Here is a 57,671-nt window from a genome sequence, read left to right on the forward strand (position 1 = left end):
GTCAATGATTTTTTTCGATAATTTGGCCAAAATGATTTTGAAACTGATAAATAGAGAAAAGTAGAAATTTTTGCTGACTTGCGCCTAACGAAAGAGGCTTCTCGACGTTGCGTCCGCAAGCGCTTGTGCGCGATGCGGTTGGCACAAGGTTCGAGGCGCCTTAGCGCCGTCCCGCGAACCGAAGTGGCAAAGCAATGTGCCGAAGGCCAAGCGAGAGTCGCGGAGCGATCTCGAAGCGCCGCGAGAAGTCGAAGTTAGACGAAGTGGCGATTCGTTCACGATGCCGTCCAATCCTCTAATTTTAATTCTTTTATTCTCTTAAATTCTTTTGTATTATTAGTTACAAAAATAAAATTATTTGAAATAGCTTGAGCGGCAAGAAGCATATCAATTGATCCAATAACAATTCCTCTTTTCTCTAATTCTGCTCTAATTATTCCGTATGATTCTGCGTCTTTATCTGTGAAAGAAATAATGTTGAAAATTGATAAAAATTCAATTAACGAAATTTTATTTTTCTCTTTGAATTCACTTTTTTGAATTCCAAATTCAAGTTCAGCAACTGTTAAGGAAGAAACAAATAAACCTTTATTCAATTTTTTTTTAAGATTTTCTAAAAGAGCTGTATTCTTTTTTTTAATAAGAAAAATACAAATGTTGGTATCTAAAAGATACATTAAAGTTTTTCTCTTTTATCGGATTTTGGTTGTTCTCGACCTGCCTCCATGAAATCATCTGAGAATCCATTAAGTCCGTCTAAAAATACATTCCAAGCCTTGTTCTTCGGGACTAATATTACCGCCTCCCCTACTTTTTGAATAAGAACGTCATCTCCTGAAAATTGAAATTCTTTCGGTAATCTAACGGCTTGACTTCTTCCATTTGTAAATAATTTCGCGGTTTGCATTTATATACCTCGAAAATAGTATATACCAAGATATATACTTGTCAAGGAGTTCTTTTAAGAATTGTTAAAAAGTACAATCAATTTATCGCCATTTCGTCTAACTCAAACTCGCCGCGTGTAATGAAAAAATCGCATAGCCGACTGTCGCCTAAACGCCCAAAAAAGCAGAATATCCGAATGTCGCAAAGTCAGGAATCAAATTTTAGTGTCCAGAGATCGAGGGGACTGGCAACTTCAGTGAGGCGAACCTGACTCACTCGAGTATAGATCTCGGTCGTCTTTACGCTTTTGTGACCGAGAAGAAACTGAATGTGTTTGATGTTCGTTCCCGCTTCGAGCAGATGAGTTGCGAACGCGTGACGAAGGCTGTGGATACTAACCTGTTTTTTGATACCGGCTTTCCGTTTGGCGATTTCAAAAATTCTTTCTGCGGATCGAATGTGTAAATGTTTGGAAGGATCCTGCCCCGGAAAGACCCAATCCTCGTATGGATAACGATTTCGAAATTCTTTCCAAAGGATGCCGCAGGTGTGGGACAACATCGTGAAACGATCCTTCTTACCCTTACCTTCTCTGACTTTGAGAGTTTTTCTCTTCTCATCAATATCTTCGGGTCGAAGTTTGACAAGTTCGCTTACTCGAAGACCGCTCGCGTAACAAAACGAAAGTAAAAGTTTATGTTTAGGATTCGGCATCGCATCTAGAATTTTAGAAACTTCGGACGTGGAAAGAATATCGGGAAGTCTCTGTTCTCTTTTAGGCCTTGGCAAATCTTTGAACCAAGGCTTACCGAGATGAACTCCGAAATAAGAATTGAGCGCCTGAATCCTCAAGGTAACGGTCGCCGGACTCAACTTCCTTTCAAGAAAAGAATTTTCTATAAAAGATTGAATGTCTTTTTTCTGAACGTCTTTCGGATCCTTTTGGATCCACTTTAAGAATGCGAGCGTATTGGAATAATAGGATAGAATCGTTTTCTTAGATGCGTTCTGCATCTTCAAATTTTTGACCCAATCCCGAAGCGCCAGTTCTCCCCGAAGAGAAACTTTAGAATTTTCTAATTTTCGAAACCATTCAAGCAGCTCTTCGGAAAAATGAAGAACCCATCGTTTTTTCTTAGAATCCCATTTCACTCCCGGAAGTTTTCGAACGAACTCATAGGCCTTGGGATCATAAGAATGCCTAACGAACAGAAACCTTCCCCTCTTCTCTAGAAAGAAATGCATGGGAAAAGAATATAAAATACTAATTATTTGTATAGTAATTTACTAATTGAGAAGAAGGTGCAGCTTCGCCGGGTCACTCACAGGGTTTAGAAAAAATAGATACACAGTAGTATACGTCAAGAGAATTCCGACATATTTATCGCCTATATTGCTTTCATTTTTCATAACTTGCAGATTCCAATTAGTTTTGAAGCAAGATAGACGTCAAAAGGGTTTAAGTAGTGGATTTTTTTCCGAATTGGACTTCTTGATCGTTTCGGAGACTTGCAGACAGGAGAATGAAATTTACTACTCAGTCGTATAAATAGGATACCGATTTAGCAAAAAAGAATGATCGAACGAGTTTAGCATCAGCTTTAATAGTATCAAGACACGCTCGAACAACATTTAAGATAGAATCATTGGACCCCAAGAATTTTTTTGGTAGTAGATTTGACTTTAAATGATTCCAGACAAACTCATCCGGATTTAAGTCAGGAGAATAACCGGGAAGAAAATAAAACTCTAATTTACCATTGAGAAGTTTTAAGAATTCTTTTACTACTTTTGCCTTGTGAGTGGGATGACCGTCCAAAATAAGAAAGACCTTCTTTTTTCTATATTTCATGAAATCTTTTAGCAGTTCAACAAACTTAGCTCCCGTAAACTTTCCGGTGTAAGTTTGAAACCAAAATGCGCCGGAAATATTCGCAGCCGAAATAGCATTTACTTTACTGTGAACTCCAATATCTTTTAAAACTACTTTATCACCTTTTTGACCCCAAGTTTTTCCAACCGTAGAATCCGAGCGAATTCCCGTTTCATCAATAAAATAACGTGAGTTCGATATAACAAATGCGAAAGCGATTGTAGTGGAAATTCCGAAGGAATTGGAACGAAAAGCGCGGTCGCGAGCCCATTTTAGCTATGAAATTCGCGAGCGATTCGCCCAAGATTTCTTACGTCGAATTCACGTTAAAATAGATCTCTGCCCCGGTTTTTTTCGCATTTTTGCGGATTAAAGGATAAGTTACTTTCATCCATTTTTTGATCGATTGTGGGTCTCGTTGGTAAGCTAATTTTAACGGTTTTTGCGGAGTTATATTCAAACTATGTAATAGTTCACCTACCACCGTTAAGCCGATTTTAATTCTAAACTCTTTCAAAATCAGTTCTGAAATCAATTTTCGAGTCCACAAGCCCGAACCAAAGGACCATTGTCGAGGATCTTTACCTATAATCATTCTACATAGCTTTTGTCTCTCCTTGGCATTCAGTAAAGGAGCTTTACCTTTTGCTTTACCTGGAATCAGTCCTTTTTCTCCATCCTTCTTATATTTTCTCAGCCAAACAAAAATTGTTTTGCTTCCTAATTTTAAACTCTCCGATACTGCTTTTGGCGATTCTCCATCCAATACTCGTTGAACTCCAAGACGGCGCAGTTTCTCTTGTCCTTTTCTGCCTATTTTCCTTGCATCTAGATCCATTAGACTATTATTATTTTCACATCTATTCTGGGTACTGTTTTTATACGTCCGAGTAATAAATCAATTAAGAATGGGAATTTCTTTTGCGGGTTTATCTGAAAGCGGCAACACAAATGGAGATAACGAAAGAACGTTAGTCCCCTTTTACCTCTGAATCATGAAATTCTCCCGCATTTCCAATGGAGAAATCTCACGACCCGCAAAGCCGTCTCTGGCTGAAAATAAATAAATTTAGAATATTCTAAAAAACGAATATTATTTGGATTTCAACGAAGAAACCGCTTTCGCCCAGTCCCTTTTAAGATATTCGAAAATTTTATCCTTGTTCAATCGAGCGTCTTGTTTGCCGAGTTCATACGCCTTTCTCACTCCGATCGGGTCGGTATAATCAAAAGAAGTGATCGGCAAGGGTTCGGAAGGTTTTTGTAAAAAACATCTTTCCAAAAGTTTTGGATCTTTCCCAATGATCGTTGTGGGTTCGTAATAAATACCGATCGTCTTTTTATCGGGCGGAAACGCTTCCAAAAGAAGATTGTTGGTAAGGCCCCCGTCGAGATAATATTCTTTGCCGTGACTCTGAACGGACACAACCGGGGGAACGGAAGAAGAATTGAGAATGATCTGTTCCACCGTTTTTTCGTCTTCAAAATCCTTTTCCGTAAATAATATTTCTCTCATATTCCAATTCCTGAGTACTCTTTGCATTCTTTCCGTATGCAAACCCCGACCCCGATCCCTTTCATCTTCTAAAAACGCTTTTGCGGTTTCCGCGATGAGCCTTGCGAGTCGAAATTTATTCTTCAAGGAATCTTCCTTAGGAATCGCCCTCAACGTATGAATAAAAACTTTCGTTCCGGACTTCATGATTTTCTGAAAATCCATTCCGAATCGAATCGTTTTTCGATACATCTCTTCGTGAGGAAACGCCCTTTCTCCTTTGAAAAGACGGCTCAGATAGAAGTTCTGAGGATTTTTTCTTACGATGTTTTCGAAGAAGGTCACACATTCTTCTTCGTCGCCGCAGATCAAACAAAGAACCATCGCGGCTCCGGCGGACACTCCGGAAACTTCCCTAAATTTTAACCCCCAGGATTTCAATTCATGACCGAAACCCAAACCGTAAAACGTCTTACAACCACCGCCCGCGATCGCAAAACAGATTTCGTTTTCGAGCCAAAGTCCTTGAAAGGTTTCGCTTAATTTGGATTGAGTTTCTTGGGTTCTTTCAAACGCAGTGGAATCGTCTAAAACGGGAGCCATTCATTTCTCCAAATTCATATTTTGTCAATATCAGACGCCTAACACTTCTTTGGAAAGAAATTATCGAAAACCGATGAATCATCGTTTAAACGTCCTTAAACAAACGAAAAAAATGTTTAAAACGTATTTCGAAAATATCCTACTCATAATTACAAAAATCGTATTCTAACCTCAATAAAAAAACCGATCCTAACAAACTAACTCGGATCGGGCGTTCCTGCGCTTGTATAAGACGTACAACAAAATCAAAATGAAAAAGCGCAGGCCGGGCTCTCCGCTTCGGTCAAGTTATTGCATTTAACCGAAAACATTCAATTTCCGTAATTCCAATAACTTGACCACGCATCGATCCCTAACGCTGCGCCCTGAAACGCGATTCATAGAGAGCGTTTCACTGAGTTCGGAGAATGATTGATTGAAATAGGCGCCTCACTCTCTACGGATCATTCGGCGGGAAGCAGCGTTATGAGTTTAACCGCCCTGCGCCCTGAAACGCGATTCATAAAGAGCGTTTCACTGAGTTTCAATTTTGTATATGCAAAATACTTTATGTTTTTTCTTTAAATCCGAAGCCGTGTTTTTCCAAAAAATCGCCGAACAACAACCCGAGCCAGCTCGATATCAACCCGGGAATCGAAGCCGGAACTTCCAAAGAAAGTATATTACAAAAAAACCATACGCCAAAACCCGTAACCATGGAAAAAACGGCTCCGGTCGAAGTGGAATCTTTTCGAAAAAGACCCGCCACAAGCGGAACGAATAGGGAAACGAGGCTCAAAGCGGAAGCCTGAGAAACAAGTTCGTAAATATTACTTTTAGTGTTCGCCATAAAAAGAGAGACTAACGTGATCATTACGACGGAAATTCTTAAGATTACAAGCAGCGTTTTCTCATTCGGATTTTTAACAAAAGGACGAATCACGTTCTCCCCCAAAACCGACGCGGAAGCGAGTATCGCCCCGCTCGCCGTACTCATCACTGCGGACAATAAGGCTCCGAAAAATAAGATCTGCGTAAAAAGCCCCGTATGAGCCAATACCGTTTTCGGAAGAATCATCTGCGCGTCTTCACTCGCAATTTCCGGATATATTTTTCTCGCACAAAGAACCGCGAGTAACGGTAAAAACGCCACACTTAAGTAAAAAAAAGAACTCAATAAAGAGGAATAAACCGCAACTTTTTCCGATTTGGAAGCCATCACTCTTTGAAAAATATCCTGCTGCGGAATCGATCCCAGACCAATCGTCATCCAAGCCGCGACGTATGTAAGAATACTTTTGGAATTCATCTCCGGGAAAAATCGAAAAAAACCCGGTTTTGCGGATGAAAGTACGACGCCAAGACCGCCGGCCTTGCCGCTTAGATCCCAAACTAAATAAGCAAGTCCTAATACGATTAAAATGGTTTGTAAAAAATCGGTGAGGGATATCGCCCACATTCCTCCGATCACAGTGTAGATCAAAACAACTCCGGCTCCGGCAAAAATTCCCGTCGCAACGGGAAGATCCGCTAAAGAATGAAAAATAATACCCAAAGCGACAAACTGCGCGGCGATCCATCCGAAATAAGAGGGAATCATAAAAACACTGGATAGGATCTCCGCTCGTCTTCCGAATCGATTCTTATAAAAATCTCCGAAGGTAAGAATGTTCATACGATAGAGAGGTCTTGCAAAAAAAAGACCTACAAGAAACAGACAAAGAGCCGCTCCAAACGGATCTTCAATAACTCCGAGAATTCCGTCCTCTACAAAACGGGAAGACGCACCGAGCAAAGTCTCCGAACCGAACCAAGTCGCAAACAAGGCGGAAGAAGCAAGAAACAAAGGTAATCTTCTACCCGCAAGAATGTAATCTTTAGAATCTCCTACAAATCGAGAAGCCGCGGCCCCGATGAGAATCGTCGTAAGCAAATAGAGAATAACAGATATTCCTAACATTCGATGTATCTTTTCTATGATTCTTTTAGAAAGGCAATTTAAATCCGAAAAGGACTTCCCTTCGGATCCGTAAATCGAACATTCTCCGAAAGGTTCGTTTCCTATTCAGGAATCCAAAAAATCAAAACCTTTTTTAAAATCAATACAAAGTCTCTTTTGCAATCAACGGTTAATGTAAGATAAAATTTCATTTGGAAATATATTATTTCTTAGATAAGTTTCGGCGAATCCGGCCCTGGTTTTGTCAAGAGCCGGACCGCGCTTAAACTCAATGTCGCTGCCTGCGGTCGCAACATAACGCTCCGATCAACAAATTGATGGACCGATCGAAAAACGAAATTTTTTCGTTATTCCAATTTGTTGATCTCGCTACAATCGCCTTCGCATTTGAACTCACGTTAGAATAAGATGTTAACTTCGATTTAAAATTCAGATTTAGAGCTTGTTCCAAAACTCAAAACAATCGCAGAGATTTGCGGCCATTCCGATAAAATCGGACGGTTGGCGGACAAACTCTTAAAGAAAAAATATTACCGTGTAAATTTCCTCTTCGAATGGTTAAAAAGATTCGCGTAAAAGCGCCAATCTGTTTGATCGTGTTTTTGTTGTTTTGAATTTTTATAAAAGTAAGTCGCACTCATCTTGCGTTAGTTGTATTCGTCTTTTACTTCTTCTTCCATAGAAATCGGAACACGATGGACGCGCTTGGCTTTCATAGTGGAAACAAAAATGCGTAGAACTTTTAGTACAAAGAAATTTTAATCATTACAAAAACGTTACAATCGGAAAGTTCATAAAAAAAATTTGCTTTGGTCAATCTGTCGAAACATGTATTTCCACTAATGCGTTAGATATATTACGAACTTAAAAAAGAATTTGTCGGAAACATTCTTCAACAGAATATTGCGGTTCTATGTCTTATCCGTCTTGTCAAAAACTTTTTTCTAATTTTGCAACGGTCGTGACGCAGGTCTTCCATTAGGGCTTCCGGAAACAAAACGATTCACTTTATAGTATGCAATGATTTTGCTCCATTAAAGAACGATAATCTATCTTGATCATGAAAAAATCCCTTCGACTACAGATTATCGTCATCTATACGATTTTAACCGTCGTGAATCTTACTTTTGTAGCGGTCATGATCTTTGAAAATCAAACCGACCTTCTCATTTCCAATTTTACTTTAGAATCGGATCGTGTTGCCCGCGAAATTCTTAAAAAAATAGAATCTTTCGGAAATATTAATTTTGAAGATTCCTCGCAAACCGAAGAATTTCAGACCAAACTCCTCAGTATCGGACTCACAAATTTTTCCGTAATCGCGGCAGAGGACAATTCATTAGAAAAAACCCGTATTCTTCTTTCAAACGGCGTCACGGCTTCCGTATCGGATCTCAAAACGAAACTTACAAATATGAGCAATGCAAAGGCGGCCTTGAACACTTCGTACGATATAGAACTCGACACTGATCATTTTATCGTAAACTTGATCTTTTATCTAAACCCAAAAACATTTTTAATCTCTCAGATTAAAATGAAAGAAATGGTGGATCGGCTCCGGTCCCTGTACATTCAGCTCGGCTTATTATTGGTCTGGGGTTTTGCGTTTCATATTCTTTTCGGAATTTTTCTCTATCGAAAAATCTTCGTTCGCCTTTTTCTTTTGAAAGAAGTCAGCGAAACGATGGCTACGGGAAACTTGAACGCGAGGATTTCGTGGAACGTTTCCGCTCAAGACGAACTGGACGCGTTAGGCAACACATTCAACGGAATGGCGGAACAAATCTCTTCCCAATTCGATACTCTCAAACTCAAAAACGCTCAAATCCAGACGGAGCTGGAAATCGGTAAAAACGTTCAGGAATGTTTTCTTCCGGAAAGGAGGAAAAAATTCAATTTGATCGACGTGGAAATTGTTTATCAACCGATGCGGGAAGTCAGCGGAGACATTTACGACATCATCGAGATCAACGATACAAGGACCGCATTCTTTTTAGCGGATGCGACCGGACACGGAGTTTCGGCCGCTCTGATTACTTCCATCATTCACTACAACGTGGAAAACATCATGAAAGAGACCGTGAACCCGGCGCATATTTTCAACCGGCTCAGCGATAATCTTTTTGAAACACTACAAGGAACTTTTTTTGCGACCGGAATTTTCATTCTTTTCGAAAAGGAAGGAGGATACGCTTACTTCTGTAGCGCCGGACACAATCCGATCTATTACTACCGAAAGGAACAAAATAAAATCGTTGTACTCGAGTCCACAGGATTCGTACTCGGAATCGGCATTCCGGACGAATACAGCGTTTTAAAAATCAAAACTTCACCGGGTGATAAGATTCTAGTTTACACCGACGGAGTTTTGGATGCAACCAGTGAAACGACCGAACAATTCGGAGACGATCGTCTTTTGGATACGTTTCAAAAATACGCGACCCTACCGACGTTAGAACTCACGGAAAAGATCCGAAATGAAATTCATTCTTTTGCAAACATTTTCCCGGACGACGTCACTTTCGGAATTTTAGAAATTACTTAAAATGAAAAAGAGCTTTTTCATCGCAATTCTAGGATTCCTATTGATCGTTTTTTTCGGACTGATCGTACTGGATACAAAACTCTACGAACTGAAAGTAACTCTTGAAAAAAGAAAACTCTTCAATTTTTCGTTTTCGAGTGAAATTCTAAGATCTAAGTTCGAAAGTATTTTATCCAACAAGGACAACATTCGAGCGGAAATGAATCTGAACAATCTACAGAGTTCTTTGATCGAAAGCAATCAACTGGAAACGTTCAGCGTGGGAGTTTTACAAAGTTTCGGATCGGTTTTAATCAATTCGGTTCGTTTTGTCACGGGTAAACCTCCGATCGACTTCGAGATCAATTCGGCTAAAATTCGTATTTTGGAACGCGCCTTCGCTTTGGAAAGAAATCAAGCCTATAAAGAAGCTTATCAAGCGTATGGAGAATCTTCGGATACGTTTACCAAAGGAACGGAAGAAAGCGGATTCATTCTTTTACACCAGGGTTTTTGTCTTGCGGTCCAGGGAGAATTCGATCACGCACTCAAAGATTTGGAATCCGTTTTGGAAAACAATCCCGGAACGGTGTTTGCAAACGACGCGGAGATTTTAATCGCGATCATACAAAGATCCAAACAAAGCGCCAAAGAAATCGAGGAAAATTTCGACAGTCCCGAATCGAGAGCGAAAGCGTATTTTGCAAAAGGAAATTATGCCAAGGTTTTGGAAGAATTCACAAAATCGAATATGACATCCGCGGAAATGAAATACATACAAGCGTATTCTCTCGAAAAAACAGGAAATCAAAGTTCGGCGATCACCGAATATGCAAAACTCGCCTTTTCCAAAACGGACAAAGAGATCGCGATCAAAGCGAATCGTAGATTGATGATGTTGGGTCATTACTACAACGCGGGAACTGAAATCGCGAAAATCTCCGATAAAAACGCGGAAAGACTCGGAGACGCAAGCGAGGCCGCGGAAATCAAGGCGTCGTCCGAAAAATTAAAACCTACGAATGCGGAAGAGAATTTATTGAATCTCAATAAATCCGGTCGCATCGACGAAAAGAAAAATCTTCTGAGCGCCGAACTCCAAGAAGTAGTCTCCAAGTCGGAAGCGTTTTTAAGAAAAGCGGAAGAGGAAGCCAAAGTCGAAGCAAAGAACTATATCGCCATTCAAGTTTCCGATTCTGTTCCCGTTTACGGGGATAAGATCGTCATAGACGGGGATGAGACCAAACTTTTTTCGGCTCATTTTCCGATTACCCTCGCCACTTACACAATCGAGTCGATCGGCCTTATGAAGAATTCCATCAAGAGTACTCACAAACTTTTATTCGTTCAAAACAAGGAAAAAATTCCGTTCCTAAAAGCGATTTTTGAAGACGATCAATCCATTACTTTGATCGAAAAAAATTCCAAAAAGAAAATCAGCCTGAATGCTCCGATTCAAATCGAGTTGTCGAAATGAAAAAAATTCTTATCTTCATTTTACTTTTTGCCTTTCTAACGGCGCATCTTCAGGCACATCGAGTGATTCTAAAGTCGGGAGAACAACTTTCTGGCGATTTGAAAGAAACCGAAGGAACGTCCGATCATATCATCATCACGACCGAAGGTGAGGACATAAAAATCCTCAAAAAAGATATCGCCGAAGTATTTTTTGAAGAACCGGGAAACCGTCTTTGTATCCGTTTCAAAGAACAGCCGGAATCGAAATGTAATCTGAAACTTATCAAACTGAACGTTAATACGGTTTATTACGTGGACGAAAACAATCGTTATCTCAGAGCCTCTTTCAAAGATTTGGAATCGATCAACATAGAAGAGCCGTCTACGAAAATTTTAGAACAACTTTCAAAAACCGGTTTTCCAATGCGGATCACTTCCAAGGATCAAAAGGAAATTTTATCTCCAATTCAAAGTGTAAACGAAGAATCGATTTCCGTTCAAAACGAATCGGATGTAAATCCGGTCCTCGTTGCGAGAGAAGAAATCGCATCTTTATTTTATAAGGCAGCCGAAGAAAAGAAACCCGATCCTCCGAAAGAAAAAGAAATTCAACCGATTACAATTCTGGATTATTTAATTCCGGGTTATTACATTAAAAATCAAGGACATACAAAAAGCGGATTTACTTTGATGGGGCTGACCGCATTGTTTGCAGCTGGGAGTATTTACGAATTTGTTGCGGCTAAAAGCGCGGAGGGGAAAACGCCTTTATTCGTTCCGCAAAGCGACGGATCTATCCTTTGGGTCGAGGAACCAAACGGAGAGTTTAATAAACACAAAAGTTTAAATCAGCTTTTTCTAATATCTTTGGTATGTACGTATTTGTTTAATACGGCGCTACTTACTTTTCCGGCAACATTTTCTTTTTTCTTTCAGGAAGTTCCCGTAAGCCCGGCAAGTCCAAACCTACATTCGGTTGAAAAGGACCAAAAAATCGAAATGAAAATTAACATTAACTTTTAGGAAAACAAAAATGGAAGCAACCAACAAATCAAAAGATGAGTTATCCGTTGAGGTCGTATCGAATTCTCACGTAAATCATTTATTAAAACCGCATATTACGATCGTAAAAACGAGCGGGGAAATAAATATTTTTTCTTCAAAGAAACTCAAAGACCTATTCAATTTGAAAGTCGACGAAGGGGCGAGAGTACTTCTATTGGACCTATCGGCTACGACCCATATCGATTCTTCGGGACTTGCGGTTCTCATCAGCACACAAGCCAAATTGATGAAACAACTCAAAGGCGCCTTGATCGTCTATTCGATTCCGAGTTCGATTGGTAAAATTTTCGAATTAACTCGGTTGGATAAACTCATTACGATATCGATTGACTTAGACGCAGCTCTCGATAAGGCAATGACGTATTGATCGAATGCGTCAGTCTAATTCCTCTGGACTCGAAAAAATTTCGAGTTCGGAAGAAAAGGATCACTCGGCAAGTTTTGGGACACTGTAAGTTTTTAATATCCGTCTTTGATTAGATAATCTAGATGCAATCGGATATCGGATTCATCGCTTCCGTCTTCCAAAAAAACGTCGTTTGCGATTTTTTCGTTTAAAATCTGAGTCAGTTCCGTATCGTTTTTAGCCAGATAAACCCCGTTAAAAACGGAATAATTTTCAATCCACAACTCCAATTTTTTACATTCAGACAATATAATACAATTGTGGTTCACGCGAATAGAATCCGAAATCATTTTTCTAAAGTTGGTTAGATTGATAAATTCCTCGTTCTCAATCTTGTTCAAATCTAAAATATAAACTCCTTTAAACTCGTCTAAAATCGACAAAATAATATCACGAACGTTCATGATGGGGCGATTATCGATAATTCCCGACAACTTGATCAACATCACTTTGGTAACCGTTCCATGTACATTAAATGTAACGAACTCATTACTAACCTGCATTTGCACCCTCATATTTTTAAATTTTACAGTCTTATAAATAAAATAGGATCGTTGATTTTTATATGTTCAGTTTTCCAACAAGCGCCTACTCCATTTGAAACTCAGAACTCAATTTTCGCTTTCGCGGTTCGGATTAAAATCTATGATGAGTTCCAGATTGATTTTTAAACTACCAGAAGAGTTAACACATTCTATTTTTTGAATATTTTGATTGAAAATCGATATCAATCGGCTTCGTTTACTCGCGCTTCACAAAAATCATTCCGACAAACGAAATCGATATGCGAAAAAATTTTTTGAGTCGAATTCTTGAAAATATAATTTCGAAAAATCTTTTAAACTGCAAGAGAAGATCTAGAACATTTGGCATATTCATAGTCTATAAAATCTATCGAACCATTCGCCGCATTCTATAAAAGGACCACTTTTTTATTATTGGCCCTTTTAAATTTACAAAACTACCCATTTATTTATGATTTTATGTTTTTCTAACTTATCAATTCGAACCCATAATTGGAATTTGAATACTTTCCTTTGATAATTTTGCAAAGTTACTATATCACACTTCGTGAAACTAAAAATTTTTGCTATTCTAACTTTCGCTGATAATTTGAACGGCAATATATTTGAATTTCGATGTTCTAAAATGAAAATTTGCGACAGTGATTAGATGTTAGGCGAAGACCTTATGGAAAAACGTAAGTTCGGCGTAACCAATGCGAAAACGATTGAAGCGAGATCAACAAATTGAAATGACGAAAGAAAACCGTTTTTCGATCGGTCCATCAATTTGTTGATCAGAGCAGAAAGTAAAAAACTCAAACTCGCTTCGCGAGATAGGTCCGGCCTGCCAAGGCCGGATTCGCCCAAACTTTTTTAGGCAGAACTCACGTTAAGTAACGTGAATTCGGTATAACAAATGCGAAAGCGATTGTAGTGGAAATTCCGAAGGAATTGGAACATTATGTTGCGACCGCAGGAGCAACATTGAGTTCAAGCGCGGTCGCGAGCTATTTTAGCTATGAAATTCGCGAGCGATTCGCCCAAGATTTCAACCGTCGAACTCACGTTAAGTATGGTGTTTATTTTTAGAATATAATTTAATACTAAAATTGGAAACAATCTTCGATCTTGATTATTTTCCTCAAACGGTTAATACAATGCGGATGATGAAATGTTTTCTTTTTAGAGCTGAAACTGAAAGGAAGAAAGATCCATAATTTGTGTCGGTTTACCGTAATGAAATCCTTGTAAAAAGTTCGCTCCATAATCGATTGCGATACGTTCCAGCTCCGCATTCTCGATTCCTTCGAAGACCGTTTTTTTTCCAAGGGATAAAAGAACCTGAGAAATAGCCTTTAAAACGCTTCTTTTACTTTGATTTGTATCTACGCCGATGATGAGGCTTTTATCCAGTTTTACGTAATCACATTCGATTTTTTCAATTCTGGAAAAGTTAGAATTTCCGATTCCAAAATCATCAATCGCAATCTGAAAACCGAAACGTTTCAGAATCACCATTTGCTCGATGATCGGAGCCGTTTCTTCATAACGGCTCTCCGTCATTTCAAGAATAATGGAACTCGGAACCAGATCCAATTTCGAAAAATAAGAAATCAAGTTGTCTGCGAATTCGGGATTTTTCAACTGAAACGGCGATACGTTGATCGAAATCAAAGGATTGGAAGATAAAAATTCGTTTTTCCGGATTTGAGATAAATCCAAAAGTGCGTTTTGAATGACCCAAGCTCCGATGGAACTGATCAAACCCGACTCTTCCGCCAAAGGGATAAAAATATCCGGACTAATCATTCCTTTGGCGGAATGATTCCAACGAGAAAGCGCCTCTAAAGAATGCAGACTTTTGGTTTCGGAATTGACGATCGGTTGATAATAAAGAAGCAGTTCTTTTTTGTGTACCGAATTTCTAAGAGATAAATACGTTGCAATCAAGTTGGAAGAATCGTTTTGGTTTTGAGTCGCGTACCGACTGAAAGGAGAATCGATCACCTTCCTAAGATTCGCTCTTAAACCTTTGAGAATATTGAGAGGACTCGTATCCGTTTCGGAAGTGTGAAATCCTCCGATGGAAAGTTTCAAATGAAACTCGTGGTTTTCGATTTGAATGGTATTCTTCATATAAGAAATCAAACTCGAAGGAATCCAATTGATATCCACATCCGGTTTATTGATTTGATACGCAAGAAAGATCTGATTTGTGGAAATACGAAGGCCGACGTTTTGACTATTTGTAATGGTTAAAAATTCAGTATGCAAATCTAAGAAAACGGCTTCGTAAATCTGAGTTTCGTATTTATGAAGAAACGGATGATTATAAATTTCAATATTAACAAGGTAGAAATATGTTTTTTCCAGTTTTAAAGTACGAACCAAATCGTGTTTTAAAGACCTAAATCTCTGAATTCGGCTTTTTTCGGAATCGGATAAATTCCGTGCGGTAGATTCGATATGAACGAACACATAACTACCCTTCGGATTGATTTCAAAGTTGACTTTGTAGATCCGATCATTTTCCGACCGAACCATCAGTTGAATGTTTCTATCATTTTTGAATCTTCGAAACGCCGAAATATTTGAGTGAATATTGCCGTAATCGATAAATCTTTCAACCGCCTTCTTGAGTTTTGGGTCCAAATTCAATAAGGAATTGTAATTCGGTTCCGAATAGAGTTGCTTTCCTTCAAGATTATAGAGCGAATAACTATATACATCCGACGAATGAGTTTTATTTTCAACGTAAAGATCGCTGTATTCAGAAATCATATACTCATTATATAATAGAAGTTAATTCTTTCTTTTCATCTTATAATCTAAAGTTCAAAAGAAGCTCGATGAAATTTTTAACGTACACAATCCGGAAAGAGAAGTTTACTGCCAATGTACGAACCTAGGAAATCTTTTAAGACTCTTATCTTTCAACTTTTACCATTCCATATCGTTTATTCTTTCGTTATTTATTGATCCTCAGTTGTAGATTTGATAAAATTTCGCAAAGCAGTTATTTTTACAGTCACTAAGTCAGAGCATTACTAAGCGCTACCTATGGAATGCGTGGCGAATTTTAACACAAGTACTCCTTTTAGGCACAGAATTTCCGGCACTCTATTTTTATTATGCTACGCTCAATCATACAAAGGAGGCAGAGTTTTCCTGAATGATGGCAAGATATTAGTTACATGAATTTACAACGTGTCTCAAAACACGAGATTTGCTTTGTCAAAAATACGAAATTGGTAGCTTAGTAAGAACACAGCACTACTTCCCTGAGTTCAATGTAACACGCACCAAGGCAAGCACTTTAAACGCGAGATAACAAATAAAGCCACTGTTCTTTTATTCAAAATAAAGGTGGGACAAATCTTACGCCAGTAGGAACAACATTTATCTTTCAAGCAATCTTTTAAATTAAAGTGAGTTGAGTTTTTCAGAGCGACCTGCAACGCGATTCCTTAGAACATCCACTGAGTTTCAGTCGCGAAAATTTTCAGCTTCGCTGAGAGCCACTCGTTAAACTCAATCTTGTTCCCTACGGATCGCAAGATAATGCTCCGCTACCGTTGGCTATTTCACACTCACTATGAGTCGCGAAATAGGAGGCGGGAAGACTCAAAGGTTTTTTTCTCTATCAGAAAATCATACTTTTTGTAAGTAAAATGCTCCATTCTTGTCGGAACAAGTAAAAATAAATTCTTAAAACACGATTTCCGTAAAGCTGGTATCCGATTGCTACCTAAATTGTAAAGAATTAAATCCGCCTACCACCTTTCACATATTTTTGAAAATTCACTTTGGTGGGAGTTCCCACATCCATAAGTCGATTTGATCTTTCCAACAAGCACAAAATGTTTTGACTGCAAATAAGAGAGAAGCCCCTTTCCATTCCAGAAAACTCCCAATCCATTTCTTTTTAATTTTATACGACTTACAAATTAAAAAGCTGATTGTGATTACTTCATCTACATTTGTATCTGATTAGATTCAGAAATGAATGAATCTTTGAGACTCAATGAATCTTACAAAGAATTTAATTCCTTTTTCTAAAAATCCACCTCCACACGATTCTTAGCAAAATATAAAATAGGATAATAAATTCTTTAATTAGACATGATTCTGTTTATTTCGTAGCATAGTGGTTTCAAATAAATGAAAATCATTCTTTTTGATTTCATTTAACGATATAACGTTATATACAATTTCATTTTCTTTTTTCATATTACAAATTATTTTCAAATTGAGCTTCGTTTAATACTTTAAAAAGTTCTAAAATAATTTTCAAGACGATAAAAATCAGATTCAACTCGTTTTGTTTTAATTATTTGAACATCAATTTAAAAATGAATTATTTTTTTTTACAATAAACATAACTCATTTTATAAAAAGTATAATCTAAGGGAAATTTAATGATAACTATCCAAATATTTTACATACAAAAGAAACTATTTATCGCCTGAAATGATCTTTATCTATAAAGTTGTTAACCGAAATAAAAGTATTAGTGAATATTCAAAATTTCTTTTACAATTTAAATGTCATTTTCACATTCGCATATAAAATGATTCGTTTACATTGAATTTGAATGGACCAAATTGGATTCAATTTAAAAATGAATCTATTGATTACAATCAGTGAGTTCGTTTAAACTTTAATTAGAGATGCCTTTTGGTTTTCTAAACAAACAAATTCAAGAAAACGGAAAAGCGAATAATGGATTATGATGAATATTTTAGATTCGATGTTAAATAAAGAAATCTTATTGAGTTTAATAAGGTTTGGAGCGGGCTTTGCTTTGGTTCTAGGAATTGGAAGTTGGATTCGCGCAAGAAAACAAATCGATTATTTGGTATCGTCGGTATTAATTCTCACTGCGATTTTTCAATCCGTGGATGAAACCAGTTTGAATATGATCTCCCAAACGTGGCTCCGCAAATTCGTCTTTTTAATCGATATCGTCGCCTTAGCCGCAAGTGGAACTCTTGTATTTTTAATCTCTACGATGAGTTTTAAGAAGTATTCGAAACTTCCTCTGATCTATTATTGGAATCTTTTAGGTCCGTTTATTTTGAGTTTACCGATCGCTACTTTTTACGAACAACCAGGTAGCAAAGAGCTCGAATTTTTCCTTTTTGCAGCCAATTTGTATGTTTTCGTTTACTTCGTGGTTGCGATCGCAAACGTCTTTATAGACAAAAAATACGAACCTTCCGGGATGAGTTTTAGAATGATTCTTTCCCTGATCACTCTAATTTCTCTGTGTATACCCCTGGAAATACTCGGAATCGTGTTTGAGAATAAGTCCTTAATCCTTCTTTCCAGCGTTCATACTACGTTTACGGTCATTTTCTATTATTTTCTGACCTTAATTCATCCCAATTTGTTGGATTTTATCTCGTCGGAACCGGGGAAAAACTTCGTAAAACGTTCCCTTTTGCACGATGTGGACATCAATGCGCTCGAAAAAAAACTGATTCATATCATCAAAGAAGAACGAATTTATTTAGACGAAGATATTCGCCTTCCGGACGTTTCTGAAGAACTTGGGATTTCCGTACATCAGCTTTCTTTCTTTTTGAATAACCATCTTGGGATGAATTTTAACAATTATATCAATCGATTTCGGGTCGAAGAAGCGAAATCGATGCTTATCAACGACCCTTCCCGCTCCGTCGTTTCCGTCGGAATCGCGGTCGGCTTCAATTCGAATTCTTCTTTTTATAAAGCTTTTCTTAAGGAGACCGGAATGTCTCCGAAACAATTTCGAGAAACTCAGACGAAAGTCATTCATTTCCAATCTTCGCCCGCGGATGTTCAATTCAGAAACTAAACTTTACCTAGGATTAAATCGAATCTAAGAGGACGGAGTTCTTTTCCGGTCAAACCCCGCCTCTTTTACGAATTATCTGTAATTTCACTTCAGATTAAAATAAATTCTAAAATGGGATATCTGATATTTATAATTTTCTCCTTTCTAAATTATATTTGCCGATGACCTCGTTCGAAATTGAAAGCTATAATGGAATAAATGGAAATAAAACGTCTTGTGAAACCCGATTGCCGTAAAAATTCCATAAAGTCGCTGCCCCATCGTCTACAAAAATTTTCTCGTATAAGGAATTAACTCAAATGTTCAACGTAAATATACTATCCGATATCACATTTTCTATATTCTCGGAAATGAATTTATTTTACGCTCACGCCGCCGGGGTCGGGATCGGAATCATAATGGCAATCGGCAAACTCTGCACTGGAAAAAGAGACGAATTCAACAAAGCCTACGGTACGATTCTTTTGAGCGTAAGCATTTTTTTGATGGCCAACAACAAAGTGATTTTTCCGCAAGAAACCGATCCTAGATTGATGAAAGATCCCATATTTTTAGGAATCTATTTTGGTTTGGTTCTTTACGCTTCGGCTGCGGTTTTGATTTGTATGATGTTCATACTGGATCGTCTGCAAAATCCTTGGTATTACTGCAAACGGCTGATCGCAATTATTCCAATGGCGCTGACGGCTGCGTTCTTTTTACCCGGTACAATTTACATTTATCTTTGCGATTCCGTGGCGATTTTATTCACTCTCTATACATCCGGTTGGTCCATTTATAAAATCCATTCTACTAAAAAAGCGAATGCCTTTTTCAACTTTCCGTTCATCACTCTTGCAATTACTTCTTCATTGGTCCTGGATTTAGTCGGAACCCTAATCCATTCCACAAAAATGCTCATGTTTTCAGAACTCATTCCCGGATTTATGATCGCTTACATTACTTTGATTGAACGTTTCTTTCCGTTTCTTTTCAGTAAAGCTCATGGAGAAGTCAATAAATCGCTCATGGATAGCCAAGCTTTTACGGATTTCCCTGTGGATAATTTAATCGAATCCGAAGAAGAGGAAGAAGGTCAGTCCGAATCCACTAGAAACATTTTGGAAGGTGTGGAACTGGAAAAGATCGAAGAAAGAATCAATTCTTTTCTTCAAGTGAGAGGTTATGCGGACGAAGAGCTTCGTTTACCGGACTTTGCTTCTTATCTGGGACTTTCCACACACCAGGCCTCTTACTATCTCAATAAACACATGTCCATGAAGTTCGCGGATTTCCTGAATATGAATCGAATTGAAGACGTAAAGCGGAACCTCCGAAATAAATCACACATGAATTTATTACAAATTGCTTTAGAATGCGGTTTTAACTCAGCCTCTTCGTTTCACAGAGCTTGTGTAAAATTTACGGGAAAATCTCCGAGGGAATTTAGAAAACTCATCAATTCCGAGAATTAAAATTCTCTGTTTTTCTAAAATAGAAAAAAAACACCACTCTCAAAAGAGCGGCAAATAGTTACGTTAGTCGACACTTTGCCTCATTGTTATACATCTGTTTCTAAGCGCCCATAGATTCTTTTCCATTCCATTATAAGCATTTTGTATTAGAACCTGCTTCAATCCTCTTTCTATAATTTGCGCACAATTTTCTTAGCAAAATACGCGAAATTCAATGACGCATGAAAAACTCTTCACGTTATAATGCGAGCGGAACTAATTTTAGTTTTCGGATAGATTTTCGTCCAAGAGAAAAAGATATTGATGTTGGATTGCGATCTACATTTCCAAGTAAGAACGGTAGATCGAAACGGATGGGTATGTGATCCTTCCGAAATGAAGCTCGGCAAACTCTGAGTTTTCGTTGAGAAAAAAATCGAAAGATTTTTTAGAACGTGGATCGCAGAAAATTCTTAACTCTATCGAGCGCAAACAATCCAACCACTGTTCTTTCTCTTTTTTTTGCGTAATGATTTTTAATTTTGTTTCATTCAGAGTTTTAAAAAGGTTGGGGATTTTTATGAAAAACGAGAACTATCGATTCAAAAAATCACAAAGATTGATTGGAGAATTTTCTTTCCGTACGAGAATGGAAAGGTTCGTTTTAAGCCGGTTTAGAAAATTTTTTACCGTTCTATTTACGTTTGTCGTCCTCTTAACGGTCGGGGATTGTATTGGAAATGGAAACGATTCTTTGAGTTTTAAAGGACTTTTCGGACCCATGAATCTGCTTCAATCCTCGTCTCCAAGCGATCCGATTTTTATCAATTACTCTTTGAGTCCTTACGTGCTTACCAAGGACGCTCCCGTTGCGCCGATACAACCGAGTGTAAACGGATTGATTGAGCAGTGTTCTTCCAATCCCACACTACCGACGGGACTTGCAATCAACGGAAAAACCTGCACGATTTCCGGAACCCCTACGGTAAACCAACCGGCTACGAATTATACGATTACCGCTTCGAATTCTTCACAAAGTAAGGATACTACGATTGTAATCACAGTAAATGCGAACCCGCCTGCGGCTTTGAATTTTGCAGCCCCCGCTTTTATATTTACTGCAAGTGCAGCTCCTGCGTTTGCTCCTATCGTTCCTTCTCATACGGGCACGATCACGAGTTGTGTTTCCGATGTTCCTCTTCCTGCAGGACTCTCCCTCGGGTCGAATTGTTCTATTTCCGGATCTCCGACAGTTGTCCAAGGTCCAACAAACTATACGATTACCGCAAGCAACGCATTTGGTAGTACAAGTACCGTTATCTCGATTACGGTTAACATGGCTCCTCCTGCCGCTCTGAATTACGCGGGAAGTCCTTATGTTTTTACACAAGGTGCGACGATCGCAACGATCAACCCGACTTATACGGGCACCGTGACTGCGTGTAATTCGGATATCCCTTTACCTACAGGGCTTTCTCTCAATGCAACTAACTGTGCTATTTCGGGAACACCGACCGTAATTCAACCGGCAACCAATTATACAATCACTGCTAGCAATGCTTCCGGCGGTATTACTTTTCCGATCACTATTACGGTTAACATGGCGCCTCCATCCGCTCTGAATTATGCGGGAAGCCCGTTTACTTTTACACAAGGAGCCACCATTACTACGGTTACCCCTTCCGTGACCGGAACCGTCACAAGTTGCACATCCGATATCCCCTTACCTACAGGTTTAGGAATCAATGGAGCTACTTGTGCGATTTCAGGAACGCCCACAACAACACAAACGGCGACCAGTTATACGATCACCGCAAGCAACGCGTTTGGAAACACAACTGCGACAATCTCGATTACGGTGAACTTAGCTCCTCCATCCGCTCTGAATTATGCAGGAAGCCCGTTTACGTTTACACAAGGAACCACCATTACTACGGCTACCCCTTCCGTGACCGGAACCGTCACAAGTTGCACATCCGATATCGCTCTTCCGTCCGGATTGGCGTTGAATGCTACTACTTGTGCGATTTCGGGAACACCCACAACAACACAGACTGCGACCAGTTATACGATCACCGCAAGCAACGCGTTTGGAAACACAACTGCGACAATCTCGATTACGGTGAACTTAGCTCCTCCTTCCGCTCTGAGTTATGCAGGAAGCCCGTTTACGTTTACACAAGGAACCACCATTACTACGGTTACCCCTTCCGTGACCGGAACCGTCACAAGTTGCACCTCCGATATCGCTCTTCCGTCCGGATTGGCGTTGAATGCTACTACTTGTGCGATTTCAGGAACACCCACAACAACACAAACGGCGACCAGTTATACGATCACCGCAAGCAACGCGTTTGGAAACACAACTGCGACAATCTCGATTACGGTGAACTTAGCTCCTCCTACAGGACTAGCCTACACGCCAAGCGCTTTGGTTTTCTACAGAGGAACCGCCGCCACTGCAACGCCTGCGGTCACGGGAACCGTCACGAGTTGTGCATCGGACGTAGCGCTACCGGGTGGACTCACTCTCAATGCTACAACTTGTGCAATCTCCGGAACTCCAACGGGATTTCAGGCCTCGGCAAATTACACGATCACCGCAAGTAACTCTTCCGGAAGCACAAATAATACTGTCAGTATTATGGTCTTTGGAAGGCCGCCCATGAAAACGATGCAAACCAATTGTTGGGCTACGGACGGAACATTGGATGCGACGTGTGCTCTATCCACATCCACCGGTCAAGACGGTCAGTTACAGAAAGGTTCAAACCCAAATTTTACGAGCACCGATGGCGGATTGACTGTAACGGATAATCTTACCGGCCTTGTTTGGAAAACATGCCATGAAGGACGATCAGGCGCTACTTGTGCGACAGGGGCCAACAGTTACTTAAGTTTGGCAACGGCCACTACAGCTTGTAACAACCTGAACGCAGGTGCGGGTTATGCAAGTCGGACAAACTGGAGATTACCGACCATTCCTGAAATCGAAACCTTAGTCGATTTCAATGTTGCCACATCTCCACGAACTTTCACTGCGTTTTTCCCAGGAGCAACAGCCAGTTATTACTACTGGAGTTCTACTTTATACAGTCCAGATACAACGAAAGCTTTGGTCCTCTATTTTTCGGATGGATCGACTACTTGGACAGACAAAACTGCAGCGGGATCGTTAGCACGTTGTGTATCTCCGGGACCGTAATCAATGGAAAGAATTCAGAAATACGAATATTATAATATTATCGAATTCCTGGGAAGATCCCCCTTCTTAGGAATCTTTCGAAATCTATTTAAGGAGCTAATATGACCGCAAAAATTACCAAAAAGAAAACTAAAAATTGGGAATCACTCTTTGCTTACAAATTGATTGTATTTTTTTTCGGATTCACAATTTCAGTAGCAGCGGCACCTTTTGTGGACAATAGCGACGGAACCGTCACAGATATAGGCAACGCATTAATTTGGCAAAAATGTACAAATAATCTTTCCGGTTCCACTTGCGGAACAGGCGGCACGAATCAACTGACATGGGCAAATGCTCTTACCTACTGTAATGGTCTTGTCTTGGCCGGCAAAACTTGGAGATTACCGAATGTCACTGAATTAAGAAGCATTGTAGATCATTCCTCGGGTACTGCGCCGGTCATTAATACTGCCATTTTTCCAGGTACGGTTTCCCAATACTATTGGACATCAAGTTCATACAGACTTGCGACAACTCAAGCTTGGGCAATTAACTTTCAATCAGGTTTCACTGCCGGTACAAGTTCAAAAACTACGACATACTATGTTCGATGTGTAGCTTCACCACCTTGAGACCAAACTGGGGAGGAATAACAGATTCCCCTCGACACAATTTTAAGAAATCGGGCTAAGAGTTCTCATTTTACTACGCTGAATTTAAGATGCAGAAGTGTGAGTAATAATCTCTTTTAAATTTTGAGAGACTTTTTTTGATCCTAGAAAACGGATCTAAGTTAACTCTCATCAAGAAAGATCATGGATCTGTAAATTTATAGGTCATTACAAAATTTCTTTTCAACGCCGTTATAAAACTCCTATTGATTTAGAAAGATTTTAAACGAAGTAGAATCTTATAAAGTTCTTTTTCCTATCATAAACTTATCCAAAGATGCGACAGAACCTTAATGTCGTATTAAAAAACACAATTACAACACAAACTAAATGTCGTTCTGACATGGGATAAGTCGATTGTCGATTTTTTAATTTACTTATAGCGCCCCTTACAGGACATGGCTAATAGAATCATTTCTTAAGAAACAGTCGGGATCATTTCTCTCGATTCAAATGATTCAAGTTATAGAGAACTATTCGTATTAATATGATTTCATTACGTTTTAGCGGAGCCCGTATTTTGCAAGAGCATGAGTTATTGTATCGAAATTTTACAATTCTAAATCGATTCTTAAATTATATATTTCACTCTTCCCAAACGAGCAAAATAAACCAAAAGCATTCCATCCAAATGAAAAAAATAAACAAAATGGAAAAAAAGCGAAACCAACGCAGAGGTTTCGGATTTAAAAATTCAAAATTCGGATCCCACAAAATTAGAGAGTTTGTCATTATGAATACACTGATTCAAAGTTTTTTAGACCTGGTTTATAATTCGAAAATTTTACCGAGTTTCGACGATAAAATCATTTCGAAATCCGGCGTACAAAGATGGATCGAAAAAAACATCTTTTTCACGTTTGTATTTTTCTTCGGCGTTTATTTAACGATCTGGAATCGAACAATTCCTGAAATAGCAACTTCCGGAGACTTATCTAAATTCAAATTGATTTCCCTGATCTGCGGAATTTCGGTTTATTCATTTCTACTACTCCGACTTGTCATACTTGCGATTCTTGGAATCCAAACATCTTACCAAACCATTCTTAGAAACGCTGCATCGGCGATCTTTTTCTCATTTTTATGCCTAATGTATTTTGAAAAATCGTTTTCCATGGCAGTTACGGGAGAAATTTTCTGTTTGGGAGTTTGCATTTACACTACAATAGAAACGGGCTGTCTGATTTATTTTCGTCGTTTAAAAAAGGAATATTATCTTTTGTTACCCGTCCTTGGCGGCGTCGGATTTGGAATTATGGGAAATTTAATCGGAACCGCTTTTTATAACGTTTATTGGAATAGCATTTCATACTATACTTATATATTTTTCATTTCCGTTCTCTATCTTTTAAAAAGGAAAATAAAAATCCTAAACGAAGAATACACACAAATATCGATTCTAAACACGGAAATTCAAGAAACCATAGAACAGTCGGATTCGAATTCTAAAGAGGAAATTTTTGAATCTAACGAAAATACGGAAGAAAAAAATCTTCTTAAAGAAGACGATTTAAAACGTGCGGAAGAAAGAATCGGAGGTTTTATCCAAGAAAAACTTTATGCAGACGAGAGTATTCGCCTAATTGATCTTTCGGCCTATTTGGGAATCAGTTTACATCAAGCTTCCTTTTATTTGAATAACTACAAAAATATGGGTTTTTCGGATTTTATCAATCAAAACAGAATGAACGACGCGATTCGCCTTCTCCTGGAAAAACGAAATATGAATTTGTTGGATATCGCTTTCGAATGTGGATTTAATTCTTATACGTCTTTTCACAGGGCTTGTAAAAAATGGACCGGTCATTCGCCAAAAGGACTCAGAAAAAATACTTATCTCACGAACGGCTCCAAAGACGAATATTTTAAAGTATCGATGAATTCTCAAAAAGCCGAGATATTGAGTAATCATTTGGAGTTGAATTGATACAATCGAAGGCCGAATCATCTTCCAACCTGATTGGAAGTAATCTCGGAATGACTATGTGCTTAACGTGAGTTCAATAAAACCAATGCGAATGCCATTATTATTTCGACCTATCTCACGACCCATCGGGAGTGAGATTGAGTTACTCGAACGACCCATCGGGAGTGAGATTGAGTTACTCGAACGACCCATCGGGAGTGAGATTGAGTTAGGAAAGCAACATTGAGTTTCTGATTCACCCAAACTTTCTTATACCAAAAACTCGCGTTGTTTATTTCTTTTCGCATATTTTGTTAAAACGAACGCGAAAGAAATTACAAAATATACAAAAGCGAATATTAAAAGATATGAATGTCCTTATCGGATAGCATGTAAATCGGATTTTTAAGTCGTACGTTATCTTTTTCGTTTTCTCAACATTCATCTTTTCAAGTTATGCGGTTTGACGAAACTCAATCATCAATGTATAAGAGGCAAAAAAAAAATCTATCTGGCCAATGAATGCAGATTAGCCAAATAGATTCAGTGTTTGTTTATGGAGATATAGGCGCGAATTTGATCAATCAGACAGTATCCATCCGTGAGAACTTTTATCTTTTTTAATATAACTGAATTTTAGTTCGGAATCTCCCTAGTTATAAACTGACTCAAGTTTTGAAAAACGAGAAGTAAATGGAGGATTGAGTATTCTTTCTTTATAAGCTGTTTTCTATTCTTGGGAAGAGCTACATTAGAATAACCTTATAAGGACTTGTCCCATCTATCCTTGCTTCGCGAAAACCGTCGCTGCGGCTATCTTGCTTTTAAAACGCCATTTCCTTCGAAAACGTTATGCTAAATTTCCTAAGTTGCTCGACAAGGACAACTCTGTGGCTTTGTCTTTCTGATAAAGTAAAATAGAACTCAGCGCTTTCGTTCACTAAGGCTCGCTCGGATGATAACTAAAGCGTCTCGCTGCTATGGCTGCTGACGGGTTTTGGAACGCGCTATAAGGAAAGGATTTTAAAATTGTCTACCTGGTTTGTTATTGCGAACAAACCCAGATAGACGAGTGTAATAGAGTGAGTTCCCTTCTACAAGAATGAGTATACCTTATTCTTCAAAAGGGCTCTCTTCAAAATATAAAATGAATAAAAATTATATTGAACCTTAAAAAAGTCTTCTATCTTTAAAATTCAAATTCTTGAATTAAAGAATCTAATTCCAAAGCTTCTTTAAGTTCTTCAAAGTTCATGACCGGATTGACTTCTTTCAATTTATTATAATTCATAATCCAATTGTAAATCTTTTGATCTTCCGTCATGATAAAGTATCGAGTAAATTTTTCAGAAATTACATGTAAAATTCCCGTAAAAGCACGCACAAACTCCGAATTCAGATTAGTCACTCTTCTTATATCCAATACTAACAATCCCTCCATCTCATAAAAAATAGAACTTAACTTAGCCGGAATTCCCTTCAAGGTTTCATGATTGATTATACCTGCAAATTCGATTACCAAAAGTTTATAACGAACTGCATTGACCTGTATTTCTTTCAATTCGTGTTCAATCATTATAGTCTGATTCATTTCTCGACTCCCCAAAACATAAAACGATTCTTCTAAAATGAATTTTAAAAAAGCGTCTCTTATTACTCAGAAAATTATATTTGAATCGATTACGAAAAGCTCATCAGCTTATAGCCTGGGAGGTAAAATTAAAATACGCCAACTTATCAAATTGTAAATTTTATTCGACATCCAAAATGCATCGATCGTGTTGTGAAAAGTTGGTTTGAAAAAAATTTAGATCTTATAATCCGAATCTTTACAAAGCGTCCCAAAACCTAATTCTACTTTATCGGAAAAATCAACCTTTGTTAAAGTCCGATCCCTCGCCTTACTAAAATTTACCCTAACCACTTTCCACTGATTCCTAACATCTAAGACGTGTCTTTTCTTTGATTAACTCATCGAGTAGCTCTTCCGCTTGATTTTTGGGTTTGCTCATGTTGTTTTTATCCTTGTTACTTTTGGTTTTTTCACAAGTCATTTACACAATCAAGCTGACACCCTTAAGAGCGATCAACTGCCACCGGCCTTCTTAACTCCGTCGAATAAAAAATGCTTCCCGGATTTAGAACTTCGAGAATTCTATCGTCCCTATGAAAATCTTAAGAACCCCGGATTCCGCTTTTGAAAATCTACCAGGCTACGATTTCCAAGCCAATTACGTAGAAGTCCGGAATCTGAGAATGCACTACTTGGATGAAGGGAATGCGGAAGGAAAAGAAACGATTCTTTTACTACACGGAGAACCGTCCTGGTCGTATTTATACAGAAAGATGATTCCTCCCTTGTCGGCTGTAGGTTACAGAGTGATCGCCCCCGATCTGATCGGTTTCGGAAAGTCCGATAAACCCGACGACCCCGATTTCTTTTCCTACCAGGCTCATATGGATTGGCTGAAAGAATTTGTGGAGAAGTTGAATCTTAGAAACGTCACTTTATTTTGTCAGGACTGGGGCGGTCTTTTGGGGCTGCGACTCGCTGCGGAAAGTCAGGAACGATTTTCCAGAATTGTAGCTGCGAATACGTTTCTTCCGACGGGCGACGTTCCTCCGAAAGAGGAATTTCTGAAGTGGCGACATTTCTCTCAAAACGTAAAACGATTTTCGATCGGAACCGTGGTCAAAAACGGATGTGTTTCCACGCTTTCTCCGGAAGTTATAGCGGCGTATGACGCTCCTTATCCGGACGAATCTTATAAAGCCGCGGCTCGTAAGTTTCCCGCGCTGGTTCCGATTACTCCCGACGATCCGGCGTCGGGGCCCAATCGAAAAGCTTGGGAAATTTTAAGGACTTGGAAAAAACCTTTTTTGACCGCGTTCAGCGACGGAGACCCGATTACCAAAGGCGGAGATATATTTTTCAGAAGATTGATTCCGGGCGCGAAAGGTCAAAAGCACGTTACGATTGCAAACGGCGGTCATTTTCTTCAAGAAGATAAAGGAGAAGAATTGGCGGAGGTTATCAAAACATTTATCGCGGCGAATCCGGAATAACTGAGGGCGCCGGCTCGAATGTGTTAAGGATGAATGAGTAATCTCAATTCCGGTACGGATTCACTCAGATAGTGGGAAAGCTATGAACCTATTTTCGGGGATCGATTGAATCTAGATTCGTTTTAAGAAACTTCATTTATGCCTAAGAAATTTCGGGCGAATCCAGTCTTTGCATAAAAGGGCTGGACCGTGCTTGAACTAAAGTGTTGCTGTTTGCGGTCGCAACATAATACTACATTCGCATTCGTTACACAGAACTCGCGTTAAATCGTTTTGATATATTAAATTTTCATATTATACAATTCAAGAAATTTGATCGATAAATTGTTAAAAATCTAAAAATTCAATTTTTGAATCAGAGTTGTTGAAAAATTGTGATTCCTTAAGAATCAAATTGTCTAAATCGTCCGATCCGCACAATACAAGTCGATTCAAGAATTTATTTTTCAACAACTCTAATGTATCTATTCGAATGAACTTTCCCCGGATTGATTGGATTAAAATCATCAAAGTTCGGAATATGATAAATATAAACTCTGCACATTTCCGGTCGTTATAAATTTACTCCCCGGAAACTTCTTATGAAAAAGTCAAAAACTATTCTTGCCGTACTTTGACCTTGAAATTATATGGAAACCCGAAATTTAAAGTTCAACGAACGATTGAGTTTTGGGACAAATCTCGATCCAAAAACAAAATTAGGACAATAGAATATGAATCCGATCATTCGAAACATATTAGCGGTTGTTGTAGGCGCCGTAATCGGCAGCGTCGTGAACATGGGAATCATCCTGATTAGCGGTCACATCATTCCTCCGCCGAACGGAGCCGATGTAACAACGATGGAAGGATTGAAAGTATCGATACATTTATTCCAGCCGAAACATTTTATACTGCCTTTTTTAGCTCATGCATTGGGGACGTTTGCCGGAGCGTTATTTACCGCAATCATAAGCGCAAATCATAAAATGAAGTTTGCGTTGGGGATTGCCTTCTTATTCTTAGCGGGAGGTATTGCAAATATAATAATGCTGCCTTCGCCGATTTGGTTTACCGGATTGGATTTGGTGGGAGCGTATATTCCGATGGGTTATCTTGCGGGTCGCCTAACGCAAAAATAATCTATGAATACAATGAATTTCTTAAATTAAAGGGAGAATGTATGAAAAAGATATCGATGATAATCGTCGTCGTTTGTATGTGCGGATTGGTTTTTGATTGTGGTAAAAGTCAAACGAGCCGAACCAAAGGAGCGATTGCGTTCGTAAAAGGGGACGTATCCGTTCAAAGAGGAGAACAACAATTAAAAGCGACCGTATCCCAGGAGATCTTAAGCGGAGATACAATCGTAACCGGAACAAAGTCGGTTGTGACGCTTGTTTTCGGGGAAAATTCGACCGTAATTGAAATTCAATCCGATTCCCGATTTCAAGTAAGGGAAGAATCCGATGAAAAATCCTTTTTTCAAGATAAAGGAAGTTCTTGGATCTTAACGAATAAGTTGTTAAAAGGGGAGAAGATGAGTCTTCATACGCCAACGACGACTGCGGGAGTGAGAGGAACGAAATTTTATACTTCGGTTTACGGAGATATGACGTTCACCTGTCATTGCGAGGGCCAAATAGAACTGGAAAACAGACAAAACCACGCAAAAAAAATCAACGACGCCGATTATTTATCCGTTGCAAAAGGGGAAAAGACGATTTATATCACACCGAGTGATTTCCAAAAATCGAATATTCCATACGTACACAATCACAGTGAGATCGAAAATTCTCCGTTAGGCGAACCAAACAAAATGACCGTCGAACAATTTCAAGTTATATACGAGTTGGCAAAAAAGAAATTGGAGTCTCCTTAATCCGTAGGAAATACGATTTAGGCTTTTGTCGCGTCCCCTCGGCTTGGATGGCTCGAGTTTCGTAACTTTACGTTTGACGAACCGTTTGAAACCTACTCTAACATGAATTCGTGGATAAAAATTGGACAATCCGGCTCTTGGCTTTGTCAAGAATCGGACCCGCGCTAAAGGAATTAAAGCGCGGGGCTTTCGCATGGGTTATACCGAACTTACGTTACTCTATCTCTTTTTTGTAATGTGTTTTTCCTAAGAAAACGATATTCCGGACTTTTTATAATTTTCTTTTTATAAATTGAGTCTTAAAATTTTTTCTTGCCTTTAAAGAAGCGAAGAAGTCAATTTTTTGCGTCTAAATTGACTTTCAAATCCTTGAAATGAATTCTTCAGAAGAAAGTTAGAAGTTCCAAACCCTGCCGGGCTAAGGAACAAACATTTTTTGTGTTTTTTTGTACGGTTTTTAACTCCTGTTATGAATTCCTAAAGATCTCATTTTATCATTTTCAAGGTTTAGCAACGGTACCTAAACCCGATAAAGTTCTCAAAATATAGAATCATATTCGATTCATCGGAATGAAATTCAATAAACATTTGCGGAGAAATAAATTCCATGCGATTCTGTACTTGCAAGGCAAATCAGGACCGAATGAGCGTATATCAAAACGAAACAAGATTACAAAGAAAAACGATTCTTATGGTTTTAGCCATCATACCGATTCTGATTATCGGGACGTTCGTTTACGAAGCGAAGAAGATACAAAATGAAATTTACCGCGTCGTTTGGATGAGAGCGAAAGTAACTCAGGATTATATTCAAAGAATCAGCAATCAAACCAGAGCCTTAGGGCTTTCGATCACGCATTCCATGACTTATTACGAGGATTCTGTTTTGAACACTCAGGTTCCGCGTAAGTTCAAAAATTATCCGAGCTTACAACTTTTCGGAATCAAAGACCAAAATCGGAAAAAAACGCATTCATCCGCGGCGCAATCTTTGGGTCCGGCTTTGACGTCTTTTTCAGTCACTCCGTTTTTTTTGAGGGAGGTCGAGGCGGCGCTGAATCTGAGCGGACAGTTCGATACATTGGTGGAAAGACAAAGCGAAGTGGTTTGGGTATATTATGTATCCGCACAAAAATTCCTTTATTTCGCTCCTCAATCGAAACCGTCTCGAGACGTTTTTAACGAAGGACTTTATAAAAGACCCTTTTGGGTTCAAGCAAAGCCGGAAGTAAATCCCGACCGCAAACAAATCATTACGGAACTTTATAACGATATCGGCGGACAAGGATTGATGATCACCGTATCCGAGCCCGTTTACTTTCGGGATCGATTCATCGGCGTCGTTTCCATCGACATCGGACTCGATACGATGCGAAGAGTTTTAGGAGTGGGAAATTGTATAGGGGAAAGTATTCTAATCGATGAAAATAAAAAGATCATCGCAAAAATTTCTCGGATCGATCTAAACGATTCCATGCCGCAGGTTCCGAACGGTCCCACGGAAAAATTCTTTTTACAAGGAGGATATTACTGGGCATTTTTCGATATCAAGGAAAACGAAGTTCGTTTGGTTCATCGAATTTCGGCGATTGAATTCGTTGTTTCCGTTGTCGTAAATCTACTTCCGTTTTGGGGGCTGATATGCGCTCTTGGGATCGTACTGATTCTTTATATAAAGTTGAAAATAACGATGGAGCATGTTTCTAAGTTGATTCACACCGATCCTTTGACTGGGATTGCCAATCGTCGCGGGTTTCTGAGACTCACTCAAAAATCTCTTGCGATCGGAAGTCGTCACGGACAACCCTGGACGATTCTGATGATTGATATCGATCATTTCAAACAGGTGAACGATAAGTTCGGACACGATATGGGAGATCGAATTTTGGTCAAAGTCTCACAGATACTCCACGCTAACATTCGTCAAACGGATGCGGTTTGTCGTTGGGGTGGAGAAGAGTTTGCGGTTTTTCTTTTTGGAGCGAATCCGGAAGACTCCGTTAATATCGCGGAACATCTTCGGAAAGAAATAGAAGGTAAAGTGATACTACAAGACGGAAAACCCGTGACTTTGAGTATCGGAATCTCGGAAGGTAGAGGAGGAAAAAACGGTTTAGAAAATACTTTTGCGCGCGCGGACCAAGCGTTGTATCAAGCTAAAACTTCTGGAAGAAATAGAGTGTGTGTATCCGACGTTACGGAAGAAATACTCTAACCAAACATTGGTCGTAGTTAGCTGATGTTTAATCTTTCCTTGTTATAAAGTGCAATTATTTCTGTTACGTTACTTCTGGAATATTATAAAAACTGTATGAAATTTCCTTTGTTATAAAAAAGTTTTTAGCGCCTGAGTTTCCCGAATCGATAGCCAGTTCCTTCCCAGAGTCTATTCTTGAATAATAAAACATTTCGTTTTTGTCAAATCTCCGCAATTTTTCCATTCTCTATTCTCGAACTCAATTAAAACGTTCGGATCGACTACGTTTTACAATATAGATTCTCAAGTTTGAATTTGGTAAGTGATAAAAAAGAATTTGGATTTCTTTTTCGAAGTAGTTCGTGTCATCTTTCCATTAGAGCGATCTTATCGATCCGATAATATCGAGGTGATCAAATTGCAATTAAAGACTCTCAGCGCACAAGTCGAAAATGTAAGGATCAAAAAGAGAACCGTCTTTTCGCTCTCGGCAATCATTTTGGTTTTAATGATCGTCTTTTTGATTTATGAAAATCTAAGAATGGAAAAAGAAATCGATCGAGTGGTTGGGATGAGAGCCCGCGCGATGAAGGATTATATCCGTAGAGTGGGATCACAAACGAGAGCGCTCGGATTGTCGATTTCGGATTATTTAACCTTTTACGAAGACGCTCCGGCAAATCCAAATCTCATTAAAAAATTCAAAGTTTATCCGAACTTGAATCGGTTCGGAATTCCTCATATCGGTCGAGAAAATAAGGACGGTGCGGATGCGGGAACTCTTACCGCAGTAGGTTCCATTTCTAGAGTAAATCCTTCCCTTTTGAAAGAGATCGAAGCCGCTCTGAGTTTAAGGGGGCAATTCGAGTCTTTGACTGAAAAACAAAGTGAAGTCGTCTGGGCTTACTATTTATCCGAACAGAAATTTCTTTATATCACTCCGAAGTTTAAGGATGAAAATTATTATTTTACCGACGACCTTTACACCGGTCCTTTTTGGACTCAGGCAAACCCTCTCGTCAATCCGACCGGACGTCAGATCGTAACCGATCTTTACGGGGACCTTGCGGGAAAAGGTTTGATGATTACGGTCTCCGAACCCGTTTATGTGAAAGGTAAATTCATCGGCGTAGCTTCGATCGACATAGGATTGGATGCGATGCGAAGAATTTTAGAGACTGGGGATTGTATCGGGAAAAGTATGTTAGTGGATGAAAACGGAAAGATCGTGGCAAAGTCCGGAAACTTCGGATTAAACGATAGGCTTCCTTATTCGGTCTTTTCCGGGATTATGATTCCGAAGGAGTTGTTTTTCCTCGAAAAAGGAAGTTTTTGGATCGGAATCAAAATTAAGAATGAAGAGCTCTGGCTCGTTCATGAGATTCAAATTCTTGAATATATTATTTATACGATAAAAACTCTTCTCCCCTTTTGGATGCTCGTATTTACGTTTTGTATCGTGCTGATATTGTATATTAAATTACGCTCTTCGATGAATCAAGTGTCCAAGTTGATACACACGGATCCTTTGACCGGGATTTGGAATCGGAGAGGTTTTTTAAAATTGACTCAGAGGTCTCTTGCCATCGGAAATCGGTGGACGATTTTAATGGTGGATATCGATCATTTCAAACAAGTGAACGATAAGTTCGGACATGATGTAGGGGATAAAACCCTGGTACAAGTCGCCCAAGTAATCAGCCGTTCTATTCGCCAAACCGATGCGGTTTGCCGATGGGGCGGGGAAGAATTTGCGATCTTTTTATTAGGAGCCGGTCAAGAAACCTCAGCCAACATCGCGGAAGGTCTGCGTAAAGAAGTGGAAAATCAGGTTCGTTTGGAGGATGGAAATCCGGTAACTTTAAGTATAGGAATCTCTCAAGGAAAACTCAATTTGGAAGAAGCATTTGCAAATGCGGATCAAGCGTTGTATCGAGCGAAAGCCTCCGGCAGAAATCAAGTCTGTACTTATGATCCGAACGTATGTTCCGATTTGAATTTGAAGAATTCGATTATGCCCGAATTTTAAATTTATTTTCAACTTTTCCAAATAATGATCTCAATTCAAATTATAACTCTACAAAAAATTAAGATGTCTGATTTCCTTTTAATTTGAAATCCGGAATTAAAAAATATTCTAAGTTTTTAATGCACAAACGATCAAAAAAGAATTTTTAAGTTCAATGTTAGTTGATAGAAACCTCTACACCATAAAAATTGCGCAATTAGGTCTGTGGTAACGACAAAAGACAAACTAATTCCTCTTAGAAAAAATCAGTTTGTTTTGGGTCGGAATTGTTGGATCTCTCACTGAAGAGAAAGAAATTTACAATAAAGATGAAATACGATGGGAAACAATGAATTTATCCAAAATTCAAATTTGAATGTCAAACCGGTCATACTGATCGTAGACGATGAAGTTATCATACTGGGAAGTATCAAATACGCGATTCAACTCAGTTTCGGAAATCGGTTTGACATCGAAATGGCGGAAGACGCGGATTCTGCGATGCAAATTTTGGAAAGATGCAAGTCCGAGCAGATTGACGTTCCTTTGGTCATTTGCGATCAAGTACTGCGCGGAAAAAGCGGAGACGAATTGCTGATTCAGATTCATCAAGAATATCCTCAAACCTATAAAGTTCTGCTCACGGGTTATGCCTCCGCGAGGACCCTTGGAAACGCGCTGAATAAGGCGAATCTTTATCGATATCTTTCCAAACCCTGGGATTCCGAGGATTTGATTTTAACCGTATCCGAAGCGGTAAAAGCCTACTTTCAAAATCGAAAAGTGGCGGAACTCAGTTCGAAGTTGGAGGAAACGTACTTATTCAATCGGGAAACACTTTTTCCGAATTTTGAAAATTTAAAACAAAAAATCGATCGAAGATTGATCGAGAGCGAAAATTCAACTCTCGCTCTCATTCGTATCGAATCCTTCGGTTCCATTGCTGAAAATTTCGGAATCGAAACCTATCGTAAAATGTTATCCGAATTTTTATCCGTGCTCAATTGTTTTGTAGGCGGGCATAACGGAGAGATCTTTCATATCTACGACAATATGATTGCGGTTCTTACAAAAATCGAAGAGGATCGATTTTATTCAATGCTGAGTGCGGTTCGAATCTTTCTCAGATCCGAATGTATCGAAGTGGACGGGATTTCGTTTCAGGTCAAAATTTCGATCGGGGTTTCATCGGATCAGTCTGACGTATATGATAAGGCGAGACTCGCAATGATGACTGCAAGTAACAATTCTTCCGTGGAATACGTACCCTATTCGGAAACGACAAACAAGGTGGATCGAATTTACGCGAACCTTAAACTGGGCAGAAAATTCAACGGGGCTTTGAATGCGGGAAATATCGTTCCTTACTTTCAGGGGATTTACGATAATAAACTCAATCGAATTACAAAATATGAATGTTTAGCGAGAATCATGGAAGGAGATCAGGTGTACAATCCTGCGATGTTTATTCCGATCGCAAAGTCGACCGGATTGATTCGATTACTTACTCCTTTGATGGTCGAGAAAACTTTTAAATATTTCTCGAAACATCCCGAATATTCTTTTTCCGTCAATATTTCCGAATCCGATTTGGATAAGAAAAGTTTTCCACTTTGGGTGATGAACCGGCTTTTACATTACAGAATATCTCCGGATCGGGTGATTTTTGAAATTTTGGAAAACGATCGTTGGAACGGATTGTCCAATTCTACCCGTTCTTTGCAAGAACTGAAAGAGATAGGTTGCAAAATAGCGATCGACGATTTTGGTGTGGAGTGGTCCAACTTTGAAAGACTGGTAGAAATTCAGCCGGATTTTATTAAAATAGACGGCAAATTTATACAAGGAATCCATGAAAACCAAACCTCGTACCAATTGGCGGCCGCGATAACGGAAATGGCTCATACGATCGGAGCAAAGGTAGTAGCCGAGTTCGTATCCAACGAAGAGGAATTGGAAGCTGTCAAATCTTTGAATATAGATTATTCCCAGGGATATTACTTGATGGAACCTTCCGATGAGATCCTTTATTCGGAGACGATTTTAAACTTGGTTTAAAAGTTTTAGCGCGTTTTCGATTAACGCGCGTTCGGTGCCTAAAGTTTCTTCACCACGCAGGAAATATAAGAATTCATAATCTTATTTGATAGTCGCTAAAGCTTGTTATTCTTTAAGAATCAAAGACGTCGTAACGTAGATTTTATTTTGTATTCTCGGATTTCTTCGGCCATTCCTTTCCTGTTATAGAAAAGTATTTCTCAAGCTTTTTATTTTTGACTTTGTTTCGAAACGTTGTTAACGTGAGTTCGGCCTTGAAAGTTTGGGTGAATCAGAAACTCAGACATCTGACTCCTAATACGAGCTACCGCGAATTTCCTTTGAGGTTTTTGGACAAGTTCTCTCAAAAATGGTAAACTTGAGAACTTTAAAATATTATGATTTAGGAAAATTCTCCAGAAGTTCCTTGTTTTTCAACTTCTGCTCCTTGAGCATCTGATAATTTTCGCCTTTGATAGCCTTGAAGTTTTGGATGACTTTCATCTTTTCTTTCATAAATTCTTTGAGCGGTTCCACCAACAATTCTTTCCCGTCCCAAACGGCCTGTTCCCCCGTCTTAAGATCCAAATCTTTTCCGGAAGAAGAGTGAACGGCAATCTCTCCTTCGTTTACAAAAATTCCGTCGGGTATATCGGAATCCTCGTTTTTAGGAGCCTTCGTTTTTTCTTCGGCGATCACAAACTGAGTTCCGCGAACTCCCGCCGTATAAGACGCCGAACTGATTTCCAATTCTTCTTTTTTACCGGACTTTTGAACGTTCGCAAATAGTTTGCCGGAAATTAAAGTAACCTTTGTCGTATTCTTGGATCCGTCCGAGAAAAGTTCGGCGATTTCGATTTTAGTAAAAGGCGCGAGTCGAACCACGGAGTTGGCGCCCAGTTGCAGATCCGCTTTTCCTTCTCCGGTTTCCACTTTCGCGGATTTTGTAAGGACGACGTTTTTCTTCAGCGCCTCGGTTTTGCCGGCTTGTATGGATTGGGCCTTTCCAGTTACAAAGAGTACAATTGCCACTTCCTCATCCGCAAAAACAATTTGAGGCGACAATATAAGAAAGGAACCAAAGAGTAAAATCTTACGAATCATATCGAAAGAACTTATACGAATTCTTTAATAAATCTACAACTAATTTATCCCGAACATCCAACTGAAAAAAGTTCAACTTTTACGATTGTTGATTCTTTTTTCAATGACCTCGTTCAGAAGATCCGCGAGTTCTTGAAACTCGTCTCCTTTTCGAATTTTGATCTTCTTGGCCGGCTCTTGACCCGCCGCTAATTTTTTAAGTTGGTTTTTGATATTATAAACCGGACCCGCCATTTTGTGAGAATAGACGATCGTAAAAATCGCCGTCATTCCCAAAAACAAACCGGATAAAAACAGAATTCCGTTCACCTGAATCGTAAACATATCGAGTTTATGATCGTAATCCGGAAGAAAAATTTCCCTTTCAACGAACTTTTCCTTTTCCACTCCGTTGTAATCTTCAAAACCTTTTTGATATACTCTGACCGGATCGTTTCTCAAACGAAAGACGACTCCCTTATCAAACTTAGTGTAGTTTATCCAGTACAAAAAACCCAAAGTTAAAACGAAACCCAAAACGATGAGTAAGGAATAATTCAATAAGAACTTGAATTGAAACTCCCGGTCTACGATGTAATTGCTGAAAATTCTTTTTTTACCGGGGTCTTCTTGTGCCATTGTTATGCGGATCCTCGAAGACTAGATTTCCCGATTTACCGATCGACTGTCAAAGAAAATTTGTTTTCAGCGGAGTTGAATCACTTCGGAGATCAATTCCTTCCGAATGACGATTTCTTTTTCAAGAGTCTGAACATACATCGCATTTTCATCCATGTCCACGATGACGCCCTCGATCTCTTTTCCGTCCGTCAAAACGATTTTCTCCAATCTTTGAAAGTCCGTTATGAGTTCTTGTCTACTTGAGTAAGCTCGGTCTTTATCCCGAGGAATGTTTTCGATCGGTAAACTTTCGAACTCAACCTCAAGTCGAGCCTTCTCGGAATCGTTCAAACGACTTCGAACAAAACCCTTTTGATTTACGAAAATTCCCTGATTGGGTTCCAGCACTTGCTCACCTTCCGGCGCCGTTTTTTGAGATTCCACACGAGCGCTGATCGCCACTCGACCTTCCAAAACCCGCACACTGGTCCCTTCTCCCGGAACGTTTTGAAAACTAAAACTCGTACCCCGAACTTCCGCGCTTACATTTTCGGAACGAACGATGAATTCTTCTTTTTTAAGATTTTTATGAATATGGGCCAGAAGTTCTCCCTTTTCCAAATCGATTCCGATCTTGTAATGTGTGGAAAGGTCGATCAAACGAAACGAAACTTGGGAATCGGAGAGAATCCTCACTACAATTCCATCGGACACTTTCAGATTCAGAATAGCCCCCGAACCCGTAACCACTCTCTGACCTTCTTGGATTCTAACTCCGGGTTTTAAAAGAATTTTGTCCTTCGGATCGGAAGAAGTGAGGTATGCGTCCCCTTCCACCTGTGAAATTTCGACTCCTCCTTTTTCGACTCTGGGAGAAGGCCAATCCTTAAGAATAGAATAATATCCTAATGTAACTGCGAAAAGAAAAATTGCGGCCGCTGAAAATCCCCAAACGAATTTGTTTTTCGTAATATCGGATAAAAAAAGTATTTTTGAGGAACCGGAATTAGCGCGTGTATAGAGAGATTCGAAATCGGATTCTTTGAAGGAATATTCCACCCAAGAACCGCTCAAACCTTTAGCCAGCCATTCTACGGAAGGACTTAGATCGTTTTGTTTTCCTTCGAACAGAATTTCTTGAATCTTCTCTTCGTTATTCATTCCCGATTCTTCCATGTTTTATCTATACTCTTAATCAGGGTCTTAAATTCTTTTGTTCCGCGATCTCGACCACTTTCGCCGTCGCCTTGACGATCAGACGAGAAGCGGTGGAAACCGATATGTCCATAATTTCCGCAATGGTCGTCAGATTGTAATCTTCCATAAACCGGAGAATCAACGCATATTTTTCGTCTTCTTCGAGTTCATCCAAACAAAGTAGAAGGCGCTCTTCCAAATCTTTGAGTTCCGCCTTTCTGACAAAAGAAAGTTTTTGTTCCTGAAACTCCTGCATTTCCGGATTTCCGCTTTCTTTTACCGTGGAAAATTTCCGAGAATGATTGATGGACCTGTTTCGAGCGATCGTATAAAGCAAACGAATCGCCTGTTCCCGGTCGATATTCGAGTCCGAATATTTCCTGAAAAAATTCAGGAACGTATCCTGCATCAGATCCATCGCGACTTCAGGATTCCCGGAACTATATTTATAGAGGAAATCAAAGATCCTTCCGCTATACTCTCGATAGAGAGCGTCCATAAAATCTTTCCGGGAGGTCATTGGAACTACGTTGAAATTGGGAAAGCCGATTTCAAGTAAATTCCTTTGTCGCTCTTGCCTTCTATTTTTAAGTTAACAGAACGATTCCGGATTTTTTTCAGAATCGAGTTTTTTTTCGAAAAGGAACAAAATTATTTTCGATACAATAGAGGATGGCTCCGGACTCCGAAAATTCTTTTGAACACGATCCAATGAGACAAAAAGAGTTTCTACATCCGGGAAAAGGCGCCCTCAAATCCGGAAAAACATTCTCCGTCTTGGCGGTTTTGTTATACGGAGCCTTTTTAGAATTCCCGCATCCCGCGTTCTCTCAAAACGTTTCACAAAACGAATCCGCAAATCCACACGAACAAGCCGAGACAAAACCCCTCCTTCGGGTTTTTCCTTCTTATCGTAAGGAGGAATGTGATTGGGCGATCCGCCCCGACATTTGTGTCGGCTGTCTCAAAATCGGTAGAAGATACGCGCAGAAGATCCATTTTTATCCGTCGGGTTTGTATCGGGAACACGGGTGTTATTCGGAGGAAGAAGGATTTTTTCTTTTGGAAACATCGAAGTAAAATCGACATTCCCTTTTTAATGAGACGATGCGTTAAACGCGCGTTTCCATTTCTTCAAAAGACACAACTGCATCATCCGTCATTTGACACTCAAACATTCGTACGATTGTTTCCTGATTTCAAGAAAGTAGTTGTCGTGGATCCGGAAACGATTCCGATGTTTGAAAATAAACTTTTAAAAGGCGCGTCTTCTATAAAATGGAATTACAAATGTTTCCAATTCGTTTTTTTAAAATCAAGTTCGCTTTCTTTTTCTTTATCGTTTGGACGTTCCAATGCGCCACAACCGGTAGTAATTCTCCGGAATCGGTGATCGTAGATTTTAATAAAAATAAAAAAAGTTATAGAATCGGAGTCTTAGATTTTATTCATTCCGAAAAACAAACCGGCAAATACGATTCCATGATTTCCGATCGGTTGATCGTGGAATTATCGAAAAATTCCTCCAATGTTCTGGTCGAAAGAACAAAACTTGCAGAATTATTATCGGAACATTCATTACAATACGCCGGATTGCTTGACTCCGATAAAGCCAGGGAGCTGGGAAAAATAATTCCTATCGACCTCATCCTTACCGGCTCTTACACAATCAAAAAAACACAAACGCAGGAAAACATTCAGATATCGGGACGTTTTATTCACGTAGTAACGGGAGAAATCGTTTACGCTTTCAATACGACAATGACTCAGGAAAATCAGGATTTTACCCCGAATCAAAATATTTCTCAAGGAAAGTCGGAAAAAAAATGTCCCGGAAATTCCAACATTGAGGAACTTTTAAAAGATTTATCCTCGGAATCTAAGATTCAAGAATTGGTGGAAAGAGCTCGCAAGATTCCCTTTGAAGACGAGTGTGGAAAAATCCACAGCCTAGTATTATCCAATTTTATTCGATATAAAATCGATTCAAAAAACTATAAGACGTTTTTAACCGATTCTTTAAAAAAATTTCAGAATCCGAATGAAGACTATCGAGTTTTAGATAGTTTACGATATTTCCAATCGGATAAGATCATTGACGAAGAAGAATGGTCGGCCGGAAAGGATGTGATTCAGAGAGTTACGATCGGCAATCTGACAAGATACATAACGTATTTATTGAATGTACAATCCGAAACGAATAAGAATCTGATCTTAAAAAGAGCGGAAGAAATCATGGAATTGGGTATTCAACAAAAAATAGGAAGACCCGTAGCCATACGTAAGCAGGAGATCTTACTTTCCGTCTTATACGCGTTACAGGATTCAAAAGCGTTTCTGGATTCCGATTTGATCGCCCTTATCTTTTTTGATAAATATAAAAACATCGTATTCGAACCTTCCGCGGAAACGAATCGGGTCTTTTCCGTTTTTGATTTCTTATCCAATCACTATTTTAAAGAAACGGACAAAAATAAAAAGGAAGCCGTCTTTTTAAGAATTAAAGAATTCTTAAGTTCCGTAGTCGGCTCGGAACAAAAAGAGAAAAAGTTGGACGATTTTTTTGGAAAATTAATTTCCGCAACGGAGAGAGCGAAGGAAACCGATGCAAAATTATATAAGTTACATTTTACGAATCTTTTTCGTTCCCTATCCAAAGAAATTTGCGAGGTAACGGATAAAAACCCGTATCCGATGCAAAAATCCTCCAGAATCCAGTTTCTTTCCGAAAACGAATGTGTATGTAAGTGAGGAACGTACAATCGATCTAATCTTAGTTTTTTCCGTAAGAATCAAACTAAGATTAGATGGGGAACTAATTTATTTCTTACAAGCTTGGATTGCAGGAATACTTTTTGCCGACTTAAGACAAGTAAGATCGAATTTTCCGGACATACATTCTTTTTGTAATACGGGAACCAAAGTCGCTTTCATTGTCGCGACGTTTGCCGCATCTTCCGCTTTTTGTCCCGCAGTCAGATTGGTTAACATTTCGTCTACGATCGGAGCGCATTCTTCCGCCGAATGTTTAGAACCGGGACAATTTACAGTCAATGAAAGAACCGCAAGAACACCTAGGGAAATCATGAGAGCCTTTTTCATCTAATCTTCCTCTTTTGAATATTGGGGACCACTTTGGCCCGATCTGGTTCCGTGAAAAGTGATTTTTTGGACGGGTGAACGGTTATTCCATAGTGTTGAATTCCTTTTTCTCCCTTAAATTTTAATACTTTGACGCGGGAATCGTATTGATAAGTCCCGGCGTTGACCAATACTTCAAACCCGTTTTTATAATGAATGAAGGGGATAAAAATTTCCGTTTCCGGAAACAAATCCCCGTCTTGTTGAAAGGAATATTTGAACAAAGAACGTTCCATATCAAAGGACAAGGCTACCGGCAATCCCTTGGTGCGGATCGGATACGGGCGGCTGAAAGCCCTCGTCGCCCTGCCCCCGTCCTCGTCATACGAAACGGGTGTGTCCGCGGAATAAATCGATAAGTCTTCCTCATTCCATCTGTCTCCCAAACTGTGAGTATGATCGGGCGTATAATTCCATAACGCGAGATTTACGAAATTTTTTTCCACGGCCTTCATCACTCGATCGAGGGCTTTTTCCAAAACTCCGTAATCGTTTTTAAGATAGGCGACTTTTTGATTCAGGTCCATGGGGATTCCGGTTTCTCCGATTACGGTCGGACAATTCCCCATGTTTTTTTCGGACATATCTCGGATCATTCGAATCGTTTCTTCGTAGACCTTATCTATATTATTTTTTCCGAATATTATCTTTTGTTTGAATACGTGAACCCCGAACCAAGGCAAATAACGTTTGAGCATCAGCACGGAGATATCGTACCAGTGTGTCGCATTGATTACGGAACCGTGATTTTTCTTCGGCGTTTCTTTCCATTCCAGTTCGAGTCTCGAAGGATCGCTTTCGACAAAGATATGAAATCGGCTTTCCACCTTCTGCACTCTCTCTTTGAACTTCTTGATAAAAGGCCGCATGAAATCGTTATAAAATTCGTATTTTCTTCCGTTCTTTTTGTAGAAATATTCCGGCTTTAACATCATCGGCGCTCCGTTCGGATCGTAGTCCCAGACTCCGTGATTTCTCCAGATACACTGATGCCCTCGTTTCCAGAGCGGAACCCCGCCTCCGTTCATTCGAACTTTTCCAAAAGGAAAACTCCAGAACCCGAGCATATAAGCTTGTTCCGCTGAAACGGCTCGTCCTTCGGAAAGATACATTTCTTTAAACGGAGAAGTTTTTACGACCTTGCCGAATCCGAATCCGTCGAATTCTCCCAGATTTTTTTTTCCGATCCATCCGGGCGAAGGTTCGTTCAAGGTGTCAAAACCGATTACGTTTTTATACTTCTTGAGTTTGCGTACGATCTTGAGCACGGAATCAATGTAGTGATCCTGTAAAAAATCCTGCGCGTTTTTGGCGTCGATTTTCGTCTCCGGTGCGAATTCTCTTCCACCGAAAAACAAGGAGAACATCGTTCCACATGCGTATTTTTGATAATTGAGAGGCCAGGACATTCTTCTATAATTTCTTCCCTGGTGATGATGAACGATCGCCGTTTCCGAATCCCGAATTTTGGAGATATCCATTCCTAATTCTTCCAAAGTCCAACCCGGAGCTCCGTCCCCTCCCGTAAATCGGGACCATACGTCCTGATGAGGATCGATAAAAAGATAGAGCCCCTTTTGCGCGGCGAGAGAGGCCATTCTTTCCACGTAGTCTACGTATTCCGTATCGTATTTTCCGGGGCCTTTGTGTTCGATCGCTTCCCACGTTATGAGAAACCGCAGAAAATTGAATCCCCATTTTTTCAGCCTATCAAAATGTTCGGCCGCCCGGTTTTCCTCCAAAGGTCTTCCTACAAAAGACACGTCCCTATGATTGACAAATGTGAGATTCTGATCGAAATGTGTGGTCCCGTCGGGTTTGAAAGGAAGTTTTGCGGAACCGGAAAGATTAACTCCGCGCAGTTGATAGATCGCTCCGGCTTTGTCGGCGAAATGTCCGTTTTTAACGAATAACTCTTCCATAATATTCTAATATTCTCCGAACTGAATTCTTGCGTCCTCGTATCCTCTGCTGATCAGATAATCCGCCTGCACTTGGGAGAAATTCAAGATGCTTCCGAATCCGAGAGAGGTTCTGGGACCGATCGTTCGTATCTTGAGTTCGGGCCGATCCGCGCTCGGAATGGATAACAAAGAAGAGAGTCTGGACTTTTTTCCTTTTTTCTTTTTTTTCTCGAAGTTTAAATTGGACATGACGGTTTGATACGAACCGATCAACGAAAGTTCGAATACTCTTTCCAACCCTTCCCTTCTCGTTTTCGGTAAACCCATATCGATTCCCCCGACGGGAGATAGTAATACTACGACGATATCGGTCGCGCCGCGTTCGACTGCGGGAAGGATCGGAGTATTGGCCATCACTCCTCCGTCCCAATGCGGTTTGCCGTCCACATACTGCCAAGGAAAGAACATGGGAATCGCGGAAGATGCCATCACGTGTTCTATGTCGATTTCCTTGTTTCTAAAAAATACAAGTTCTGCGGTGAGGATGTTGACCGCGGTGATGATGACTTCGACCGGATTTTTTCTCAGTTTGCGAAAGTCCAGATGTGAATAGAGTAAATTCTTGAGAGGGGTCGTATCGGTTAAGGGAGAATAACTTTTTACGAAGATGTCGACCAGATCGCTCCAGATCGAATAACGCATCACCTTCTTCGCTTCGATGGATTTCCATAACTTCGTGATTTCCGCCGCGTTCATCCCGCATCCCATCGCGGTCGCCGTAATGGCGCCTACGGAAGTGCCGCAGATGATATCCGGTTTGAATTGGATCTCCTCCAAATATCGGAGAACTCCCGCTTGGTAAGCGCCTCGGGCTCCCCCTCCGGATAAAATAAGAGCTCGTTTCATTCTACCTGAATCTCAAGGGGTCGGAAAAAAGAGAAGAATTTTCAGTTTGTTCGCAGGAACTCAATGGGAAAGGTCTTTGAAAAACGGGAAACCTTCCGAGCGACTGCATCGTCTCGTCGACATCCGTCTGTCGAGATCGGAAGCTCGAGAATGACCAGCTCTCGAAACTCGGAAAGGTCAGCGGTCTGATTGGATTGCAATGCCCCGATTTCGGCCGTATTGCAAGTGAAACCCCGGCTATTGCTCAGCCACCTCACAGGTCAATTGTTTACAACAACTTTCATTCACTAAGACCACCTCCTTTTCGTGTGGCAGCAAAATATTCTGTCTCATTAAAATGTCAAGAACAGAGCGGTTTTTTTGGAAGATCCTTCTCGAACTTCGTGTTGTAAAGCCTACAACCTCGTTACTGGAAACAAATATAAAAGTTCCCTCATTGAAGATGATTGAGGAGCGTTCAAGAAACCGCTTTCACCCTGGAAATCAATATCAGGGCGAGCCCATTGAAACCCATCGCCAGATAACCGGCCACTTCGTAATTTTGGTACGGAGCCGTCGGACTCGCCGCCACCAAAATGCTTCCTCCGATCGTGGCCCCAAGTCCGGACGCGAGATTCTGTAACGCGGAGATCACCGTCATAAAACTGCCTCGATCCTTCGGTTCGGTCGTGGAAGTAATCAACGCCAAGGCCGGAATCCATCTTCCGGATACGATCACCATAAAAACTGTCGTGAGAATCAAAACGTTTACGAGCGTGGTTTGACCGAGATTCGTCATGATAAAGATAGGAATACAAGATAAGGGAACTAGAATATAGAATACCTTGTGTTTTCCGATCTTATCCGAAATGATCCCGATCGCCCTGGAAGAGAAAAACGTAACCAACCCTCCGAAGAAATAAATCCAAGGAATGTCTTCCTTAGGTATTCCCACGTTTCTTTCCATATAAGGCGCGATAAACGGAATGACCGTAAACCCTCCGAGGATCACAAACATAATGAGCAAATAAGAAGCCATGTATCTTTTATAAGTGAGAATCCGAAAAAAATTCTCGATCGGATCTTTTCCCGTAGATTGAAACGGCGGAATACTCGGAAGATGATAATACATCAAAACCAAAATCGGAAGACTCAAAAGTACGATCCCTGCAAAGGACATGTTCCATCCGTAATACTTCGCGACTTCCAATCCCAAGGGAATTCCGATCACGGAAGAAACGGAAAAAGCTCCCATAATAGCGCCGGTCGCCCTTCCCCTCCGATCCATCGCAATCACGTCTCCTACGATCGCAAAGGTGACGGAACTCAAAATTCCTCCGAAGGCGCCGGAAAGGATTCTCGCAGACAAAAGAAAAAAGTAAGAATTTGCCACCGCACAACACGCGGTTCCCAGAATAAATCCGGCGTATAAAAAAATCGCGGCGGACTTTCGATTGAAACGATCGATAAAAAGCGCGCCTACGATTCCGGCCAAAAACGCGCTGTAAGTATATGCAGAAATCAGAAAGGAGAATTCTCTGGGATTGATATGAAACGCTTCTTGGAAATAACTTCCCAAAGGCATCATGATTACGAAGTCGAGTATATGCGTGAATTGAACGGCGGCCAAAACAAAGATCAACATCGCTTCGGATTTTACGTGAATGCTGCGGGTAGGATGGGAAGACATATGGATAAACTGGCGAAATGCCGTTTCTTTGTAGATAGAAAAACGTGAAAAACGGACGGAACGTCTTGATTTTCGAAAATCCTTTCAAAAAAGTTCCGATCCTAGATAGGAACCGGTTCGTTTCACAGGTCGTCAAACGACGGGCTTGCGGATTTGAGTTTCAAAGCCGATAATTTAGGAGTGGGAAATTTGAGTTTTAAAACCGACAGTCAATTGATTTCCGCAGAGGCCGCTCTTTCCTCGGTCCAATCGGGTCAAAGGGTTTTCGTCCACAGCGTCGCCGCCGCACCCTCGCTTCTTATCGAAGCTTTGACGGCTCGAGCCAACGAGTTGACCGATGTGGAAATGGTCCATCTTCACACCGAAGGTAAGGCTCCTTATACGGAGTCGGGTCTGGAAGGAAAATTCTTTACGAACTCGCTTTTTGTAGCGGCTAACACCCGAAAGGCGGTAGAGGATGGAAGAGGAGACTATATTCCGATTTTCTTAAGTGAATGTCCTTCCCTATTTCGAAACGGAATCCTTCCCCTGGACGTCGCTCTTATACAAGTTTCTCCTCCCGACAAACACGGCTTTTGTTCTCTCGGTGTTTCGGTCGATATCAGCAAGGCCGCCGTCGAAACCGCAAAAATCGTAATCGCCCAAGTCAACGTAAACATGCCTCGCACTCACGGGGACGGAATCATCCACGTTGATAAAATCCATTCCCTTGTGGAAGGAAATCTTCCCTTATACGAACACGTTTCCGAACGACCTTCGGACGTCGAACTTGCAATCGGTAAAAACGTGGCCTCTCTCGTGGAAGACGGCGCGACCTTGCAGATGGGAATCGGAGCGATCCCCAATGCAGTCCTAACGTGTCTGACTTCCCACAAGGATTTGGGAATTCACACCGAAATGTTTTCGGACGGTGTGATGGAACTCGTTCAAAAGGGAATCATCACCGGTATCCATAAAAAGAAACATCCGGGTAAAATCGTTTCCGGTTTTGTGATGGGAACCGCCAAACTTTACGACTTTATCGACGACAACCCGGAAGTCGCGATGCTCGACATCGGTTATATCAACGATCCGCACGTGATTCGAAAAAATCCGAAAGTGACCGCGATCAATTCGGCGGTGGAAGTGGACTTAACGGGACAGGTCTGCGCGGACTCGATCGGAACCAGACAATATTCCGGAGTCGGAGGTCAGATGGACTTTATCCGAGGCGCGTCCCTTTCACCGGGAGGCAAACCCATCATCGCTCTTCCTTCCACCACATCCAAAGGAGAATCCAGAATCGTTTCCTTGTTAAAACCGGGAGCGAACGTCGTGACAACTCGGGCTCACGTTCATTTCGTAGTGACCGAATACGGGTTCGCCGATTTATACGGAAAAAATCTGAGACAAAGAGCCAAGGCCCTAATCGCAATCGCACATCCCCGTCACAGGGAAAAACTAGAACGAGAAGCCCTGGATCGGTTTAAGGTTCTTTCATAAAACTACGATGAAATTTAAGAAAGACAAAGTCTATGAAGGAATTTTTCTTTCGGACGTTCACTACCTTATCGACAAAAAAATAAAATCCCACAAACACAAAGAACTCTTTCAGTTCCTGGATCATTTGAAAAAGAAAAACGTTCGTTTCCGGAACGTCTATCTCGTGGGAGACATCCTGGAAAATTGGTTTTTCAGCGCCTCGCGTAAACTCAAAAGAAGTAGGAAAAAATTCAACAAACTCTTCGACAGGCTCGATTCCTTATCCGCACCCGAAGGAGATAAGATATACATCGTCGGGAATCACGACTCCACTTCCTATCTGATGAACCTTCCTCCCAAGATCGAAGGATATCTTCGGGAAAGGAATTGGAAAGTCTGCGATAAAACGGAAAACGAAACGTTAATCGCGGTTCACGGTCACCAAGGTCAGTACAATCGTTTCACTTGGATCGGTTCGATTTTTATATTACGCTTTTTGCATGCGATCGCGCTTCTCGTTCCGAACTTATTCCGTTTTTCGGAAACGTTTTATCAAAAACATCTGAACAGACAGGATCCGACCACCACCGAAGAGATTCTCGGATATTACAAACGGCTTTCCAAAATCACTCACCAAGGAGACAGGGTTTTGATCTCCGGTCACACACACGACTTTCTCTGCATTCCTCATTTAAAAATCATCAACACGGGCGACTGGGTAAAAAGTAATAGTTTCGTAATCCGGGACGGCTCGCGTTTTATCGGGGCCAAGATGAATCAACGAGGAAAATTCTCCAAACAATTCGTCTACAAACACAAATAAGAATCCTTTCCCTTAAGTAAAAATATTTCTTGCGGAACGTTTTCAAAAGGTAGAGAATTGCCCGATGCAAATTCCAGATATCTTGCGGTTTATTTCGGAAAATCCTTGGTCTTCCGTGTTTTATACGATCGGCATTTATACGATCATCGCTCTTCTGCATGATATCTTCCAAAGAAAACATACGATCAAACATAACTTCCCTCTCGTGGGAAGGCTCCGTTATCTTTTTGAAACGATCGGTCCCGAACTGCGCCAGTACTGGGTTGCTAATGATAAGGAGGAGATGCCTTTCAGTCGGGCGGAACGTTCTTGGGTTTACGCGACCGCGAAAAAACAAAACAACAACTTCGGTTTCGGAACCACGGAACTTCTCTACGAGGCCGGTTATCCGATCATCAAACACAGCGCGTTTCCGTTTCCCGAATCCAAAGTAAAACATCTCAAAAACGACACTTCCATGATTCCCTGCCTCAAGGTCATCGGAGAATTTCACAATCGTAAAAAACCCTTTCGCCCTCCGTCCGTGGTGAACATCTCCGCGATGTCTTACGGATCTCTCGGTAAAAACGCGGTCTCCGCTCTCAACAAGGGAGCGATGATGGCGCACTGTTATCAAAATACGGGAGAAGGTGGAATCAGCCCCTATCACAAGTTAGGCGGAGATATCGTTTGGCAGATCGGAACGGGATATTTCGGGACGAGAGACGAAAAAGGAAATTTTTCCCTGGATCTGTTCGGTCAGAAAATTCAAGAGAATCCTCAAGTAAGAATGATAGAAATCAAACTTTCCCAAGGAGCCAAACCCGGCAAGGGAGGAATTCTTCCCGGAAAAAAAGTGACCAAACAAATCGCGAGTATCCGGGGAGTTCCCTTAGGTCAAGACTGTGTTTCGCCTAACGCACATTCCGAGTTCGGAACCGTAAGCGAACTGATCGACTTTATAGAAAGACTTCACTCCGCAAGCGGACTTCCGGTCGGGATCAAAAGTGCGATCGGTGAAATTCATTTTTGGAACGAACTTGCGGAAAGAATGAAACAAAGCGGCAAGGGTCCGGACTTTATCACGATCGACGGAGGAGAAGGAGGAACCGGAGCGGCTCCGTTGGCCTTTGCGGATCACGTTTCCCTTCCGTTCAAAGTGGGATTTGCGAGAGTTTACCAGATTTTTCAGAAGGAAAAACTTTCCGAAAGAATGGCTTGGATCGGAAGCGGTAAATTAGGATTTCCTGATAGAGCTATCGTAGCGTTTGCGATGGGTTGCGACCTCATCAACATCGCCAGAGAAGCGATGATGTCCATCGGTTGTATCCAAGCCCAACGTTGTCATACGGATCACTGCCCCACCGGAGTCGCGACTCAAAACCGTTGGTTACAGGCCGGGCTCGATATCGAACTCAAAGCGGAACGGAACGCGAACTATATCAAGGGACTTCGAAGGGAAGTCCTTTCGGTAACACACGCCGCCGGATACGAACACCCGCTACAGTTCCGGGGAAGCGACATTGAGATCAGCGCGGGCCTCAATATTTTCAAACCCTTGGAAGTTGTCTTGGGTTACGAAAGGGATCACGTTCATTTTACGAAAATGTTGGATTATACGGATCATACTTACTTGGAAGAATATATGCAAGGTAAAGGTACTACCAAACGAGAACATCCCGCCGTCTAAAAGTTCGTTTTGTTTTAAATCGGAATTCGGATTCTTTTCCTCTTGCCACGTAAGTTTTTAGAAAAAACCTGTGTGAAATAATCCAATGTTCAAGTTTTCCTTTTCTTTTACGAACGCAATCGAAGAAGCCCGTGCGGTTCTCATACAACCGGCTTCCTTTTTTAAGGATCTTTCCAAAGCTCCCGAAGAACCCCTGATCTCCTTATATCTTCGTTGTTTAGTCTACATGGGTTTCTTATACGCGGTCGCGGTCATCGGAATGACCTTATTCGCTCCGAGCGGAGTTTCCAGTCCGCCTTTGACTTTGTTATTTTTCGAAATGCCGGTCGCGTATTTTCTCGCGAGTTTTATCGTTTTTCCTACTTTAGGTTTTCTTTATATGTTTTTTTCCTGGATCGCGGGCGGAAATACCGACTGGAAAAAAAATTTCAGAGCGAGTACGGCCGTCTTAAGCGTATTTTGGGCGGCGTTACTGCTCCAAAGTTTCGGCGGATTGATTCATATTTATCTGGGTATCGGAATCGGAGTCGCGTTTACCGCATACATTCCGTTTTTATTCTATCTTGTTCTGACTTCCTATCTGCAAGCTCCGGCAAAAAGGACGGCGATCCTTCTGTTCGGATTCGCCTCCGTTCTTTTGTATCTTCAATATTCGAAAATGGATTCGTATAAGAAGAATTACGAAACCGTTGAGAACGTCAATTCTCATAAACCTCTTCCCATAGAAGAGGAAAAACAAAAACATCCGGAACGGGAGACCGCGGAAATCATCCGAAAGGCGATGGAAAAAGCGGAAGCCGAAGGACGTAAAAAATAATGATGACCGACATCGCGGCCGGAGATTTCAATCCAAAAGACTTAAGGAACTCATAATTTAGATCTTATCTACCGAAAACCCGACATCCGAGCTTTAAAACGTTCGTTTGACCCGTCTATAGTATAGAGAGCATGGATTTTAGAAGGAATATTGTTAAAACCGGTACCGGGGGCCTCCCGGGAATCTCCTATACATGAAAAGCCCCCGTAAAAAACTGGCTTATCAGCTATACTCGAGGGTTTTTCTATGAAACGCACCGAACTGGAAAGAAGAGAAAGAGACCTCCGCAAGGCAGAAAAAAAAGTTCAACTTCAAGAAAAGAGGTTCGCCTCCGGAAAAGGAAGTAGCGTCGGAGTGTACATCGACGAGTTGTCGGCGCTCTTTCGTTATGACGCGAACGAAATCTTCAATACGGGAGACGACATCGCCATCTTGGAACTTTTAGAAGACATCCAAGCCAATCTTCCCGCAAAACAATGGGAAAACGTACTTCGCAAGGCCATCAAAAAGACCGGGGTTCAGGAAAAGGAAAAAGCCTACAACGAACTCAAGGAATTGATGAACGAAGAAGAAGCCGAAGAAGAAATCGGGGTTTAAACCCCGATTTTCCTTTTCCCACATTTCAGTAACTCGCCTACTTTTAAAAAAATCCTTTTATAAACTTTTATATTCCTAACAATCTGTCCCGAAACTTGTCCGGGAGAATTTTTTATGGATATCAAACGAACACATTACGATCTTATCGTCATCGGTTCCGGAATCGGCGGTCTGACCGTCGCCTCTCTGATGGCGCAGTATAAAGATAAAAAAGTTTTAGTCCTGGAACAACACTTCAAGGCCGGGGGTTTCACACACGTATTCAAAAGGGAAGGTAAATTTCTCTGGGACGTGGGAATCCATTACATAGGAGACATGGATGAGAATTCCATGCTTCGAAAAATTTTCGATCTGATCACTGGTAATCAGGTGGAATGGAATAAGATGCCTCAAATTTTCGAGAAGTTCGTATATCCCGGATTTACATTCGGAGAAAACAGCGACCCGGAACAATATCAGAAAGATCTAATATCCTTATTTCCGGAAGAATCGGAATCCATTCGCAATTATTTCAACGACGTTCAGAAAGTGGCGGGTTGGCACGGAAGGCATATGATGCTCAAGGCTCTTCCTCCGTTCTTGGACAAGTTCGGGCATACGATCGACTTGATAGGGTCCTCCTCCGCCTTAATCACCACAAAAGAATATCTGGACGGAAATTTTAAATCCCCGCAACTCAAAGCCGTTCTCGCGTCCCAATGGGGAGATTACGGACTTCCTCCTTCTCTCAGTGCGTTTGCGATCCACGCGCTCATCGTCGCACATTATTTAAAAGGCGGTTATTATCCGATAGGAGGTTCGGGAGTTATCTCCCAATCGATTCAAAAAATCATTCAAGAAAAGGAAGGAAGAATTCTACTTTCCAGAGAAGTTCAAGAAATTCTAATACAGGACGGAAAAGCGACGGGAGTTCGAGTTAAAAATCGGAAAAAATCGGAGGAAACCGGAAAGGAAGTGATCGAGGAATATACCGCAGACGCAATCGTGTCTAACGCGGGCGCTTACAACACTTACACGAAATTGATTCCTTCCCGGTATAAAATTCCGTTTTCCGAAAAACTCAAAAACTTTGCCGAAGGTCATCCCCTGACTACGAACGTCACGCTCTACATCGGATTCAAAGACGACCCGAAAAAGTTGGGATTTTTAGGAGAGAATTACTGGATCTACGACTCCTTAGATCACGATCGGAATTTTCAGGAAGGAATGGATTGGATCCTTGGAAGTCGGATTCCGGGCGCCTATCTTTCCTTCCCGTCTCTCAAGGATCCGCACGCTCACGCTCATACGGCCGAAGTCATCGCATTCAGCGGCTACGCTCCGTTCTTAAAATGGAAGGACCAACCTTGGAAGGAAAGGGATCAAGAATATAAAAATCTGAAAGATTCCATCCGGGACAGACTTTTGAATTTTATAGAGGATCGTTTTCCCGGATTTAAAAACATTGTGGAATATACGGAAGTTTCCACTCCTCTGACCACGGAACATTTTACCCTTCATAAAAACGGAACGATCTACGGTCTTCCCTGCGTTCCCGACCGTTTTAGAGAAGAGGCGGCCCCATGGTTTTCTCCGATCACTCCGATCAAAAATTTATTTCTTACCGGAGCGGATGCCGCCTCGCCGGGAATGAGCGGTGCGATGATGGGAGGGATCAGCACCGTAGCACATCTCACAGATGGAATTAAGATGATTCAGATCTTTCGGGAAGCCGGAAAGAAAAAGGAAAACCGAATATGAGGGAAAGCTCGCATTTCGGTAATTTTGTTTGAACTTAAAAAACCGAAAGAACCAAAGAATTAAAATTATGCTTGATCTCTCTCTGGCAGATAGTATCTAAAAGATATACTTCCCATTTTATAGCTTGAGGTATATAACTCTTTGTCTTTATGAGTTTATCGTAATCATTTCATTTGTAAGCGTGATTCATTCCGTATCGATAAAAAAAATCAAGGTTTAGAACCTCTTTTCAATGGCTCGTATCAATAAAACGCGTTATGCACTCTTAGGTATTTTGGGACAAGGTCCTAAAAATGCCTACGAAATTAAAAAAACGATCGAACAATCCATCGGCTTTTTTTGGCAGGAGAGTTTCGGACAAATTTATCCGATTCTGAAACAACTGGAAAGGGAAGAATGTCTCAAATCTTCCAAAGAAAAAAAAAGTTCCGGTCCCGAATCTACGATCTATAAGATCACGCCCAAGGGGAAAAAAGAACTCAAAGACTGGTTGGAAAAACCCGTGGAAAAATTTCCGTATCGGAACGAACTTCTTCTCAAAATTTTTTTCGGCAATCACGTAAACAAAGAGGTCCTGATCCGACATCTTCAGGATACGAAAGAAGAAGCCCTGCGTCTGACGGAAATCTACGAAAATATTCGCGCCTTTATAGCAAGTTCCGAAAATTCGAATCCTAACAAAACGTTATGCCTGATCACTCTCGATTTCGGAATCGCGTCCGCAAATAGTTTTTTAGAATGGGCGAAAGTATCTAGGGACAAAATAAAAAATTCCAATTTTTAAAACGACTTCGTTTTCTACTTTTCACTTCGATCGATTTCGCTTAGGCTACAAACCGATTCGAAAAAATCATTCTTCGATATGATCCCGAAGTGGAGCGCCAATGAATCTGCCGCCTCTCCAAGAAAACATGCAACTCGTCTGGTCTCCTTTCGCCTTTTATTCGTGTTTCTCTTTTGCGATTTTCGGAATCAATTCCTATATAACGTATAAAAACCGGAGAGTTCAAGGTAGTAAGGAATTCCTACTCGTAATCTGCGGGTTGGCCCTTTATTCGTTCGGGAGTTTTTTTGAAATTCTTTCCAAAAACGAAAGATGGATTCTTTTTTGGGACGATTTTCAATTTATCGGAAAGGACATAATGGTAATCGGAATCTCATTTTTGATTCCCAGAATTACTTCTCTCACATTCGTCTATCGATTTCCTCTGATCGGTTTCCTCTTACTATTTCCGATTTCCAACGAACTTTTTATCTGGTCCGGATATAAACCCGAATTAATACGAACAAACATTCAATTTCTTGCAAATACTCCTTGGAAAGCTCTTACCTACGATTACGGGCCTTGGATGAGGTTGTTCGTATCCTATTATTTCGCCGCTCAAGCGATTATCATAGTGATCCTAATCTGGAAATTTTTAACCTTCAAGGGGTTTAAAAAGGGTCAGATGTTCATGCTTTTAATCGGAATTTTATTTCCGTTTTTGGGAGGATTGATGACGGTCGCCGGACTTTTTCCGTTTATCAATCCGCATCTGGACGTATTTCCGATCACCGGTTGTGTAACCTCCCTCGTCTGGGCTTACGGTATTTTTTATTTTAAGATGATGGATTTGATCCCGGTCGCGCGGGATAAGGTATTCAACCTGATTCAGGACGGAATTTTAATATTAGATAAAAATAATATAGTTCTGGATTACAATAGGGCGGCGATCGCATTATTTCTCAACCGACTCAATTTTTCAGGGGTAACTTTAAAGGAAATTTATCCGGAACTGGATCACTTGATCGAAAGATACAAACGGAAGGAAATCGATTCTATTCCCGATCTTCGGCTTTTTATGAACGGAGGATTCAGATATTACGAAGTGATCCTCGGAAATTTTTCCAATCAGCCCGAACGGAGCGATTTTTGGATTCTTTCCCTAAGAAATATCACCGAGCGCAAGTTAGGCGAAGAAAGGGCGATCGAAGAAAAAAACTTTTTGAACATGATCCTGGATTCCACTCGAGTTCTTTTTTTGGTCCTCGACCGGGAAGGTAGAATTCTCAGATTCAATAAGGCCTGCGAGAACGCTTTCGGTTATCGCTCCGACGAAGTACACGGACAAACTTTCTGGGATATTTTCGTCGAACCGCACCAAAAAGAATCCGTCAAAAAAAACTATCTCAGAATGATTCGAGGTAGGATCCTCTCCAGAACCCAGGAACAATGGATCGGTAAATTCAAAGAACGTAAAGTGATTCAATGGGAAAACAGGGAGATCAAAGATGAAAATTTCAGAACGAACTACGTCATATCCGCAGGCGCCGACCTGACGGACGTTTATAACGCGGAAAATGAAATTGCGAATTTAAAATCCGCCAACGAAGAGATCGTCAGAAAAAATCAAATGATCGAGGACCATAAAAAAGAATTGGAAAAGATCATAGACACGTTGAAAAAAACCCAGGCCCAGCTCGTTCAAACGGCCAAACTCGCGGACTTAGGTCAACTCGTCTCCGGAATCGCGCACGAAATCAATAATCCGTTAGGCGCAATCCAGGCTTCCAATCAGAACATACAACATTATACGAAATCCTTTCGAGAGAAATCCAAGGCGTATTTCCGACTTCTTACCGTACTCCCGGAAAGTATCAGAAACCAAATTTCCTACCTCGTTGAAATTGCGGGGAATCATTCCGATTTGGTTTTGGGTCTTGAAAGGAGAAAACGAGTGAAAGAAGTTCGGGCCAACTTGGAAAGTTTAGGTTTTTTTGCTCCCTCCAACGAACTCTGCGAAGTCGCGTTCGAATGCGGTCTCTACGGAAAAGAAAAAGAATATCTGGAACTCCTAAAACACGAAGAGGCAGTTCCCATTTTAGAGCTCGTCATGGACCTTTTAGGACCGGAAAGGAACTCGCAGACGATCCAAGCCGCCGTGGAAAGGTCCTCCAAAATTCTCTACGCTTTGAAAAGTTTCGCACATTTCGACAACAACAGTGTATTAGAATATTCTAATCTTAGAGAAAACGTCGAAACCGTTTTGACTCTCTATCAGAATTTATTCCGTCACGGTGTGGAACTATCCGTTGAATTCG

The 57,671-nt window shown here is 40.5% G+C and carries 43 protein-coding genes (1 of these 43 running past the window's edge); 25 read left to right on the top strand and 18 right to left on the bottom strand.

Annotated elements, in window-relative coordinates:
* Nucleotides 1-275 precede the first annotated feature (275 nt).
* The 7 genes from vapC to LEP1GSC060_RS05655 all read right to left on the bottom strand — a co-directional run bounded on the left by vapC (nt 276) and on the right by LEP1GSC060_RS05655 (nt 6,798).
* Nucleotides 276-677 carry a type II toxin-antitoxin system tRNA(fMet)-specific endonuclease VapC gene (vapC, locus tag LEP1GSC060_RS05620; protein ID WP_002999135.1) on the bottom strand — a complete coding sequence of 134 codons (402 nt, stop codon included), beginning with the start codon at nt 675-677 and terminating at the stop codon, nt 276-278.
* Entirely contained in the window at nt 677-907 is a 231-nt protein-coding gene (gene vapB / locus LEP1GSC060_RS05625; RefSeq protein WP_002998826.1) for a type II toxin-antitoxin system antitoxin VapB, read from the bottom strand. The genes vapC and vapB overlap by 1 nt, the downstream gene beginning before the upstream one ends.
* A 188-nt stretch (nt 908-1,095) precedes the next feature.
* The gene (locus tag LEP1GSC060_RS05630; RefSeq protein WP_230458307.1) at nt 1,096-2,040 is read right to left on the bottom strand and encodes a tyrosine-type recombinase/integrase; all 945 of its coding nucleotides are present in this window, start codon (nt 2,038-2,040) and stop codon (nt 1,096-1,098) included.
* Nucleotides 2,041-2,425: 385 nt separating this feature from the next.
* A complete protein-coding gene (locus tag LEP1GSC060_RS19280; RefSeq protein ID WP_420805476.1) occupies nt 2,426-2,941 on the bottom strand; it encodes an IS630 family transposase in 516 nt (171 codons plus the stop codon).
* A 130-nt stretch (nt 2,942-3,071) separates the two neighbouring features.
* Nucleotides 3,072-3,599, bottom strand: coding sequence for a helix-turn-helix domain-containing protein (locus tag LEP1GSC060_RS05640; RefSeq protein ID WP_420805475.1), 528 nt, complete (start codon nt 3,597-3,599; stop codon nt 3,072-3,074).
* A 255-nt stretch (nt 3,600-3,854) separates the two neighbouring features.
* Nucleotides 3,855-4,859, bottom strand: coding sequence for a patatin-like phospholipase family protein (locus LEP1GSC060_RS05645; RefSeq protein WP_002998967.1), 1,005 nt, complete (start codon nt 4,857-4,859; stop codon nt 3,855-3,857).
* A 547-nt stretch (nt 4,860-5,406) separates the two neighbouring features.
* Complete coding sequence (locus LEP1GSC060_RS05655) at nt 5,407-6,798, bottom strand: high affinity choline transporter 1 (protein ID WP_002998844.1); 1,392 nt, start codon at nt 6,796-6,798, stop codon at nt 5,407-5,409.
* 1,060 nt (nt 6,799-7,858) lie between these two features.
* Here LEP1GSC060_RS05655 and LEP1GSC060_RS05660 point away from each other — a divergent pair.
* The 4 genes from LEP1GSC060_RS05660 to LEP1GSC060_RS05675 are packed head-to-tail and all read left to right on the top strand — an operon-like array spanning nt 7,859 to nt 12,212.
* Entirely contained in the window at nt 7,859-9,343 is a 1,485-nt protein-coding gene (locus LEP1GSC060_RS05660) for a SpoIIE family protein phosphatase (RefSeq protein WP_036095491.1), read from the top strand.
* A 1-nt stretch (nt 9,344) separates the two neighbouring features.
* Nucleotides 9,345-10,799, top strand: a complete 1,455-nt coding sequence (locus LEP1GSC060_RS05665) for a hypothetical protein (protein ID WP_002998973.1) — start codon at nt 9,345-9,347, stop codon at nt 10,797-10,799.
* The gene (locus LEP1GSC060_RS05670; protein ID WP_002998800.1) at nt 10,796-11,803 is read left to right on the top strand and encodes an LB_137 family protein; all 1,008 of its coding nucleotides are present in this window, start codon (nt 10,796-10,798) and stop codon (nt 11,801-11,803) included. Before LEP1GSC060_RS05665 ends, LEP1GSC060_RS05670 begins: the two co-directional genes overlap by 4 nt.
* A 10-nt stretch (nt 11,804-11,813) precedes the next feature.
* Nucleotides 11,814-12,212, top strand: a complete 399-nt coding sequence (locus LEP1GSC060_RS05675; RefSeq protein ID WP_002999197.1) for an STAS domain-containing protein — start codon at nt 11,814-11,816, stop codon at nt 12,210-12,212.
* Between the two features lie 92 nt (nt 12,213-12,304).
* On the opposite strand, the gene LEP1GSC060_RS05680 is transcribed toward LEP1GSC060_RS05675, so the two are convergent.
* Nucleotides 12,305-12,697: a hypothetical protein gene (locus tag LEP1GSC060_RS05680; RefSeq protein WP_036095493.1), complete on the bottom strand. Its 393-nt coding sequence runs from the start codon at nt 12,695-12,697 to the stop codon at nt 12,305-12,307.
* 1,242 nt (nt 12,698-13,939) lie between these two features.
* Nucleotides 13,940-15,538, bottom strand: a complete 1,599-nt coding sequence (locus tag LEP1GSC060_RS05690; RefSeq protein WP_002999089.1) for an EAL domain-containing protein — start codon at nt 15,536-15,538, stop codon at nt 13,940-13,942.
* A gap of 1,951 nt (nt 15,539-17,489) precedes the next feature.
* Here LEP1GSC060_RS05690 and LEP1GSC060_RS05695 point away from each other — a divergent pair.
* The 5 genes from LEP1GSC060_RS05695 (at nt 17,490) to LEP1GSC060_RS05715 (ending at nt 25,814) form a co-directional block, all read left to right on the top strand.
* Nucleotides 17,490-18,596: an AraC family transcriptional regulator gene (locus LEP1GSC060_RS05695; protein WP_002998877.1), complete on the top strand. Its 1,107-nt coding sequence runs from the start codon at nt 17,490-17,492 to the stop codon at nt 18,594-18,596.
* 299 nt (nt 18,597-18,895) lie between these two features.
* Nucleotides 18,896-20,050, top strand: coding sequence for a helix-turn-helix domain-containing protein (locus LEP1GSC060_RS05700; RefSeq protein WP_002998670.1), 1,155 nt, complete (start codon nt 18,896-18,898; stop codon nt 20,048-20,050).
* Nucleotides 20,051-20,609: 559 nt separating this feature from the next.
* The gene (locus tag LEP1GSC060_RS05705) at nt 20,610-23,234 is read left to right on the top strand and encodes a putative Ig domain-containing protein (RefSeq protein ID WP_002998813.1); all 2,625 of its coding nucleotides are present in this window, start codon (nt 20,610-20,612) and stop codon (nt 23,232-23,234) included.
* Between the two features lie 101 nt (nt 23,235-23,335).
* On the top strand, nt 23,336-23,848 hold the full coding sequence (locus LEP1GSC060_RS05710; protein WP_036095496.1) for an Lcl C-terminal domain-containing protein: 513 nt from the start codon (nt 23,336-23,338) through the stop codon (nt 23,846-23,848).
* Nucleotides 23,849-24,620: 772 nt separating this feature from the next.
* The gene (locus LEP1GSC060_RS05715; RefSeq protein ID WP_002998808.1) at nt 24,621-25,814 is read left to right on the top strand and encodes a helix-turn-helix domain-containing protein; all 1,194 of its coding nucleotides are present in this window, start codon (nt 24,621-24,623) and stop codon (nt 25,812-25,814) included.
* 1,168 nt (nt 25,815-26,982) lie between these two features.
* Here LEP1GSC060_RS05715 and LEP1GSC060_RS05720 read toward each other — a convergent pair.
* Entirely contained in the window at nt 26,983-27,384 is a 402-nt protein-coding gene (locus tag LEP1GSC060_RS05720; protein ID WP_002999238.1) for a hypothetical protein, read from the bottom strand.
* A 575-nt stretch (nt 27,385-27,959) separates the two neighbouring features.
* Here LEP1GSC060_RS05720 and LEP1GSC060_RS05725 point away from each other — a divergent pair.
* The 6 genes from LEP1GSC060_RS05725 to LEP1GSC060_RS05755 all read left to right on the top strand — a co-directional run bounded on the left by LEP1GSC060_RS05725 (nt 27,960) and on the right by LEP1GSC060_RS05755 (nt 36,983).
* On the top strand, nt 27,960-28,859 hold the full coding sequence (locus LEP1GSC060_RS05725) for a haloalkane dehalogenase (protein ID WP_002998746.1): 900 nt from the start codon (nt 27,960-27,962) through the stop codon (nt 28,857-28,859).
* Nucleotides 28,860-29,572: 713 nt separating this feature from the next.
* Complete coding sequence (locus tag LEP1GSC060_RS05735) at nt 29,573-29,980, top strand: hypothetical protein (protein WP_002999191.1); 408 nt, start codon at nt 29,573-29,575, stop codon at nt 29,978-29,980.
* 41 nt (nt 29,981-30,021) lie between these two features.
* Nucleotides 30,022-30,720, top strand: coding sequence for a FecR family protein (locus LEP1GSC060_RS05740; RefSeq protein WP_002998930.1), 699 nt, complete (start codon nt 30,022-30,024; stop codon nt 30,718-30,720).
* 643 nt (nt 30,721-31,363) lie between these two features.
* Complete coding sequence (locus LEP1GSC060_RS05745) at nt 31,364-32,935, top strand: sensor domain-containing diguanylate cyclase (protein WP_036095556.1); 1,572 nt, start codon at nt 31,364-31,366, stop codon at nt 32,933-32,935.
* A 400-nt stretch (nt 32,936-33,335) separates the two neighbouring features.
* Nucleotides 33,336-34,946 carry a sensor domain-containing diguanylate cyclase gene (locus tag LEP1GSC060_RS05750; RefSeq protein WP_036095559.1) on the top strand — a complete coding sequence of 537 codons (1,611 nt, stop codon included), beginning with the start codon at nt 33,336-33,338 and terminating at the stop codon, nt 34,944-34,946.
* A gap of 318 nt (nt 34,947-35,264) precedes the next feature.
* Entirely contained in the window at nt 35,265-36,983 is a 1,719-nt protein-coding gene (locus LEP1GSC060_RS05755) for an EAL domain-containing protein (protein ID WP_002999031.1), read from the top strand.
* Between the two features lie 375 nt (nt 36,984-37,358).
* Here the strand turns inward: LEP1GSC060_RS05755 and LEP1GSC060_RS05760 are convergent, their stop codons facing one another.
* From LEP1GSC060_RS05760 to LEP1GSC060_RS05775, 4 genes are all read right to left on the bottom strand, one after another.
* Nucleotides 37,359-38,066: a FecR family protein gene (locus LEP1GSC060_RS05760; protein WP_002998805.1), complete on the bottom strand. Its 708-nt coding sequence runs from the start codon at nt 38,064-38,066 to the stop codon at nt 37,359-37,361.
* A gap of 72 nt (nt 38,067-38,138) precedes the next feature.
* Nucleotides 38,139-38,690, bottom strand: a complete 552-nt coding sequence (locus tag LEP1GSC060_RS05765; protein WP_036095501.1) for a HAMP domain-containing protein — start codon at nt 38,688-38,690, stop codon at nt 38,139-38,141.
* 60 nt (nt 38,691-38,750) lie between these two features.
* Nucleotides 38,751-39,842 carry a FecR family protein gene (locus LEP1GSC060_RS05770; RefSeq protein WP_002998760.1) on the bottom strand — a complete coding sequence of 364 codons (1,092 nt, stop codon included), beginning with the start codon at nt 39,840-39,842 and terminating at the stop codon, nt 38,751-38,753.
* 19 nt (nt 39,843-39,861) lie between these two features.
* On the bottom strand, nt 39,862-40,362 hold the full coding sequence (locus LEP1GSC060_RS05775) for an RNA polymerase sigma factor (protein ID WP_002998890.1): 501 nt from the start codon (nt 40,360-40,362) through the stop codon (nt 39,862-39,864).
* A gap of 212 nt (nt 40,363-40,574) precedes the next feature.
* Between LEP1GSC060_RS05775 and LEP1GSC060_RS05780 the strand changes: the two genes are divergently transcribed.
* Together LEP1GSC060_RS05780 and LEP1GSC060_RS05785 are read left to right on the top strand one after the other, a co-directional pair.
* The gene (locus tag LEP1GSC060_RS05780; RefSeq protein WP_002998832.1) at nt 40,575-40,943 is read left to right on the top strand and encodes a hypothetical protein; all 369 of its coding nucleotides are present in this window, start codon (nt 40,575-40,577) and stop codon (nt 40,941-40,943) included.
* A gap of 210 nt (nt 40,944-41,153) precedes the next feature.
* On the top strand, nt 41,154-42,614 hold the full coding sequence (locus LEP1GSC060_RS05785) for a CsgG/HfaB family protein (protein ID WP_002998964.1): 1,461 nt from the start codon (nt 41,154-41,156) through the stop codon (nt 42,612-42,614).
* Between the two features lie 69 nt (nt 42,615-42,683).
* Here the strand turns inward: LEP1GSC060_RS05785 and LEP1GSC060_RS05790 are convergent, their stop codons facing one another.
* From LEP1GSC060_RS05790 to LEP1GSC060_RS05805, 4 genes are all read right to left on the bottom strand, one after another.
* Nucleotides 42,684-42,965, bottom strand: a complete 282-nt coding sequence (locus LEP1GSC060_RS05790) for a TIGR04454 family lipoprotein (RefSeq protein ID WP_002999199.1) — start codon at nt 42,963-42,965, stop codon at nt 42,684-42,686.
* Nucleotides 42,962-44,926, bottom strand: a complete 1,965-nt coding sequence (locus tag LEP1GSC060_RS05795; RefSeq protein ID WP_002998994.1) for a glycoside hydrolase family 5 protein — start codon at nt 44,924-44,926, stop codon at nt 42,962-42,964. The genes LEP1GSC060_RS05790 and LEP1GSC060_RS05795 overlap by 4 nt, the downstream gene beginning before the upstream one ends.
* Nucleotides 44,927-44,932: 6 nt before the next feature.
* A complete protein-coding gene (locus LEP1GSC060_RS05800; RefSeq protein WP_002998695.1) occupies nt 44,933-45,814 on the bottom strand; it encodes a patatin-like phospholipase family protein in 882 nt (293 codons plus the stop codon).
* 457 nt (nt 45,815-46,271) lie between these two features.
* Complete coding sequence (locus LEP1GSC060_RS05805) at nt 46,272-47,483, bottom strand: MFS transporter (RefSeq protein ID WP_002999110.1); 1,212 nt, start codon at nt 47,481-47,483, stop codon at nt 46,272-46,274.
* Between the two features lie 189 nt (nt 47,484-47,672).
* Here LEP1GSC060_RS05805 and LEP1GSC060_RS05810 point away from each other — a divergent pair, with 189 nt between their 5' ends.
* The 8 genes from LEP1GSC060_RS05810 to LEP1GSC060_RS05845 form a co-directional block, all read left to right on the top strand.
* A complete protein-coding gene (locus LEP1GSC060_RS05810; protein ID WP_036095561.1) occupies nt 47,673-48,965 on the top strand; it encodes an acetyl-CoA hydrolase/transferase family protein in 1,293 nt (430 codons plus the stop codon).
* Nucleotides 48,966-48,972: 7 nt separating this feature from the next.
* The gene (locus LEP1GSC060_RS05815; protein WP_002999162.1) at nt 48,973-49,767 is read left to right on the top strand and encodes a UDP-2,3-diacylglucosamine diphosphatase; all 795 of its coding nucleotides are present in this window, start codon (nt 48,973-48,975) and stop codon (nt 49,765-49,767) included.
* A gap of 64 nt (nt 49,768-49,831) precedes the next feature.
* Nucleotides 49,832-51,436, top strand: coding sequence for an FMN-binding glutamate synthase family protein (locus LEP1GSC060_RS05820; protein ID WP_002999013.1), 1,605 nt, complete (start codon nt 49,832-49,834; stop codon nt 51,434-51,436).
* Between the two features lie 85 nt (nt 51,437-51,521).
* Nucleotides 51,522-52,253 carry a Yip1 family protein gene (locus tag LEP1GSC060_RS05825; RefSeq protein ID WP_002998738.1) on the top strand — a complete coding sequence of 244 codons (732 nt, stop codon included), beginning with the start codon at nt 51,522-51,524 and terminating at the stop codon, nt 52,251-52,253.
* Nucleotides 52,254-52,499: 246 nt separating this feature from the next.
* Entirely contained in the window at nt 52,500-52,850 is a 351-nt protein-coding gene (locus tag LEP1GSC060_RS05830; RefSeq protein ID WP_002998731.1) for an LB_289 family protein, read from the top strand.
* 114 nt (nt 52,851-52,964) lie between these two features.
* Complete coding sequence (locus tag LEP1GSC060_RS05835) at nt 52,965-54,590, top strand: phytoene desaturase family protein (protein ID WP_002999009.1); 1,626 nt, start codon at nt 52,965-52,967, stop codon at nt 54,588-54,590.
* Nucleotides 54,591-54,822: 232 nt separating this feature from the next.
* Nucleotides 54,823-55,374 (top strand): PadR family transcriptional regulator, encoded by a 552-nt coding sequence (locus tag LEP1GSC060_RS05840; protein WP_002999278.1) that lies wholly within the window; start codon nt 54,823-54,825, stop codon nt 55,372-55,374.
* Between the two features lie 100 nt (nt 55,375-55,474).
* Nucleotides 55,475-57,671: the 5' portion of a histidine kinase N-terminal 7TM domain-containing protein gene (locus tag LEP1GSC060_RS05845; RefSeq protein WP_002998816.1), read on the top strand. Its footprint extends 356 nt past the window's final position; 2,197 of the gene's 2,553 nt are visible here — the first part of the coding sequence; its start codon is at nt 55,475-55,477; its stop codon lies beyond the right edge, outside the window.

Origin of the sequence: Leptospira weilii serovar Ranarum str. ICFT (genome assembly GCF_000332415.1) — a bacterium.
GTDB lineage: Bacteria > Spirochaetota > Leptospiria > Leptospirales > Leptospiraceae > Leptospira > Leptospira weilii_A.

Bases quoted from the DNA above. Each gene is read 5' to 3' on its own strand.
- vapC (WP_002999135.1), bottom strand. From the start codon at position 677: ATGTATCTTTTAGATACCAACATTTGTATTTTTCTTATTAAAAAAAAG.
- vapB (WP_002998826.1), bottom strand. From the start codon at position 907: ATGCAAACCGCGAAATTATTTACAAATGGAAGAAGTCAAGCCGTTAGA.
- LEP1GSC060_RS05640 (WP_420805475.1), bottom strand. From the start codon at position 3,599: ATGGATCTAGATGCAAGGAAAATAGGCAGAAAAGGACAAGAGAAACTG.
- LEP1GSC060_RS05645 (WP_002998967.1), bottom strand. From the start codon at position 4,859: ATGGCTCCCGTTTTAGACGATTCCACTGCGTTTGAAAGAACCCAAGAA.
- LEP1GSC060_RS05655 (WP_002998844.1), bottom strand. From the start codon at position 6,798: ATGTTAGGAATATCTGTTATTCTCTATTTGCTTACGACGATTCTCATC.
- LEP1GSC060_RS05660 (WP_036095491.1), top strand. From the start codon at position 7,859: ATGAAAAAATCCCTTCGACTACAGATTATCGTCATCTATACGATTTTA.
- LEP1GSC060_RS05665 (WP_002998973.1), top strand. From the start codon at position 9,345: ATGAAAAAGAGCTTTTTCATCGCAATTCTAGGATTCCTATTGATCGTT.
- LEP1GSC060_RS05670 (WP_002998800.1), top strand. From the start codon at position 10,796: ATGAAAAAAATTCTTATCTTCATTTTACTTTTTGCCTTTCTAACGGCG.
- LEP1GSC060_RS05675 (WP_002999197.1), top strand. From the start codon at position 11,814: ATGGAAGCAACCAACAAATCAAAAGATGAGTTATCCGTTGAGGTCGTA.
- LEP1GSC060_RS05680 (WP_036095493.1), bottom strand. From the start codon at position 12,697: ATGTTGATCAAGTTGTCGGGAATTATCGATAATCGCCCCATCATGAAC.
- LEP1GSC060_RS05690 (WP_002999089.1), bottom strand. From the start codon at position 15,538: ATGATTTCTGAATACAGCGATCTTTACGTTGAAAATAAAACTCATTCG.
- LEP1GSC060_RS05695 (WP_002998877.1), top strand. From the start codon at position 17,490: ATGAATATTTTAGATTCGATGTTAAATAAAGAAATCTTATTGAGTTTA.
- LEP1GSC060_RS05700 (WP_002998670.1), top strand. From the start codon at position 18,896: ATGTTCAACGTAAATATACTATCCGATATCACATTTTCTATATTCTCG.
- LEP1GSC060_RS05705 (WP_002998813.1), top strand. From the start codon at position 20,610: ATGAAAAACGAGAACTATCGATTCAAAAAATCACAAAGATTGATTGGA.
- LEP1GSC060_RS05710 (WP_036095496.1), top strand. From the start codon at position 23,336: ATGACCGCAAAAATTACCAAAAAGAAAACTAAAAATTGGGAATCACTC.
- LEP1GSC060_RS05715 (WP_002998808.1), top strand. From the start codon at position 24,621: ATGAATACACTGATTCAAAGTTTTTTAGACCTGGTTTATAATTCGAAA.
- LEP1GSC060_RS05720 (WP_002999238.1), bottom strand. From the start codon at position 27,384: ATGAATCAGACTATAATGATTGAACACGAATTGAAAGAAATACAGGTC.
- LEP1GSC060_RS05725 (WP_002998746.1), top strand. From the start codon at position 27,960: ATGAAAATCTTAAGAACCCCGGATTCCGCTTTTGAAAATCTACCAGGC.
- LEP1GSC060_RS05735 (WP_002999191.1), top strand. From the start codon at position 29,573: ATGAATCCGATCATTCGAAACATATTAGCGGTTGTTGTAGGCGCCGTA.
- LEP1GSC060_RS05740 (WP_002998930.1), top strand. From the start codon at position 30,022: ATGAAAAAGATATCGATGATAATCGTCGTCGTTTGTATGTGCGGATTG.
- LEP1GSC060_RS05745 (WP_036095556.1), top strand. From the start codon at position 31,364: ATGAGCGTATATCAAAACGAAACAAGATTACAAAGAAAAACGATTCTT.
- LEP1GSC060_RS05755 (WP_002999031.1), top strand. From the start codon at position 35,265: ATGGGAAACAATGAATTTATCCAAAATTCAAATTTGAATGTCAAACCG.
- LEP1GSC060_RS05760 (WP_002998805.1), bottom strand. From the start codon at position 38,066: ATGATTCGTAAGATTTTACTCTTTGGTTCCTTTCTTATATTGTCGCCT.
- LEP1GSC060_RS05770 (WP_002998760.1), bottom strand. From the start codon at position 39,842: ATGGAAGAATCGGGAATGAATAACGAAGAGAAGATTCAAGAAATTCTG.
- LEP1GSC060_RS05775 (WP_002998890.1), bottom strand. From the start codon at position 40,362: ATGGACGCTCTCTATCGAGAGTATAGCGGAAGGATCTTTGATTTCCTC.
- LEP1GSC060_RS05780 (WP_002998832.1), top strand. From the start codon at position 40,575: ATGAGACAAAAAGAGTTTCTACATCCGGGAAAAGGCGCCCTCAAATCC.
- LEP1GSC060_RS05785 (WP_002998964.1), top strand. From the start codon at position 41,154: ATGTTTCCAATTCGTTTTTTTAAAATCAAGTTCGCTTTCTTTTTCTTT.
- LEP1GSC060_RS05790 (WP_002999199.1), bottom strand. From the start codon at position 42,965: ATGAAAAAGGCTCTCATGATTTCCCTAGGTGTTCTTGCGGTTCTTTCA.
- LEP1GSC060_RS05795 (WP_002998994.1), bottom strand. From the start codon at position 44,926: ATGGAAGAGTTATTCGTTAAAAACGGACATTTCGCCGACAAAGCCGGA.
- LEP1GSC060_RS05800 (WP_002998695.1), bottom strand. From the start codon at position 45,814: ATGAAACGAGCTCTTATTTTATCCGGAGGGGGAGCCCGAGGCGCTTAC.
- LEP1GSC060_RS05805 (WP_002999110.1), bottom strand. From the start codon at position 47,483: ATGTCTTCCCATCCTACCCGCAGCATTCACGTAAAATCCGAAGCGATG.
- LEP1GSC060_RS05815 (WP_002999162.1), top strand. From the start codon at position 48,973: ATGAAATTTAAGAAAGACAAAGTCTATGAAGGAATTTTTCTTTCGGAC.
- LEP1GSC060_RS05820 (WP_002999013.1), top strand. From the start codon at position 49,832: ATGCAAATTCCAGATATCTTGCGGTTTATTTCGGAAAATCCTTGGTCT.
- LEP1GSC060_RS05825 (WP_002998738.1), top strand. From the start codon at position 51,522: ATGTTCAAGTTTTCCTTTTCTTTTACGAACGCAATCGAAGAAGCCCGT.
- LEP1GSC060_RS05830 (WP_002998731.1), top strand. From the start codon at position 52,500: ATGAAACGCACCGAACTGGAAAGAAGAGAAAGAGACCTCCGCAAGGCA.
- LEP1GSC060_RS05835 (WP_002999009.1), top strand. From the start codon at position 52,965: ATGGATATCAAACGAACACATTACGATCTTATCGTCATCGGTTCCGGA.
- LEP1GSC060_RS05840 (WP_002999278.1), top strand. From the start codon at position 54,823: ATGGCTCGTATCAATAAAACGCGTTATGCACTCTTAGGTATTTTGGGA.